Annotated in this window: 43 protein-coding genes and 1 pseudogene; 21 read left to right on the top strand and 23 right to left on the bottom strand. The window is 64.9% G+C overall.

The window, feature by feature from the left end; all coding sequences use genetic code 11:
- The first annotated feature begins 550 nt into the window (after positions 1 to 550).
- Positions 551 to 1,936, top strand: coding sequence for a glycosyltransferase family protein (locus AWB77_RS32795; protein ID WP_061138614.1), 1,386 nt, complete (start codon positions 551 to 553; stop codon positions 1,934 to 1,936).
- Positions 1,937 to 1,951: 15 nt separating this feature from the next.
- Here the strand turns inward: AWB77_RS32795 and AWB77_RS32800 are convergent, their stop codons facing one another.
- Positions 1,952 to 2,458, bottom strand: a complete 507-nt coding sequence (locus tag AWB77_RS32800; protein ID WP_061138615.1) for a CBS domain-containing protein — start codon at positions 2,456 to 2,458, stop codon at positions 1,952 to 1,954.
- 75 nt (positions 2,459 to 2,533) lie between these two features.
- Complete coding sequence (locus tag AWB77_RS32805) at positions 2,534 to 2,845, bottom strand: TFIIB-type zinc ribbon-containing protein (protein ID WP_061138646.1); 312 nt, start codon at positions 2,843 to 2,845, stop codon at positions 2,534 to 2,536.
- Between the two features lie 258 nt (positions 2,846 to 3,103).
- On the opposite strand from AWB77_RS32805, the gene AWB77_RS32810 reads away from it, so the two are divergent.
- The gene (locus tag AWB77_RS32810) at positions 3,104 to 3,799 is read left to right on the top strand and encodes a carbonic anhydrase (protein WP_082852802.1); all 696 of its coding nucleotides are present in this window, start codon (positions 3,104 to 3,106) and stop codon (positions 3,797 to 3,799) included.
- 73 nt (positions 3,800 to 3,872) lie between these two features.
- Here AWB77_RS32810 and AWB77_RS32815 read toward each other — a convergent pair whose 3' ends face one another.
- On the bottom strand, positions 3,873 to 4,418 hold the full coding sequence (locus AWB77_RS32815; RefSeq protein WP_061138616.1) for a DUF4142 domain-containing protein: 546 nt from the start codon (positions 4,416 to 4,418) through the stop codon (positions 3,873 to 3,875).
- A 119-nt stretch (positions 4,419 to 4,537) separates the two neighbouring features.
- Here AWB77_RS32815 and AWB77_RS32820 point away from each other — a divergent pair, with 119 nt between their 5' ends.
- Both AWB77_RS32820 and AWB77_RS32825 read left to right on the top strand, forming a co-directional pair.
- On the top strand, positions 4,538 to 4,762 hold the full coding sequence (locus tag AWB77_RS32820; RefSeq protein WP_061138617.1) for an FmdB family zinc ribbon protein: 225 nt from the start codon (positions 4,538 to 4,540) through the stop codon (positions 4,760 to 4,762).
- A gap of 195 nt (positions 4,763 to 4,957) precedes the next feature.
- Entirely contained in the window at positions 4,958 to 5,233 is a 276-nt protein-coding gene (locus AWB77_RS32825) for a DUF1488 family protein (protein ID WP_061138618.1), read from the top strand.
- A gap of 53 nt (positions 5,234 to 5,286) precedes the next feature.
- Here AWB77_RS32825 and AWB77_RS32830 read toward each other — a convergent pair whose 3' ends face one another.
- Positions 5,287 to 5,742 carry a response regulator gene (locus AWB77_RS32830; protein WP_061138619.1) on the bottom strand — a complete coding sequence of 152 codons (456 nt, stop codon included), beginning with the start codon at positions 5,740 to 5,742 and terminating at the stop codon, positions 5,287 to 5,289.
- Between the two features lie 83 nt (positions 5,743 to 5,825).
- Positions 5,826 to 6,299: an ElaB/YgaM/YqjD family protein gene (locus tag AWB77_RS32835; protein WP_061138620.1), complete on the bottom strand. Its 474-nt coding sequence runs from the start codon at positions 6,297 to 6,299 to the stop codon at positions 5,826 to 5,828.
- 363 nt (positions 6,300 to 6,662) lie between these two features.
- Here AWB77_RS32835 and AWB77_RS32840 point away from each other — a divergent pair, with 363 nt between their 5' ends.
- A complete protein-coding gene (locus AWB77_RS32840; RefSeq protein ID WP_061138621.1) occupies positions 6,663 to 7,613 on the top strand; it encodes a DMT family transporter in 951 nt (316 codons plus the stop codon).
- A gap of 5 nt (positions 7,614 to 7,618) precedes the next feature.
- Here the strand turns inward: AWB77_RS32840 and AWB77_RS32845 are convergent, their stop codons facing one another.
- The 3 genes from AWB77_RS32845 to AWB77_RS32855 all read right to left on the bottom strand — a co-directional run bounded on the left by AWB77_RS32845 (position 7,619) and on the right by AWB77_RS32855 (position 8,882).
- Positions 7,619 to 8,152, bottom strand: a complete 534-nt coding sequence (locus AWB77_RS32845) for a cupin (RefSeq protein ID WP_061138622.1) — start codon at positions 8,150 to 8,152, stop codon at positions 7,619 to 7,621.
- A 91-nt stretch (positions 8,153 to 8,243) separates the two neighbouring features.
- Positions 8,244 to 8,501 carry a hypothetical protein gene (locus AWB77_RS32850; protein WP_061138623.1) on the bottom strand — a complete coding sequence of 86 codons (258 nt, stop codon included), beginning with the start codon at positions 8,499 to 8,501 and terminating at the stop codon, positions 8,244 to 8,246.
- Between the two features lie 30 nt (positions 8,502 to 8,531).
- Complete coding sequence (locus AWB77_RS32855) at positions 8,532 to 8,882, bottom strand: hypothetical protein (RefSeq protein ID WP_061138624.1); 351 nt, start codon at positions 8,880 to 8,882, stop codon at positions 8,532 to 8,534.
- 265 nt (positions 8,883 to 9,147) lie between these two features.
- On the opposite strand from AWB77_RS32855, the gene AWB77_RS32860 reads away from it, so the two are divergent.
- The 7 genes from AWB77_RS32860 (at position 9,148) to AWB77_RS32890 (ending at position 20,157) form a co-directional block, all read left to right on the top strand.
- Positions 9,148 to 10,092, top strand: coding sequence for a LysR family transcriptional regulator (locus AWB77_RS32860; RefSeq protein ID WP_061138625.1), 945 nt, complete (start codon positions 9,148 to 9,150; stop codon positions 10,090 to 10,092).
- A gap of 127 nt (positions 10,093 to 10,219) precedes the next feature.
- Positions 10,220 to 12,514 carry a two-partner secretion domain-containing protein gene (locus tag AWB77_RS32865; RefSeq protein WP_244158731.1) on the top strand — a complete coding sequence of 765 codons (2,295 nt, stop codon included), beginning with the start codon at positions 10,220 to 10,222 and terminating at the stop codon, positions 12,512 to 12,514.
- On the top strand, positions 12,487 to 14,253 hold the full coding sequence (locus tag AWB77_RS32870; protein ID WP_244158732.1) for a ShlB/FhaC/HecB family hemolysin secretion/activation protein: 1,767 nt from the start codon (positions 12,487 to 12,489) through the stop codon (positions 14,251 to 14,253). Before AWB77_RS32865 ends, AWB77_RS32870 begins: the two co-directional genes overlap by 28 nt.
- A gap of 11 nt (positions 14,254 to 14,264) precedes the next feature.
- Positions 14,265 to 14,918, top strand: coding sequence for a FecR family protein (locus tag AWB77_RS32875; protein WP_061138627.1), 654 nt, complete (start codon positions 14,265 to 14,267; stop codon positions 14,916 to 14,918).
- Positions 14,919 to 14,928: 10 nt separating this feature from the next.
- Positions 14,929 to 17,151 (top strand): SLC26A/SulP transporter family protein, encoded by a 2,223-nt coding sequence (locus tag AWB77_RS32880; protein WP_061138628.1) that lies wholly within the window; start codon positions 14,929 to 14,931, stop codon positions 17,149 to 17,151.
- A complete protein-coding gene (locus AWB77_RS32885; protein ID WP_061138629.1) occupies positions 17,148 to 19,376 on the top strand; it encodes a CHASE2 domain-containing protein in 2,229 nt (742 codons plus the stop codon). The genes AWB77_RS32880 and AWB77_RS32885 overlap by 4 nt, the downstream gene beginning before the upstream one ends.
- A gap of 7 nt (positions 19,377 to 19,383) precedes the next feature.
- Positions 19,384 to 20,157 carry a 3',5'-cyclic-nucleotide phosphodiesterase gene (locus AWB77_RS32890; protein ID WP_061138630.1) on the top strand — a complete coding sequence of 258 codons (774 nt, stop codon included), beginning with the start codon at positions 19,384 to 19,386 and terminating at the stop codon, positions 20,155 to 20,157.
- Between the two features lie 4 nt (positions 20,158 to 20,161).
- On the opposite strand, the gene tehA is transcribed toward AWB77_RS32890, so the two are convergent.
- From tehA to AWB77_RS32905, 3 genes are all read right to left on the bottom strand, one after another.
- A complete protein-coding gene (gene tehA / locus AWB77_RS32895) occupies positions 20,162 to 21,217 on the bottom strand; it encodes a dicarboxylate transporter/tellurite-resistance protein TehA (protein WP_061138631.1) in 1,056 nt (351 codons plus the stop codon).
- Between the two features lie 99 nt (positions 21,218 to 21,316).
- Complete coding sequence (locus AWB77_RS32900) at positions 21,317 to 21,586, bottom strand: hypothetical protein (protein ID WP_061138649.1); 270 nt, start codon at positions 21,584 to 21,586, stop codon at positions 21,317 to 21,319.
- Between the two features lie 122 nt (positions 21,587 to 21,708).
- Complete coding sequence (locus AWB77_RS32905; RefSeq protein WP_244158733.1) at positions 21,709 to 22,683, bottom strand: alpha/beta fold hydrolase; 975 nt, start codon at positions 22,681 to 22,683, stop codon at positions 21,709 to 21,711.
- 116 nt (positions 22,684 to 22,799) lie between these two features.
- Between AWB77_RS32905 and AWB77_RS32910 the strand changes: the two genes are divergently transcribed.
- The gene (locus AWB77_RS32910; protein WP_061138632.1) at positions 22,800 to 23,126 is read left to right on the top strand and encodes a hypothetical protein; all 327 of its coding nucleotides are present in this window, start codon (positions 22,800 to 22,802) and stop codon (positions 23,124 to 23,126) included.
- A 4-nt stretch (positions 23,127 to 23,130) separates the two neighbouring features.
- On the opposite strand, the gene AWB77_RS32915 is transcribed toward AWB77_RS32910, so the two are convergent.
- Together AWB77_RS32915 and AWB77_RS37260 are read right to left on the bottom strand one after the other, a co-directional pair.
- Positions 23,131 to 24,612 carry an NCS1 family nucleobase:cation symporter-1 gene (locus AWB77_RS32915; protein ID WP_061138633.1) on the bottom strand — a complete coding sequence of 494 codons (1,482 nt, stop codon included), beginning with the start codon at positions 24,610 to 24,612 and terminating at the stop codon, positions 23,131 to 23,133.
- A gap of 52 nt (positions 24,613 to 24,664) precedes the next feature.
- Entirely contained in the window at positions 24,665 to 24,799 is a 135-nt protein-coding gene (locus tag AWB77_RS37260) for a hypothetical protein (RefSeq protein WP_279616202.1), read from the bottom strand.
- Here AWB77_RS37260 and AWB77_RS36235 point away from each other — a divergent pair.
- The 4 genes from AWB77_RS36235 to AWB77_RS32930 all read left to right on the top strand — a co-directional run bounded on the left by AWB77_RS36235 (position 24,798) and on the right by AWB77_RS32930 (position 28,282).
- Entirely contained in the window at positions 24,798 to 24,968 is a 171-nt protein-coding gene (locus tag AWB77_RS36235; protein WP_157694965.1) for a hypothetical protein, read from the top strand. The genes AWB77_RS37260 and AWB77_RS36235 overlap by 2 nt on opposite strands.
- An 86-nt stretch (positions 24,969 to 25,054) precedes the next feature.
- A complete protein-coding gene (locus tag AWB77_RS32920; protein WP_061138634.1) occupies positions 25,055 to 25,966 on the top strand; it encodes a YihY/virulence factor BrkB family protein in 912 nt (303 codons plus the stop codon).
- Positions 25,967 to 26,592: 626 nt separating this feature from the next.
- Complete coding sequence (locus AWB77_RS32925) at positions 26,593 to 27,183, top strand: hypothetical protein (RefSeq protein ID WP_244158734.1); 591 nt, start codon at positions 26,593 to 26,595, stop codon at positions 27,181 to 27,183.
- Between the two features lie 40 nt (positions 27,184 to 27,223).
- Positions 27,224 to 28,282, top strand: coding sequence for a GGDEF domain-containing protein (locus tag AWB77_RS32930; protein WP_061138651.1), 1,059 nt, complete (start codon positions 27,224 to 27,226; stop codon positions 28,280 to 28,282).
- Positions 28,283 to 28,310: 28 nt separating this feature from the next.
- Here AWB77_RS32930 and AWB77_RS32935 read toward each other — a convergent pair whose 3' ends face one another.
- Positions 28,311 to 29,222, bottom strand: coding sequence for a recombination-associated protein RdgC (locus AWB77_RS32935; protein WP_061138636.1), 912 nt, complete (start codon positions 29,220 to 29,222; stop codon positions 28,311 to 28,313).
- A 53-nt stretch (positions 29,223 to 29,275) separates the two neighbouring features.
- Positions 29,276 to 30,214 (bottom strand): DMT family transporter, encoded by a 939-nt coding sequence (locus AWB77_RS32940; RefSeq protein WP_082852804.1) that lies wholly within the window; start codon positions 30,212 to 30,214, stop codon positions 29,276 to 29,278.
- Positions 30,215 to 30,326: 112 nt separating this feature from the next.
- Between AWB77_RS32940 and AWB77_RS32945 the strand changes: the two genes are divergently transcribed.
- Both AWB77_RS32945 and AWB77_RS32950 read left to right on the top strand, forming a co-directional pair.
- Entirely contained in the window at positions 30,327 to 30,797 is a 471-nt protein-coding gene (locus AWB77_RS32945; RefSeq protein WP_061138653.1) for an Lrp/AsnC family transcriptional regulator, read from the top strand.
- An 86-nt stretch (positions 30,798 to 30,883) separates the two neighbouring features.
- Positions 30,884 to 31,204 carry a hypothetical protein gene (locus AWB77_RS32950; protein WP_061138637.1) on the top strand — a complete coding sequence of 107 codons (321 nt, stop codon included), beginning with the start codon at positions 30,884 to 30,886 and terminating at the stop codon, positions 31,202 to 31,204.
- A 96-nt stretch (positions 31,205 to 31,300) separates the two neighbouring features.
- On the opposite strand, the gene AWB77_RS36550 is transcribed toward AWB77_RS32950, so the two are convergent.
- Entirely contained in the window at positions 31,301 to 31,456 is a 156-nt protein-coding gene (locus AWB77_RS36550; protein WP_167354197.1) for a hypothetical protein, read from the bottom strand.
- Positions 31,457 to 31,641: 185 nt separating this feature from the next.
- On the opposite strand from AWB77_RS36550, the gene AWB77_RS32955 reads away from it, so the two are divergent.
- Both AWB77_RS32955 and AWB77_RS32960 read left to right on the top strand, forming a co-directional pair.
- Positions 31,642 to 33,048, top strand: coding sequence for a selenium-binding family protein (locus AWB77_RS32955; RefSeq protein WP_061138638.1), 1,407 nt, complete (start codon positions 31,642 to 31,644; stop codon positions 33,046 to 33,048).
- A gap of 20 nt (positions 33,049 to 33,068) precedes the next feature.
- The gene (locus AWB77_RS32960) at positions 33,069 to 33,692 is read left to right on the top strand and encodes a hypothetical protein (protein WP_061138639.1); all 624 of its coding nucleotides are present in this window, start codon (positions 33,069 to 33,071) and stop codon (positions 33,690 to 33,692) included.
- Positions 33,693 to 33,786: 94 nt separating this feature from the next.
- Here the strand turns inward: AWB77_RS32960 and AWB77_RS32965 are convergent, their stop codons facing one another.
- From AWB77_RS32965 to AWB77_RS35475, 7 genes and pseudogenes are all read right to left on the bottom strand, one after another.
- Positions 33,787 to 35,268, bottom strand: a complete 1,482-nt coding sequence (locus AWB77_RS32965; RefSeq protein WP_061138640.1) for an efflux transporter outer membrane subunit — start codon at positions 35,266 to 35,268, stop codon at positions 33,787 to 33,789.
- Positions 35,268 to 36,476 carry an efflux RND transporter periplasmic adaptor subunit gene (locus tag AWB77_RS32970; RefSeq protein WP_061138641.1) on the bottom strand — a complete coding sequence of 403 codons (1,209 nt, stop codon included), beginning with the start codon at positions 36,474 to 36,476 and terminating at the stop codon, positions 35,268 to 35,270. Before AWB77_RS32970 ends, AWB77_RS32965 begins: the two co-directional genes overlap by 1 nt.
- Positions 36,477 to 36,503: 27 nt before the next feature.
- Positions 36,504 to 39,692, bottom strand: coding sequence for an efflux RND transporter permease subunit (locus AWB77_RS32975; protein WP_061138642.1), 3,189 nt, complete (start codon positions 39,690 to 39,692; stop codon positions 36,504 to 36,506).
- 244 nt (positions 39,693 to 39,936) lie between these two features.
- Positions 39,937 to 41,277 (bottom strand): phenylacetate--CoA ligase PaaK, encoded by a 1,341-nt coding sequence (gene paaK, locus AWB77_RS32980; RefSeq protein WP_061138643.1) that lies wholly within the window; start codon positions 41,275 to 41,277, stop codon positions 39,937 to 39,939.
- 33 nt (positions 41,278 to 41,310) lie between these two features.
- Positions 41,311 to 42,825, bottom strand: coding sequence for a 3-hydroxyacyl-CoA dehydrogenase PaaH (gene paaH / locus AWB77_RS32985; protein WP_061138644.1), 1,515 nt, complete (start codon positions 42,823 to 42,825; stop codon positions 41,311 to 41,313).
- A 12-nt stretch (positions 42,826 to 42,837) separates the two neighbouring features.
- Positions 42,838 to 44,040 carry a 3-oxoadipyl-CoA thiolase gene (pcaF, locus tag AWB77_RS32990; RefSeq protein ID WP_061138645.1) on the bottom strand — a complete coding sequence of 401 codons (1,203 nt, stop codon included), beginning with the start codon at positions 44,038 to 44,040 and terminating at the stop codon, positions 42,838 to 42,840.
- 154 nt (positions 44,041 to 44,194) lie between these two features.
- Positions 44,195 to 44,310 (bottom strand): annotated as a pseudogene (locus AWB77_RS35475) (phenylacetic acid degradation protein); the annotation flags it as partial.

Genomic DNA, 44,310 nt, shown 5'->3' on the forward strand with positions numbered 1-44,310 from the left:
GCGGCTGCGCCGCCCCAACCCCACAACCTGAACAGAAACATCCGTTCCAAACCCGACATCTCTACTTAGCGGCAACCCCGACATTTGAACTTTGCAGCAACATTTGGTGTAGCGGCTATATCCTAATGTCGGGTTTGGGCTCGTTAGAAATGTCCGGTTTCGCTCCGTGAAGCGCACGCTCAGTGCCAGCGTCTTCAAGGAGTTCCGTCATGAACGGTCTCTAATGAGCCAAACACCCGACATTTGTATCTTGCCGTGACATTTGGCGTAAGTCCCAAGTTCAGCCTGTGTTTTCGCTCGACAAGAAACTACCGCGTAGATTCAGTTAGCGACGCTAACGCATTCAGTCCGACCAAGGTTTCCAGCCAGGTCGTCCTGACGCATTTCCTATAATCAGGCGAGACACGACGGTGTCTTTCACTTTCAAGCCGCGTTCGCCTGCCAAAACATTATTCAAAAATTTTCAATCTTGGTAAGAAAATTTCTCATTTGCGAATCAATGGCCAGACACTGCGCATAATGCCGCTCACCGACGAACCGACGCTTATCCATGATCGAAGACTACGCGCACCTTTATTCGAAGCTCTATGCCGGTGAAGTCGCAGCGTGCTTCCGTTTTCTCGACGAACGCGCCGCGGCCGACGGCGGTACGGCGGATTACTGGCATTGGCGCGCGGTCGCGCATTTGCGCGCCGGAGAGTTTCTGCGCACGGTCGACCTTTGCTGCCAGATCACCCGTCGCTCGAACACGTTCGGATTCCAGATGCATGCGTTGTGTGATGCGTGTGCGCATCTCGGACTGAAAGAAGTCGCGCTCGCCATGATCGAGTACGTCGGTACAAAGCCTGATGTTCACCCGCTCATGCCGTTTCTGTGGCGCGTGTACGGCTGGCATTACCTCGGCGCCGACGAGGATGTTCTGAACCTTAGCCCGGAAGGCGTCGACGAACATTCGGCGTACGTGCTCGGACATCATCAGGGACGCAGTGCGATGCGTCTGAACGGCATCGCGCGCGGCGTCGAATTGTTTCACCGCTACTGGTCTTCGCGGGAAGCGCGTCGCGTGCTGTTTCCCCATGTCGATACCGAACACTACTGGTGCGGAGACCGCGCGCTGCCGGCGCAAATGACGTTGACGTCGATCGCATCGGGGCACGGCGATCAGGTCAACTGGGTGCGTTACGCGGGCGCACTCCAAGCCTTGGGCGTGCATATCGAATACAACGACGGATCGGACCGCACGTATCGCTTCGCGATGCCCGCGGCCGAGCAGGCGCGCGACGCCGAAGCGCTTCGCGCAGCGGGCTTCGTCGTCGCGGCGGATGGCGCGTCGTGGACCGAGCCATTCGCCCTCTTCACCTCTCTCTTCCCCGTGCTCGGCCATGCATCATCGGCACGCTACATCGAACCGATCGAGCCTTCCTCCGTCGATGCGATCGTCGGCGACATACGCCGGCGCGCGGGCGGACGGCGCTGTGTCGGCATCTTCTGGTCGTCGTGCGACTCGGCGAACAATTTCGCCAATCGCAGTCTCACGCTGCCGGATCTGCACCCGCTCTTCGACAGTACACCCGACATCCACTGGGTCATCATGCAGCGCGGCTTCGAGCGCAAGCGCTGGCTCGACGATCCGCGCGCGCACGAATCCGAACGCTTCACCACGCTCCCGCCCGACGTAACGCTCGCTCACAGCGTGAATATCGTCGACGCGCTCGATGCGTTCGTTGGCAACGACGGCGCCCTCTCGCACATCGCGGGCGCGCTCGGCAAGGCGTGCCATCTTTTCCTCAACGAGGTCGCGGAGTGGCGTTATGAGCGCGATCCGCACCGCACGCCGTGGTATCCGTCGATGCGTCTCGTGCGCGCCCGCCGCCTCGGCGACTGGGACGACGTCGTGCGCACGCTGCAGCGCCTGCTCACGAGCGAAGCAACCTGAACGTGGCGCGCCTCGTTACGCAAACCGTGCCGCGAGCGTCTGCGGGATCGGACTGCGCCGCGTGAGCGCGCACGTCGGTAGCTCGGGCTGCGGTCCGCGCACGTACGTTTCAAGCTGATCGATGGCGAACTGCTGTTCCTCGATAAGATGCCGCACCATGTCGCCGATCGAAATCATGCCGACGAGTCTGTCGCCTTCGATCACCGGCAGATGACGGATGCGCTGCTGCGTCATCAGCGTCATGCACTCGTCGGTGTTCGTCATGAGCGTCACGGCCATCACGGGCGCGGTCATGATGTCGCGTACCGCCGTCGAGCGCGAAGCCTTGTCCTGCAGAATCACCTTGCGCGCGTAGTCCCGCTCGGTGACGATCCCGCATACCGCATCGCGCGTCATCACGACGAGCGCCCCGACTTGCGCCCGCGACATCAGCGCGACCGCTTCATACACGCTCGCATTCACATCGATCATATGAACCGTCGTGTCGATCTTCGCCTTCAAGACTTGCTTCACCGTTGCCATTTGCCGTTCTCCATAGCTGTTTCGCATTGAAACCGTATCGCTCGCCCAACTCAAACGCTGAAGCACCCGACGCGCTCAATCGAAGTCGAACAAATCGCCGAGAAACGATTTCTTGCGACGCCCGTGTTCGCGTTTGCCGCGCGAGTCGCCGTATTGATAACCGTCATGCCGATGTGCACGGCGCTCGCGCTCGTGTCCGCGCTCGTGCCGGTCGTCGTGCTCGCCTGCCTGCGCCTCGGCGAGCGATGCCTGCGCCGCGCGACGGATGATCTGATCGAGTTCGCCGCGATCGAGCCACACGCCACGGCACTGCGGGCAATAGTCGATCTCGATGCCTTCGCGTACGGTCATCAGCAGTTCGGTGGCGGGACATACCGGGCATTTCATGTCGATTCCTTTCCGTTTGCTTTCAATGTAAAGCAATCTAGCGGAAGGCGTGAAATCGAAAAATGCGAGATTTTGAGCGCTTTAGTTCGATAAAACCGAACCGAACGATGACGTCGCACCGCACTGGTGCAAGCCGACGAACATCAGCGAGAGAAGCAAAGCCGCATGCCGCTTGCGATCTATCTCAAAACCCCGCAAGCTCTCGCCTTGACGCGGCGCGCGTGAACGCGTGCCGTAACCGAACGAAAAGGCAACATCATGTCCGACAAATCGATGAGCGAACGCAACGGCGCCGATCCGCACGATCTCCTGTATCTACTGCAAGGCGCCGATGACTTCAGCCGCAACGTCTTCCCCGACAGCGAAGCCCTCTTCCAGAGCCTCGCGCGTCAGCAGGCGCCCCACACCCTTTTCATCACCTGCGCGGATTCGCGCGTGTCGCCGGAGATGATTACGCAAACGCGTCCGGGCGAGCTTTTCGTGTGCCGCAACATCGGCAATATCGTGCCGGCGTATGGCGAGATGCTGGGCGGCGTGTCGGCGGTGGTCGAATTCGCGGTGCTCGCGCTCAACGTGCGGCAGATCGTGATCTGCGGCCATTCGGATTGCGGCGCGATGAAAGGTCTCTCGTCCGGCGCAGCCATCGCGGATGAAATGCCGACGGTTCACGCATGGCTGCGCAACGCCGAAGCCGCGCGCAGCGTCGTCATGGCGAGAAAGCTTGAAGAAGAGCGCATCGTGCAGGCGATGGTCGAAGAGAACATCCGCCTGCAACTGACGCACCTGCGCACGCACCCGGCGGTCGCGGGACGGCTCGCGCTCGGCAAGTTGCAAGTGCAGGGCTGGGTGTACGACATCGGGCGCGGCAAGGTCTCGATCTACGACGAAGCCGACAGCAAGTTCGAGTCGCTCGAAGAAGCGCGCCTGCGCATGTTGCGCAAGGACGCGCGCTAGACGCCGCGCTCCACGCGACGCCGCGCGCCCGAAACGCCCATCAAAACGCGCATGAACGCGCGGCTGCATCGCGTTATTGCACGCCCTTCTTCGCGGCGAGATCCTGCGCCATCTTCAAGTGCTCCTGGATGGTCGGCAGCGCCTTCTGCGCGGCCTGCTTGAGCTTCGCGTTCTGTCCTTCCTGCGCTTCCTTCTGGAACGCCTGAACGGCCTCCTGGTGTCCCTGCACGCCGACCTTCTGGATATACGCGGTATCGAAGTCCTTGCCGTGCAGCGGCTTGAGCGAATCGAGCACCGACGTGTCCGAGTTGTCCTTCGGCACGGTGACGCCGTGCGGCGCGGCCATCTTAAGCTGCATCGTGAGCTTGGTGTGATCGACCATCATGTGGTGCGCGAAGGACTTCACGTCCTTGTCCTGCGATTGCTTCGTGGCGAGCTTGGCGGCATCGATTTCCGTCGATCCCGACGACGACGCGGCCTGTACGAAAGCCTTGTCGACGGGGGCGAGATCGTTCGCCATCGTCGTGCTGGCGGCTTCGGTCTGGGCGAGCGCGCCGAGCGGCAGCGTGGCGATGAGTGCGGCGGCGAGCGTAGTGCGTAGCGTTGCTTTGCGGTTCATGAATGTGGCCTCCTGAGTAAGTGGTCAGGTTCGTTTCAGCAATGGTGGTGCCACCACGCATCGATGCATCGCTTGTTACACTGGCCCAACCACCCCGAACTCTTCCGAACGGAAATCTCATGCCTGTCTACGATTACGCGTGCGCAGACTGCGGCGCATTCGAAGCCGTCCGCCGCATCGCCGAGCGCGACGATCCCGCACCCTGTCCGCAGTGCGGCGCGACGGCCGCGCGTGTGACGATCGGCGCGCCGAGCGTCGGCGGCGCACGTGCGTCCGGCGACAGCGGCGAAGATGCCGGAAGCTATGGCATGACGCATCGCGGCGGCTGTCTCTGCTGCCGCTAGTGCGGGCACGGCCATTGCAAACTCAGCGCCGTGGCATCCCGCGCCCGGCTCCGGCGAGCCGGGCGTATCATGCAATACGACAGTACGCGGCGCGCAAGGCTGCGTGCGGTCGGAAGGCATCGCCATCGCGGGCCGGCGTTTCGCTTCCCGCGATGATCCCGCTTAACGTGTTCCGAACAACAGGAGGTGATAAGGATGACGATAGAGTTCAGCGGGCGGCGTCACGTGGTGGCGGCAGCGCGTGTCGCGTTCGAGGCCAAGGTGGACGGCCGCGAGGTGTGGTGCAGCATTTCCCTCGATGCGCTCAACGATCACTTCGGCAATAGCGGGACGTCGTCGCACGATCTCCTCTCCGCGTTCGAAGGCGGACGCTTGCAAATCGAAGACGCGGCCCGGCGCGCCTTGGAGCGCAACGGCGGCCAGTCGGTCGAACTGGAAACCAACGATTTCAAGGCATCCAAGGCGGTCTGAGCCTCGGTTCCATGCCTTTCCGGGTACGGGCGGCGGCATGATGCGCCGCCCGGTCAATGCGCGTAGAAGCACTTCAGCACGTCGAACATCCACCAGACCGGGCAAGGCGTTCTGCAGAAGCCATCGTAGCCGGCGGCATGCAGCGCGTCGCGCGGATCGCGGTCCGCATCGGCGGCGAGCGCGATCAGCAACTCCACGTCCCCTTCGGCTTTGTCGGCCATCAGCACTTCGCGCAGCATGCGCGCGAGCGCGTGATCGTGCGGCTCGCCGATGAGCGTATCGACGAACAGCACCTGCGGACGCCACCGGCGCGTGAGCTGCGCGGCGCTCGGCGCATCGCCGATCTGCACGGCTTCGAAACCGCGCATCGCCAGCAGGAGCGCGAAAGAATCGCCGACATTGGACTCCGAATGCACGATCAGCACGCGCCGCGGACCGGCGAGCGCCATCGTCAGCGGGTTCCAGATTTCGCACCGGTCGGTGCAGATGTCGTACGAGCGATCTTCCATATCGGCCCGGCATGGCGACGAGCGCATGCCGATAAATCCGCTTCAGCAAGGTTGAGGCCCGCTCATCGCGGGCCGCGGCGTTTTCAGCGGGCAGCGAGCAGGCCGACGATCAGCCCGCCGACGGCCGCCAATCCAATCGACTTCCACGGATTCGCGTGCACGTAGTCGTCGGTGCCCTCCTTCGCCTGCCGGTACTGCTTCGCGATGACGTCCTGCGCGCCCGCCAGCGCCTCGCGCGCGCGGCGAGGCATCGGCCGCGACGGATGGTATCGGCTGCCCTGCCCCTGCGCGTGCGTCGCGGCGGGCTGCGCGAGCACCGTCGGACTATCGCCGCCTTCGAGCACGGAACCGTGCACGTGATACGGCGCGTGCTTCGCGGGCTTGTGCGCCTCGCCCGGCGCGAGCGGCGTCACGCTTGCGGCTTGCGCCTGCGCCATGCCGGGCGCGAGCGCGGCCTCCATCGCGCTCGCCACCGTGCGGCGCGCGAGCGGCGGATTGTCCCGAGCACCGTCCGGCATCGACTGAACCGTCGACGTGCTGCCGTTTGCATTGTCCATGGCTGTTCTCCGGTTGACTGCGTCCATCGCGCTGCAAAGCCTTCGTCCGACTCCCCCTGACCATGACGCAAGAGTCGCACCGAATCCGCGCGCCGGCAACCAGGGCATCGGCCGCGGAAAAGGCGGCATCGTACTTGTCAATTTTTCTCACAAGACGGTGAGAATTGCTCGTTTGCCGATGCACGGGCGCGCGCCGTACGATGCCTGACACAGAGCGAAGCCGGGCGAGCGTCCCGAAAGAAGCGGCGATGCACGAGCCGCGCCGACAACGCCGCATCTTTCGTTTCACGCCGCGCCGAAACATTGGCATGGCACACGCCGATACGATGGCTTCGCCTCTTCACTCCTATCGCGAAGCCCGCCATGAAGCCCGTCAATCTCGCTCAACTGTTCGTCCTCGCCGCGCTATGGGGCGGCTCGTTCCTGTTCATCCGCGTCGGCGTGACCGATCTCGGCGTCGCGCCGCTGATGGCGTTGCGCGTGGGTATCGGCGCGCTTTTTCTACTCTTGATGCTCGCGCTGCGCGGCCGGGCGAAGCAGGCTTTCTCGACGATGCGCGAGCGCGCCTGGCCATTGCTCGTCGTCGGCGTGCTCAATTCGGCGGCGCCGTTCTGCCTGTTCGCGTATGCGGAATTGACGCTGTCGGCGGGTGTCACGTCCGTCATCAACGCGACGACGCCGCTCTTCGGCGCGATCGTCGCCTACGCCTGGCTCGGCGACCGCCTCACGCGCATGCGCGTCGCGGGACTCGCGATCGGCTTCGCGGGCGTGCTCGCGCTGGTCTGGGATCAGATGTTCGTGCACGACGCGAGCATCGCGCCGATCTCGCCGATGTCGACCACGCTCGCCGCATTGGCCGCGCTCGCGGCATCGGCGAGCTATGGCGTCGCTGCAAGCTACACGAAGAAGCATCTGATGGGCGTCGATTCGCTGACGGTCGCCGCCGGCACGATGAGCGCCGCGACGCTCGTGCTGCTGCCCTTCGCGCTCGCTTTCTGGCCGGCGGGCGCGGTTTCGCTGCACGCGTGGAGCGCGGTGCTCGGCCTGGGCGTCGCGTGCACGGGCATCGCCTACATGATGTTCTTCCATCTGATCTCGGTAGCCGGACCGGCGCGCGCCATCACCGTCACGTTTCTTATTCCGATCTTCGGGATTCTCTGGGGCGCGCTGTTTCTCGCCGAACGGGTATCGGCGGGGATGGCGGCGGCCTGCGCGATCGTGCTCGTCGGCACGGCACTGGCGACGGGCGTCGTCAAGCGCGTGCCGTTGATCGGCGCACGCCGGACGCAATGCGCCAAGGAAAGTAAGGCGTAAGCCGGCTAGTGCCAGTGAAGCGTAAGCGGCCCGTCCTCACCGGCGACGGGATCGCTTCGCGGAAACGGCAGCGCTTCCATCGCGACACGTTCCGCTTCGCTGATGGCCTCGCGGCGGATGTCCCATTGCTGTCCGGGCGGATATGCGCCGACGACCTGAAAGCGCCGTCCCGCCGTCAGCCGGCAGTGACCGGTGCCGGCGGGCAGGACGAGCGCATCGCCGGCGCTGATTGAAATCACGCGGCCGTGCGGACCGCCCAGGATGAGCTCCGCATCGCCCGAGGCGACGCCGAGCACCTCGTGCGCGGTCGAATGAAAGTGGTGATAGTCGAAGACGCCGTCGCGCCATTGCGGCGGCCAGCCGTTCTGAGCGAACAGGGCTTCGAAGCGCGCGGCGCAGTCGGCGGATTTGGGATCGATCGCGCCGCGCCACACGAGCACCGGCAGACGCGTGTTGTTCGGCACCCAGCCATTGGGCGGCAGCATGAAATGCTCGCAGCGGGCGTGCTGCGACTGAAGGCTTACGATTTGCTCAGCCATCTTGCGCTTCTCCGAAAGAGTCGGAGAAAGCACAGCAACGCACATTCCCGTCCGACGATATGCGCCACGCGAATTCGCGCACGCGTTAGCGTCAGCGTCCGTGCCAATGCCCTCCGCCGCCGCCCGAAAAGCCGATACCGAGCGACACCGACGGCGCCGGGTAATATCCCGGCCCATAGGCATAGCCATACGCCGGCGCGTATCCGTAGACAGGCGCGGGTGCGGGCGCGTAGCCATAAGGCGGTGCGTAGACGCATCCGCCGAGACCGGCGGCGAGCGCCAGCGCAACCGGCACGATGAGCGAGCGCGCCGCGCGCGCCCGGGTTCGAGTTCGAGATTGATCGTTCATGATATTGCCCCGTTCCCTCTTGCGCCCGGCTTACCAGTGGCGATAGCCGTAGTAGCCGCCGTGACGCGCGTACCAGTCGCGGCGTCCCCAATAGCGATACCCATCCCAGTAGCGGTCGCCGTGCCATCCGACGACGATGGCGGGCGCCGGCGCCACCATGACCGGGGCAGGCTGATACGTCTGATACGGCTGATAGACGACCGGCGGCGGAGGCGGCGGCGCCATATAGACCGGCGCGGGCTGGACATACACCGGCGCGGCATACACGGGCGCCACCGGAACGCCGAGATTGATGCCGACGCTCACGCGCGCCATCGCGGCTTCGCAAACGAGTGCCGCCGACAGCGCGATTCCAATCCCGACCAAGCCTTTGACGTTCATTTCTTCCTCTGCTGAGAAGACCCACCCGAAGACCGCGACGGACCGCGATGCGTTCCTGAACTCACATGCAGTCATGAATCCATGTTAGCCGGGGCGCCGGAGCACTGAGTTACAAGCCCTGTAACAGATGTGAATCCTGAAACGAATGTGCGTAAACGACGGCCGATGCCGGGTGCGGCGTCGTCAAGCGGCATCGCGCGGGCAGGTTGCGCGCCGTCGCGCGCCCGTGGGATAGTTCCGGCTTCGTCAAACGAATGGCGGGACGATGGACCTGTTGCGAAGCATGAGAATCTTTGCGCGCGTGGCGGAAGCGGCGAGCTTTACCGTCGCGGCGCAGCAAATGGACATCACCACGGCGCAGGCGTCGCGCGCCGTCACCGAGCTGGAAACGCATCTGCGCACGCGTTTGCTGAACCGGACGACGCGCCGCGTCGCGCTCACCGACGCCGGCAACCGCTATCTCACGCGCTGCAAGGAAGTGCTCGAACTCGTCGATCTCTCCGAGGCCGAAGCGAGCAACGCGCAGGTGTCGCCGGCGGGCGTGCTGCGCATGCACGCGCCGATCACCTTCGGTCAGCACTATGTCGTGCCCGCGCTCACGCGTTATCTGGAAGAGCATCCGCAGGTCCGCGTCGAACTGACGCTTTCGCAGCATGTCCCCGACATGCTCGACGAAGGCTTCGACGTCTTCCTGCAAGTCGCGACATCCGCCCTGCCCGACTCCGCGCTCGTCTCCACGAAAATCTGCTCGATGCCGAGCGTGCTGTGCGCATCGCCGGATTATCTGAAGCGCGCGGGCGTGCCGCGGCGCATCGATGACCTGTCGGATCATGCGTGCCTGCAACTCGTGACGACCTTCTTTCCCGTCGACCGATGGATTTTCGAGGGCCCGCGTGGACAGGTCGAAGTGGAACTGAAGCCGGGCCGCCTGCGCGTGAATTCCGCCGACGCGCTCGCCGTCGCGCTGTCGAACGGGCTCGGCATCGCGCCCTTGCCGATGCTCGCCGCGCTGCCGTGGCTGCAAAGCGGCGCGCTCGTGCGCGTGCTGCCGGACTGTGAACTCCAGACCATGACCATCTACGCGATGTACGCGTCCCGCCAGTACCTCGACGCAAAAATTCGCACGTGGGTCGCGTTCCTGCGCGAATTCGTCGAAGGTACGCTCGCGAGCGAGCCCGCCTGTTCATCGGATAAAACATCGCATCCCTAAGACAAATAGACGCCGCGCACGTTCTCTAAACGCGTAGTTGCAAGCATGGTTCGGAACACTAAACTGCTTGATGGTGCGCCTGCATCGCGATGCGTCGATGCACCGCAACAGAGAGGAGCCGGCCGACATGAACGAGTCCCTGCGCGCACGCAGCGCATTCTCCGCGCTGCGCTTGTGTGCCGCCATGCTTTGCGCTACGGCGTACGTGTGCCCGCACGCGGAGCCGAGCGGCGCGCGCGTCGTCGGCGGTTCCGGCACGGTGACGAGCACGGGCGCGAACACGACCATTCAGCAGACGAGCAGCCGCCTCGCCATCGACTGGCGTTCGTTCAGCACGCGCCCCGGCGAATCCGTCACGTTCAATCAGCCGGGCGCCAACGCGATCGCGCTCAACCGCGTCGTCGGGCCGCGTCCGACAGCGTTCTTCGGCAAGCTCGACGCGAATGGCCAAGTGTTCATCGTCAATCCGAACGGCGTGATTTTCGGGCCGGGCGCGCAGGTGAACGTCGGCGGATTGCTCGCGTCGACGCTCAATCTGTCGACGAGCGATTTCATGAGCGGCCACTACACCTTCGCCGGCGACGGGCGCTGGCATCGCCATCATCATCACGATGAAGGCGCGGCCGTCGTCAATCTCGGCACGATCACGAGCGCGCCCGGCGGCTATGTCGCGCTGATCGGCGCGCGCGCGATCAACGCCGGCACCATCGATTCGCCCGGCGGATTCGCCGCGCTCGCGGCGGGCGAACGCGTCGCGGTGACGCTCGGCGACCACAGCATGATCGGCCTGTCGGTGGAACGCGGCGCGCTCGACGCGCTGGCCGCCAATCACGGACTTATTCAGGCCGACGGCGGGCAGGCCTGGCTCGCCGCGAGCGCCGAGGACGCGCTCTTCGCCAACGTCGTGAACAACACCGGCATCATCCGCGCGCGCAGCGCCGTGAACCAGAACGGCGTGATCCGGCTCGTCGCGGAAACGGGCGTCGTGCAGGTCGGCGGCACGCTCGACGCGTCCGCGCCCAACGGCGGCCATGGCGGCGCGATCGAGACGGCGGGCACGCAGGTCCGCGTCGCGCCCGATGCGCAGGTCACGACGGCGGCGGCACCGGGGCAAACCGAGACGTGGCGCATCGCGAGCGATTTCGCGGCGCTCGTCGGCAGCGGCGACGCCATCGGGCAGCGCTTCGGCACGATCGGCAGCGCGACGCTTTCACGCGTGCTCGAATCGACCAATGTGTCGATCGACGCCGCGTCGCCGCCAGGCTTCGCGCCGTCCGGCTTCGTGCTGATCGACGGCCCGGTCGCGTGGAACGGCGTCAACACGCTTTCGCTCGCCGCGCAAAGCGGCATCCGGCTCGATGCGCCGATCCGCGCGCCGCACGGCACGCTGGCGATGACGACCGCCGGCACCGCCACGCAAAAGGCGCCGATCGAAGCGGCCAATCTTGCGCTGCAAGGCGGCGCGGGCGTCTACACGCTGATGAACGCGGGCAATCGCATCGGCACGCTCGCGGCGAACGCCGGCTCGATCGCGCTCGACGATGGCGCGCCGCTCGTCATCGGCAATGTTGCGGGATTGTCGGGTGTATCGGCGAGCGGCGCCGTCACGCTGACCGCCCCTTCGCTCACGCTCGCCGCGCCGGTTAAAAGCCGCGCGAACGGCACGGCGATCACGCTCGCCGCCGCGAGCTTCGTCAATCGCGCGGGCGCGCAGGCGCTCGCCACGCCAAACGGGCGCTGGCTCGTCTATTCCGACGCACCCGAATCCGATGCTTTCGGCGGCCTGCAAAGCGGCAACCTCGCGCTGTGGGGCGATGCCTTCACCGGCGGCGCCGACGCGCGCGCGGCATCCGCGACGGGCAACCGGTTCGCGTTCAACGCGCTCCAGCAGGTCACGCTGACGGCGGTCAACATCGACGTGCCGTTCAACACGCCGCACGTGCTCGGCCCGAACGACGTATCCATCGCGCTGCGCTACGACGGCGCGCACTACGGCAACGCGTTCGCCGACAGCCCCACGACGCACGAGCCGTTCATCTTCACGGTGACGAGCACGGGCGCGACCCCGGGCGCGGCGATCGGCACCTACGCGATCACGATCACGGCGGCGGGCGGCCCCACGGGTTACAGGATCACGACGCAGGGCGGCACGCTGCGCATTGCGGGCACGCCCGCACCGCCGCCGCCGCCCGTTGAACCGATACTGCCCGACGCGCCGCAGACCGTCGTCACGACGGCGGCGACGGTTCCCGGCATTCTCGATTCCGTGCGCACCGACGCCGCCAACCCCGCGCCGCTCGGCAACGCGACGCCCGGATTGCAGCCGGAGTCCGCGCCGCTCGTGCAGCAGCGCACCGATTCGTCGAGCGACGGCAGCCGTCTGCCGGACGACGCATGGCCCGGTCACGTATGCCGCATGTGAGGCCCCGGCGCGTGCGACGCTTCGGGCCCCGCGAACGATACCGCGCCGCGGCTTCGCGCCGGCTCGCCGTCCTGTTCGCGACGCTCGTCGCCGCGACCGCGCGCGATATGCGCGACGCGCACGCGCAGACGCTGCCGAACGCGGGCAGCACGCTGCGCGAACAGCAGCAGCAAGCGCCTGCGCCGGTGCCGCCGTCCGATCTGCGCCTGAACGTGACGCCCGCGCCCGCAGCGTCGCCGGTTCCGGGCGCGACGGGCGGCATCCGCTTCGAGGTGAAGGGCTTCGCGTTCAGCGGCAACACGTTGTTTTCCACGGCGGAACTGCTCGATATCGTGCGGCCGCTGATCGGTCCGGCGCGTTCGCTCGACGATCTCGAAGGCGCCGCCGATCGCGTGAGCGCGTTTTATCGCCGGCACGGCTATCTCGTCGCGCGCGCTTACGTGCCGCCGCAGCAGATCGACGGCGGCATCGTGCGGATCGCGGTGAGCGAGGGGCGCTACGGGCGCATCGGCATCGACAACCAGTCGCGCACGCGCGATGCCGTCATCGCACGATTCTTCGGCGCGCTCAAGACCGGCGACGTGATCGACGAGCGCGCCCTCACCCGCGCGACGCTGCTCGCGCAGGACGCGGCCGGCACGACGGGCGCAAACGCGACCATCTCGCCGGGCCGCTTTCCCGGCACCTCCGACATGACGCTCGCGGTGCCGAAGGCGCGGCCCGTGTCCGGCAGCGTGCAGGCCGACAACTACGGCCAGACGACGACCGGCACCGCGCGTCTCATCGGCGCGCTGCAATGGAACAATCCGCTCGGCATCGGCGATCAGTTGGGCGCGCGGCTTCTCGGCTCGGTCACCGGGCAGTTTTACGGCAACATCGGCTATACGGTGCCGCTCGGCGGCAGCGGACTCGCGTGGGGCGCCGGCTACACGCGCTCGACGTATTCGGTCGGCGGCCAGTTCGACGAACTCGATGCCTACGGCAGCGCCAACGTCGTCTCGACGTTCATCAGCTACCCGATCCTGCGCTCGCCCGCCGCGAATGTGTACACGACGCTCGGCTACGACCACAAGCTGCTGTCGGATCATCTCGGCGCGTTCGATTCCGTGAGCGACAAGACGAGCGACGTCGGCCGTCTCGGGCTGTCGGGCAATCTCACGCTCGAAAAAAGCATCACGACCTTCGACACGAGCGTCCAGCAAGGCAACCTGCGCTACAAGTCGCCGCTGCCGGAACAGGTCGCATCGCACATCGCGGGTTCGTTCACGAAGCTCGTGTTCGCCGCGACGCACACGCAGGTGATCGGCGCACAGTCCAGCGGCACGCAGCTCTACTTCGCGATCAACGGCCAGGCGAGTTCGCGCAATCTCGACTCGTCCGAGCAGATTTCGCTCGGCGGCCCGTACGCGGTGCGCGCCTACGCGACCGGCGACGCGCCCGTCGACGAAGCGTATATCGCGACCTTCGAAGTGCGGCAGGCGATCAGACAATCGCTCGTGCCGGTGCTCGTCACGCTGGCCGCTTTCGTCGATACCGCCGACGGCAAGATCGCCGCGCATCCGGTCGCCGGCGGCAGCGATCACGTGCGGCTCTCGGGACTCGGCGCGGGCGCGACCTTCGCCGCGCCGCACGACTTTCTGCTGTCGATGTCGTACGCGCACACCGTGGGTTACGTGCCGTCGACGCTCGGCACCGGCCACGCGAACCGCTTCTGGGTCGCGCTCACGAAGTCTTTCTGAGGCCGATCACGATGCGCGCCCATTCACGTTTGCTCCTGCTTCTTCCCGCGCTGATCGTGCTGATCGCGCGCGCGGCGTGCGCCGAACCCGTCGCGACCATCACGGCGCTCGTCGGCAACGTGGCGATCCAGTCGGCGGGCGGCGCGCAGCGCGTGGCGGCGATCGGTGGCGGCATCGACAACGGCGACACGGTGCAGACCGGCGTCGGCTCCGAGATCGTGATGATCTTCACCGACAGGCAGCGCGTGTATCTGAAGCCCGGCTCGGTGTTTCGCGTCGACGATTTCCATTACGCCGCGAATGCGCCGCAGGACGACCGCAGTTTCCTGTCGCTCGTCAAAGGCGGATTGCGCGCGCTCGACGGGCTCGTCGCGAAGGAAGGCAAGCCGGAGAACTATCGCGTGAAAACGCCGACATCGACCATCGGCATACGCGGCACCGAGTACTCCGTCACCGATTGCGCCAATCTCGAACCGGGCGCGAACGCCGATTGCAAGGGCGATCAGATCGTCGTCTACGACGGCCAGATCGTCGTCGTCAACGAAGTCGACCGGCAGATCGTGCGCGCGGGCGAAGGCGCGATCGTCGTGAGTGCGCGCCTGCCGTTCGGCGTGCTGCCGGCATCGCGCGTGAGCCCGGTCGTGCCGTCGGCGGCGTGCCGCTAGGAGCGCCGCGATGAGCGAAAACGCGAGCCGCCCCACGCAAGCGATGCGCCCCGCGCAATGGCACGCGGCGCTCGCGTCTTTCGGCGTGGACGTGCTCGCGGGCGGACTCACCGCCCTGCTCGCGCTCGCCTACGCGGCGGGCTACGGCGCGATGATCTTCTCCGCCGGCCTCACGCCGTGGATCGCCGCCGGCATGCCGACCGCGCTCCTGAGCTGCGTGATCGTCGCGCTCGTAATCGCGCTGACGAGCTCCGTGCCCTTCATGATCGCCGGGCCGGATTCGAACGCGACGGCGCTGATCGCGGGGCTTGCCGCATCGGTGGCGCTGTCGGTGCATGCGGCGGGCGGCGACGACGGCGCCGTGCTCGCCACGGTGCTCGTGCTGATCGCGGCGTCGTCGCTGACGACGGGCGCGCTGCTCTTCGCGCTCGCGCACTGGAAGCGCGGCAACGCGATCCAGTACATTCCGTTTCCGGTGATCGGCGGGTTTCTCGCGGGCACGGGCCTGCTGTTGCTCGAAGGCGCGCTGCGCGTGCTCACCGATGCGCCCGTGAGCGCCGCGACGCCCGCGATCTTCATGGCGCTGCCGTGGCTCGCGAGCGTGCCCGCGCTCGTCGTGGGCATCGGCTTGATCGTGCTCACGCGTATCACGCCGCTGTCGCGATACGCGATCGTGCTGCCTTCGATGATCGCGCTCGGCATCGCCATCTTCTACGGCGGCCTGCATGGGTCGGGCAAGAGTCTCGACGACGCGCGCCGCATGGGCCTGCTCTTTCACTACGAGCCGGTGAGCGGCATGCGTCTGCCCTTCGCGCTGCTGCACGAAGCCTGGCTGCCGACGCTGCTCGCACAGGCGCCCGCGATCCTCGCGGTGGCGGCCGTATCGGCGATGACGGTGCTACTGAACGCGACGAGCATCGGCGTGACGGTATCGCGCGATGTCGACTTCAATCGCGAGATGCGCGCGGCCGGCATCGCGAACCTGCTGACCGGTCTCGCGGGCGGGCTCGTCGGCACGCAGTCGATGACGCGCACGATGACCAACTGGCGTCTGGGCGTGCGCAGCCGGCGCGCGGGCGTGCTGGCCGCGCTCTTTTGCCTCGTGGTGATCGCGGGCTTTCCGAGTCTGATGGCGCTGCTGCCGAAGCCGGTGCTCGTCGGGCTGCAGATTTTCATCGGCGCGGCGATGCTGATCGAGTGGCTCGTCAACGCATTCAGGCGTCTGCCGTGGCACGACTATCTGCTGATTCCCGCGATCATGGTCATCATCGCGGTGTACGGGATCGTCGCGGGCGTGCTGCTCGGCGTCATCGCCGCGTGTCTGCTGTTCGTCGTGCGCTATGGCCGCGTGAACTGCTTTCGCCTCGAGTTCGACGGGCGCGCGCGGCGGTCGAACGTCGAGCGCACCGTCGACGAAAACCGCACGCTCGATACCCAGGCGCGCACGCTCTACGGCGTCTCGCTGCAGGGCTTCCTCTTCTTCGGCACCGCGTATTCGATCCTCACGCATATCCGCGCGCGCATCGAAGGATCGTCCGCCGATGGCGTGCGCTTCGTGCTCGTCGATTTCGCGCGCGTGCATGGCGTCGACGTGTCGAGCACCGCGAGCTTCGTGCGGCTGCGCCAGGCGTGCGCGCGCGCCAACGCGCAACTCGTGCTGACGGGACTGTCGCCCGCGCTGAAGGCGTGGTTCGCCAGGGGCATCATCGACGTGAAAGGCCCGAGCGGTCCGCACGAATTCGCCGATCTCGATAGCGGTCTCGAATGGATCGAAACGCAGATGCTGCGTGCAAACCTCGCGTCGCGCGCAGGACGCGGCGGCTTCACATCGAGCCTGCCCGATACGCTCGACGCGCTGCGCCCGCATCTCGACACGCTCTCACTCGCGCCCGGCGAGTACGTGTTCCGCCAGGCCGATCCGGGCGATGCGATCTACTTCGTCGAGACCGGCCGCGTGACGGTCGCGCTTTCCGTCGGCGAAGGACGCGCCTTGCGGCTGCGCAGCTTCGGCGCGGGCACGATCGTCGGCGAAATGGCCGTGTACACGGGCGCGCGGCGCAGCGCGGATGTCGTCGCCGACGAGCCGACGGTCGTGCTGCGCCTCGCGCTCTCGACGCTCAGGCGTCTGGAAGACGACGATCCCGCGCTCGCCGCGCGCATGCACAAGTTCGTCGCGCGCGTGCTCGCGGCGCGGCTCGTCATCGCGAACGAACAGATACGGGCAGCGCAATGAGATCGCGCGAATCGCTCGCGTTCGTGCTGCGGCGCTCCGGCGCGCGCTGGGTGCTCGGGCTCGCGATCGTCGTCGTGCTCGCGGGGCACGCGCTGTCGCGTGTCGACATGCGCTTTGTCGACACGCTCGACGCGATGATCTACGACGCCAAAGTGCGCCTCTTCATGCCGCGCACGACCGATTCGCGCATCGCGATTCTCGACATCGACGAAAAAAGCCTCGCGGAACTCGGCCGCTGGCCGTGGGACCGCGCGCGCATGGCGATGCTCGTCGATACGCTGTTTTCGCGCGAGCACATTGCGGTGCTCGGCTTCGACATGGTGTTCGCGGAACCCGACGCGAGCTCGGGTCTCGCCGTGCTCGACGAACTCGCGCGCGGCACGCTCGAAGGCGACACCGCGTACCGGCGCGCGCTCGATGCGCTCGCGCCGCGCCTCGACTACGACCGCCGCTTCGCCGATGCCCTCGCGGGTCATCCCGTCGTGCTCGGGTTCTACTTCTCAAATCGGGACACGTCGAGCGGCGCGATTCCATCGCCATCGATGAGCGCGCGCGCGTTCGGCGCGCATCCTTTCATGCTGTTCGACTGGACGAGCTACGGCGGCAATCTGGGCGCGCTGCAGGACGCGGCAAAGCGTGCGGGCTACTTCAATCCGGTGATCGATTTCGACGGCGCGGTGCGCCGCGTGCCCTTGATCGCCGCGTTTCGCTCCGGCGTGTACGGCGCGCTCTCGCTCGAAGTGATTCGCGCATTGTTCGGCGACGCGGCGCTCGCGCCCGTGTTCGACGATCCCGCCGATCCCGCCGCGCCGCTCGCCGGCCTCGCGCTCACGACGCCGCGCGGCACGCGCATCATTCCCGTCGATGCGAACGGCGCGGCGCTCGTGCCTTACCGCGGCGGCACCGGCAGTTTCCCGTATTACTCCATCGCCGACGTGCTCGCGCAGCGCGTTCCGGCGGGCGCGCTCGCGGGCAAGATCGCGCTCGTCGGCACGACCGCGCCGGGCCTCATGGATCAGCGCACGACGCCCGTCGGCGAGGTCTATCCGGGCGTCGAGGTGAACGCGAATCTGATCGGCGGCATGCTCGATGGCACGATCCGCTTCGAGCCGCCGTTCGCACGGGCATTGCAGGCGTCGATGCTCGCAATCCTCGGCCTCGCGATGATCTTTCTGTGGCCGTGGCGCATGCCCGCGCGCGCGACGCTGCTGACCGTGGCGCTCGCCGCGCTCGTGGTCGCGGCGGATCTCGCGGCGTTCGCGCGGCGCGGCTGGTCGATCCCGATCGCGTCGCTCCTGCTCGCGGTGCTCGCGCTCTACGTGCTCAACATGTCGTACGGCTATTTCGTCGAGGCGCGCGCGAAACGCCATTTCGCCGCGCTGTTCGGGCAATACGTGCCGCCCGAACTCGTCGAGGAAATGAGCCGGCATCCGGAGGACTACAGCATGGCGGGCCGGCGCGCGGAACTCACGGTGCTCTTTTGCGATGTGCTCGGCTTCACGGCCATCGCGGAAACACTGGAGCCGGAAGCGCTCGCGCGTCTGATGAACGAGTATCTCGGCACGATGACCGAAGTGATCCGCGCGCATCGCGGCACGCTCGACAAGTACATCGGCGATGCGATCATGGGTTTCTGGGGCGCGCCCGTCGACGATCCGGAGCACGCGCGCCATGCGGTCGCGGCGGCGCTCGGCATGCGCGCGGCGCTCGTCGAACTGAACCGCACGCTCACGGCGCGCGGCTGGCCGACGCTGTGGATCGGCATCGGCATCAATACGGGGCCGATGACCGTCGGCGACATGGGTTCGCACGTGCGCCGCGCCTACACCGTGATGGGCGATGCCGTGAACGTCGCGGCGCGTCTGGAAGGGCTCACGCGGCGCTTCGATATCGACATCATCGTCGGCGAGGCGACGCGCGAGCAGGTGCCGGATATCGTGTTCCGCGAGATCGATCGCGTGCGCGTGAAGGGACGCGTCGCGCCGATCGCCGTGTACGAGCCGCAGCCCGCGCACGAACACGGCGACGCGCTCGCGCGCTGGCACGCCGCGCTCGCGCACTACCGGGCGCGCGAATGGGACGAAGCGCAGTCGCTGCTCGCGACGCTCGCCGCGCAGTATCCTGAGCGTCAGGTGTATGGGCTATATCGCAAGCGCATCGAGGCATTGCGCGGCGTCGCGTTGCCCGAGGACTGGGATTGCGTCAGCGAATTCGACACGAAATGAAGCCATCATGAACGTTCGGGTATTGGGCTGCAGCGGCGCGATCGGCGGCGGCGAAGATGTGGGCGGCACGACCGCGCTGCTCGTCGATGACGACATCATGATCGATGCGGGCACGGGCGTCGCCATGCTCACCGACGACGAACTCGCGCGCATCGATCACGTCTTCATCACGCATTCGCATCTGGATCACATCGCGTATCTGCCGCTGATGATCGATGCGGTCGGCGACGCGCGCGCCGCGCCGCTCGTCGTCCACGCGAGCCGCGCGACGCTCGGCATCCTTCAGGCGCATATCTTCAACAACCTGATCTGGCCGGACTTCACGCGCATTCCTTCCGTGGATGCGCCGGGCTTGCGTTTCGAAGCGTTGGAAGTGGGCGAGCATGTCGTGCTCGATGGCCGCACCGTGACGGCTTTGCCCGCGCGCCATACGGTGCCGTCGATGGGGTTCGCCGTATCGAGCGGCGAGGCGTGTCTTGCGTTCAGCGGCGATACGACGAGCCATCCCGCCTTCTGGACCGCCGTGTGCGCGTTGCCGGGGCTGCGGCATGTGATCGTCGAGACCGCATTTCCCGATGCCCAGATCGCGCTCGCGCATGCCGCGCATCACTATTGCCCGAAGCTCATCGCCGACGATCTGCGCGGCGTGCAATTGAACGCGGAGTTGCTGATCTCGCATCTGAAACCGCCGCACGGCGCGCAAATCCTGGAGGAATTGCGCGCCGCGTTGCCGGATGTTTCGCTGCGTGCGCTGCGTTCCGGCGAAGTATTCACGTTGTAGTGGCTCAACGCGCGCCTGCTGCCGTGCGCCGTGCGCGGATCGTTTCGCTGCTCGATCCTTTGATCGGCGTGACGTTGGACGGCGTCGCCGAAGCGGCTGCCGGCAGCAACTCGCCGCGCACAATCGCCCGCACCGTTGCCGCGATCATCAGCCCGATCACCACGTTCGCGACGATGAACGCCGCCGGTGCGATCCACGCCATCGGGCCGATTGCGCCGCGCTCGAGCATGCGGATCGCCATCGTCGGCAGAGCGGCCGCGCCGAAGCTGAAGGCCCAGTACGACGGCGTGAACGCGCGCTGACGAATCCACGGGACGAGACGCGTGAGCATCAGCGCCTGATAGAGACCGTAGCCGAGCAGCATGTAGGCGAACATGTCGGGCACGCCATGCGTGATCGCGAGATACGACACGCCACCGACGACCGGCGGCGCAAGCTGGATGCCGAGCGTCGGGCGCAAGGCTTCGGGCAGCGGTTCATGCACGGCGGCGCGATGCAGCACGACCGATTCGATCGCAAGCCACGAGAACACGCCTGCGCCGAACAGCAACATCGCGATCTGCGTGAAGCCGAGGCCGGCCGCGGCGGTGGCGCCGACGAAGCTCGGTGCGACGGTCGGCAGATAGACGGCGGGCGTGGTCAGTTCGGGCTTGCGTCCGCCTTGCCAGAAGCGTCCGTGGAGGTATGCGCCGAGTGCGAGCGAACTCGCGACGCCGAGCGCGAAAAGCGCAACTGCAAGCGGACGCGAATACGTCTGCACGGCTTGCGCGGCGAGCATCGTCGATACCGGCACGAGCGCCGCAAACGAAGACTGCACCGGATGACTCATTTCGGCGATGGCCGCATCGCGCTGCAAGAGCCACTTGCGCCCGTACGCGACCGCAACCGCAAGCCACACGACGAGCGCGCCCGCCGTCAGGAGCATCGGCACGGCATCGGGAATGGTCCACACGCGAGCCGCCGCGCGCCATGCACCTGCGAGCGCGAGCGCACCGACGGCGATGCCGAAGAACGCGACCGGCATCGGTGTGCGATTGGTCGTGCCATTGTTGCTGTTCATTGCCCTTCTCCATGAGTTGCGTCGTTGGAGAAAGGTTAGTGCCGATGCCCTTGTGCGCGAATGTCGCGGCGTCTCATTGCGCTGCTCGCGCGTCTCAAATCACTCGCCGCCGCGCAATTTCACGGCGATGTCGTGCCAGTCGCGCACCGCGCGCTTCATTTCCCGGCATAGTTTCGGGTCGAGCGCGTCGAGGCGCGTCCATAGCGTGTCGAGCGCTTTCTCGCGCGCTTCGTGCACGGCGACCGCCGCGAGCCTGCTCGCGCCCGACAGACGCGCTTCGGCATCGACGCATTCCATGTACAGATGCGCGAGATGCGAATCGGCCAGTTCGACGGGACGCAGATGAACGGCGGTGAAACGTGACTTCATGATGGGTTCCCCGGCTCTCTTCTTATCGACGCGCATGCTTTCGGCATCGCGATTGCGCGTCAGTATGGAGGCCGGTCGAATACGCTGACAAGCGATAACGCGAGCGTTGCGTGCGTCAACGTTCACTTCGCGACGAAGGCATCGATATGGCGCGCGAGTTCGAGCGGATACTGGAACATCAGCGCGTGCCCCGCATCCGCGACCACGTCGAGCGTCGCGCGCGGAATCATCTGTTCGAGGCGGCGCGCGTTGGTGTCGGCGAGAACTTCGTCGTTCGCGCCCGCGACGATCAGCGTGCGCACCGGCGAGCGGCGCAATGCGTCGGCGGCGGCGGTATCGGCGAACCATGCGGTCATCGCGCGGTTCTGCTGGTCCGCGACCGCATCGGGCACGGGACGGCCCTTGTAGCCAGGCGGCGCGAACATGTCGCCGATGAAGCACTTCGACGCATCCGCGACGGCATTCGCGGGAAAGAGCGCGCTCATGATCTTCGGAAACGCGTCCGCGCCCGAGCCGGACAGCACGTTCGTCATTTCAGGCGTGAGCGGCACCGCTTCCGGTCCGGGCGGCGCGGTCGCGATCAGCGTGAGCGACGCGACCTTCTCCGGCGCATCGAGCGCGAGCCGTTGCGCGATCATGCCGCCCATCGACCAGCCGACGACGTCCACGCGCGCGAGCTTCAGGCCCGCGATGACATCGGCGGCATCGGCGGCCATGTCGCTCATGCCGTAGTCGATGCCGTAATGCCCCGCTGCCGGCGTTGACCGTCCGACACCGCGATTGTCGAACACGATGACTTCATGCTGCCGCGCGAGCGCGCCGAGAAAATACGCGTTCCACTCGCCGAGCGTCGCGCGATAACCGGTGATGAGTAGAAGCGGCGTGCCGTGCCCGAAGCGCGCATAGCCGATCGGGCCATTTCTGCCCTGCAGCGTTTTCACTTGCACGCCGGGCACGCGGTCGGGCCGCGCGGTTTGCAGACCGCATAGCTGACTCTTGCCGAAGGAGATATCGAAGGCGAATGCGGGCGATGCGATCGACCACGCGGCGACAGCCACGCACGACGACGCGAAACGGGCAAGAGGCACGATCAGCACGATTATCGAGACTCCTGTCGGGCAAAGAAAAAGCGCGACGCGCCAACGGCAGCGAGGAATAATAGGCGGCGAATCGCGCGCCTTCAACAAGAGCTTAATAAAGGGAGTTCAAGCAGATGAATCGACTTTTGCGCTCATGCCTCGTTCCCGCTGCCGTTGCCGCATCGATGCTTGCCGCGTGCAGCACGCCCGTCGAGTTTTCGGCGAGCGCGAATCCGCCTTCATGGAACAACGACGGCGACGCCGATTTCAGCGGCATGGACAATTCGATGTCCGCGTGCAAGACCGCCGCGAAGCAAGCCGGCGCGGGCCGCTGCACGCAGGTGCGCGCTTACGAGGCGTGCATGAAGGACAAGGGCTACATCACCGTGCTCGGCCCGGAAAATCCACCGAACTGCGGCCAGCCCGAATGGGAGCAGGACGTGCGGAAGTGGCTCAAATGAAGCGTTATGTGCGCTTCGCCATGCGCATGAACAGCACGTAGAGCAGCGCGCCCGCCACGGCGCCGATCAGCCAGCCGAGATTGTTGGGCGGCAGGAGCTTGAAGAATTGCGTCGACAGTTCCCAGCCGACCGAGATCACGCCCGATACGATCAGCGCCGCGAGCCCGACCTTGTTCCAGCCGCCGTCGTAATAGAAGCGTCCGCCGGGCTGCATCGAATAGAGTTCGGCGGTTCGCACCTGCTGCCGCTTCACGAGGTAGTAGTCGGACATCATGACGCCGTACATCGGCGCGAGCACGGCGCCGAACACGCTCACGAAGATCGTGATCGCCTTCGGGCTGTCGACGAAGATCCACGGACACACGAGCACCGCGAGTATCGACGCGATCAGGCCGCCCTTCTTGAAGTCCACGTGCTTCGGAAAGAGATTGGCGATGTCGTACGCCGGCGACACGAAGTTCGCGACGATATTGATGCCCATCGTCGCGATGACGAACGTGATGCTGCCGATCGCCACCCACACCTTGTTCTCGATGCGCGAGACGATATCGACCGGGTCCATGATCATCGTGCCGAACACTTTCTCGCTGCCCGCCGTGACGATCACCGTGATGATCGCGAACGCCACGAAATTGAACGGCAGCCCGAGGAAATTGCCGACCTTCATCTGCCGCTCGCTTTTCGCGAAGCGCGAGAAGTCGCCGAAGTTCAGCAGCAGCGCGGCGAAGTAGCTCACGACGAGCAGGATCGCGTTGACCATCGCGTGCAGTTGTTCGTCGCCGGTGAGCACCTTGCCCGAGAGCGTGAGGTTCAGGCTGCCGAGACCCGCGCGATAGAGAATCCATCCCATCAGCACGAACATCACGACATATACGGCCGGCCCGCAAAAGTCGATGAACTTGCGGATGATCTCCATGCCGCGCTGGAAGATGATGAGTTGCAGCAGCCACATGAAGAGAAAGCTCACCCAGCCGAGCATGTCGAGCCGGAGAAAGCTCGTGTCGCGCCACGCGGCGACCGACGGCACGAAGAGCAGCAGCAAGGTGGCCACCGCTTTCGACGCGAAATAGGTCTGCACGCCATACCACACGATGCCGACGACGCCGCGAATCAGCGCGGCGAGATTCGCGCCCATCACGCCCATCGAGACGCGCGCCATCACCGGGAATGGAATGCCGTGCCGCAGGCTTGGCCGACCGACCCAGTTCATCAGCACATACACGACGAGGATACCGATGGTCAGCGCGAGCAGCACTTGCCAGCCCGAGATGCCGAGCAAGAAGAGGCTCGCCGCAAAGGTATAGCCGCCGACGCTGTGCACGTCCGACATCCACATCGCGAAGATGCTGTAGCCGGTCCACGTGCGCTTCGCGCGCGGCACGGGCGCGAGATCGTGGTTATAGAGGCGTTCGTCGGCGTTGACGATTTCCGCGTCGGCGCCGAGCGCGGCGGCGTCGGCGGCGGAGGTTGCGTGGGATGCGGCCATGATGTCCTCCAGGTGCCGTCGACGGCTCGTGTTATGCACCTAGATTAATGCATCAAAAACGGAAGGTGAAACGGTGCGCGCGCTGCGCCGCCGCAAGCGAATAAACCGTAAGCAGCGCGTTAAAGTCCGCCCGTGCGTTTGCCGTTATGCGGAGCATGAGAAAAAAACGCCTTAACTCCAGCGACATGAACAACGCCTTCGCCGCCGCAGCCGAGGCGCTCGCGCTCTTCTGCCGTCTGCGTAATGTCGATGCGGCCGAGTTGCCCGCATGCGAGATCGATACCTTTCTCGATCTCGCCTTCGAGGAAGCTGCGCAGATCGCGGCCGCCCGCAGCGAGGCGCGCCGACCGGGATAATCCATCGCGTCTCCGTCATGGGTGCGGAACTTGCTCGTCCATCGAGGTCCATAAGGGATGGGCGGCGTTCGCGCGGCGGAGGTCCCATGTCGAAGATTCTCGGCCCAGTGCTGGGCCCGCAGGTGAGAAGCGTCGCGCGCCATCCGTTCGATTTCGCGCTGCGCACGATCAAGGCGTTTCGCGCCAATCAGGGCTTGCTGCTCGCTGGGGCCGTCGCGTATTACGCGCTCCTGTCGATCGTGCCGCTGCTGATTCTCATCGTCATCGTGCTGTCGAAATTCGTCGGCCAGCAGCAGTTGCTCGACACGCTCGCGCATCTGCTCGAATGGCTCGTACCGGGCCAGGCGCGCGCCATCGTGCACGAATTGGCTAACTTTCTCGCGCATCGCGCGGTGCTCGGCTGGGTGCTGCTCGTCACGATGATCTTCTTCAGCTCGCTCGCCTTCACCGTGCTGGAGAACGCGATGTCGGTGATCTTCGTGCATCGCGTCGCGATCAGGCGGCGGCACTTTCTGCTCTCCGCGCTGCTGCCGTACTGCTACATCCTCTTTCTCGGCGTCGGCATGTTGATTGTCACGCTCGTGTCCAACGGCCTGCAGGCGATGGGCAGCAACAGCGTCGATCTGCTCGGCGTCGAGGTGTCGCTCAAAGGCGTGTCGCGGCTGCTGCTTTATCTGCTCGGCGTCGCGGGCGAAATCTTCGTGCTGACATCGATCTATCTCGTGATGCCGGTCGGCCGGCCCTCGCTGCGCCTCGCGCTGCTCGGCAGCGTGACGGCCGCCGTGCTCTGGGAAATCACCCGGCACGTGCTCGTGTGGTATTTCGCGACGCTATCGCAGGTGAGCGTCGTCTACGGATCGCTCACGACATCGATCGTCGTGCTGTTCAGCCTCGAAGCGCTCGCGACGCTCCTGCTCTTCGGCGCGCAGGTCATCTCCGAATTCGAGCGCTTCGGCACCGCGAACGACATTCCCCCGCGCCCTTTCACCACGGAGTGAGCGCCGCCGCTCCCGTATGTGCGCCACCTCACATACGTCCGGGAACTTCATCTGAAGAATGATGCGAAGCTGCCGCATGAAAACAGGGCTGGAACGAATAATGCTGTGTAATAACGGCCGAACTTGTTCCGCCGTCTTGCCGTGCGATCCAGTCGAAGCACCGTGCAGCGGGCCCTCCGGACGCCTTCCACGCGCGAATCGCGGGCGTTTTGCGCAACGATTTGCGTCGTCGTTCAGACGCGTCATCGGTGTTCCGGGTTGTTGGGATGTGTGGTGCGAGTTACATTGTTTGGCAATTTAGCGCCGGCGGCTCACGCCGAACCGGCAACCGGCTGTACGTCCGACGAAGCCGCATCGCGTTTTTTGTTCATATGATGGGACGCGCGAGGTGAATTACAGGTCCGCGCGCGTGTCATGCGTTCCGCGCGGGTCCGCTGTCTGACGATTACGTTCTGGAGAGCGCTGTCATGCCTCAGCACGCAAAGCTACCCGAAGAGAGCATCGCGGAACGCGCAAGCCCTGCGAATGATCCCACGGTCACTCATTTGCCCGAGCCTGCAATCGATTTCGATGACGACGCCGGCCCCTTGCGCGCACCGCTGCGTTTCGGGCGCCTGGCATTGTGGATGGCTTCCGCAAGCGCGCTCGGCATCGGCGTGCTGGGCACCGTCGCTTACGGGATGTGGTTCAACCACGATCAGCGCGTCTACGCCGAAGCGATGGCGAGCGCGCGCCGCACCTTGGGCATCGATCAGCCCGCGATTGCCGCGCAGACGCAATCGGGCGGTGTCGTGGAGACGCCGCTGTCCGCTGTGTCTGGCGCGCCTGCCGGCACCGTCCCTTACCCGTCGATCGAGTCGGCCTCGCTCGCGGATAACGCGCCCGTGGCCGATGCAACCGATGAAACCGTCGTCGCCGACGGCTCCGGCGCCGCCGCTGCCGGAACCGCCGCGCTTGCCACAACTGCGGCGCAACCGCAGACGCAGCTGGCGGTGCAACGTCGCGGCAGTCCATCGGCGACGCAGCGTGCCGCCGTCGATCGCGGCAATCGGGCCGATCGCGCCGATCAGTACGCGCAATCGCGCCGGCATCAGTCCCAGCAGACGCGCGCGAAACCCGATAGCGGTCTCTTCGCCCGCGTGGGCGCGTTCTTTCATCGAGTGAGTTATCGACACAATGTTCCGACCCGTCAGCGAGAGGAGTATTCGCGTCCCTGAGGAGACGCTGGAGAGCCGCGTGCGGCGTGTGCTCCAGCGCGTGCGCGTGCCCGGTCCCGCGCCGCTCGCGGGCGCCGCGTTGCTGTTGCTGCTCGTCGGGCTGCTGTTCCTCGCGCTGCAGGTCCGGGCGATCTTTTCGGCACAGTTGCAGCAGGAGTATGTCGGGCTCGTGCTCGAAGCTGTCGAGCGCGCCGATACCGCCCGCGCCGCTGCGCTTTCGTTGCAAAACACGCCCGCCGCCGATACGCAGCATCAGGCCGCGTATCGCGAAGCGCGCATCGAGCTGGCCGCGCGGCTCGCTGCGCTGCGCGCGCTGGTGTCGTCGAGTCCGATGTCGGCGCCGTCGCTGCCTGCCGCCGTGCTCGCGCCGTCGGCCACGCTCGGCGAGGCGAGTTCCGCGCTCGATTCCGCCTATGCGTGGTGGCGTGCGGAGCGCGAGCGCGCAAGCGCGGACGTGCGCGAGCGCATCCTGAGCGTGTCGCATACGCTGATCGCCTTGTCGGCAATCGTGTTCGGCGTGCTCATTACCGCGCTTGGCATGTATGCAAAACGCAATCGACAGCTTCTGGGCATATCGAACGAGTTCGAGCAGGCTTCGCTGCACGATCCGATGACGGGCCTCCCCAACCGCCGCAAGCTTTTCGCGGCGCTGGAGGAATCGGCGAATGCGCTTGCGAGCGGCGCGCGCGGATCGGCGCGCATCGCGGTGCTGTACATCGATCTAGACGGCTTCAAGCGCGTCAACGATACGCACGGCCACCGCATCGGCGATGAATTTCTGATTGCCGTGTCGCGGCGTTTTCGTCAGGCGGTGCGCGGCGGCGATCTGGTCGCGCGCATCGGCGGCGACGAATTCGCGCTGCTCGTGCGCGAGTTTTCGAGCGATGGCGAACTCGCCGTGATCGCGCAGAGAATCATCGCGTGCGTCGGCGAAACCGATGCGCAGATGGGCTTGTCGATCGTGCGCGCGAGCATCGGCATCGCGAGTTTTCCGGATCGCGTCGACGATTACTGGCGGCTCGTCGCCGCCGCCGACGACACGATGTACACCGTCAAGCGCAACGGCAAGAACGGTTACGCGTTCGCGCCGTCGGCCTGAACCGCTCCTGCTTCCGCTTGCCGCGTCTTCACGCTGCCGCGCGCAGGTCTTCTTCGCCGCCGAGTGCGCTGGTCAACGCCCACAGCATGCGCGCCAGTTCGCCCGTCATCAGGATGAAATCGGACTCGAAGCGCTCGTCGTCGTTCGATGCGGTGGGATCGGCGGCTTCCTTGATGACATCGAGCGCGCTCACGCGCTTCAACGTCAGCGACGGCGTCAGCACGTACGACACGCGGTCGTCCCACGTCATGGCGAGTCGCATGCATTGCTTGCCCGCTTCGATATGGCGGCGCATGTCTTCCGTTTCGAGCGCGTGGCCGACGTAGCGCACGGTCGCGTTGCCCTCGCCCGTCGAGCGCAGTTCGGTATCGCGATCGAGCGTGAAGCCCGCGGGTGCGTCGCCCGAGAGAAGCCATTCTGTCATCGCGGACACGGGCGAGCGCGCGGTGCGCACGCTGGCGAGCGGCAGATCGGTGACGGACTTCACCAGCAAGCCGACGATGTCATCGCACAGCGTCGCCGACGACGAATCGATGGCGAGCCAGCCATGCACCGGATCGATCCACACGCGCGTATCGCGGCGAATGCTGAATGCGCGCGGCAGGAGTTCGTCGGTGATCTGCTCCTTGAGCTCTTTCATCTGTTTGCGGCCGGGTTTGAAGCCCTGCTGCTCTTCGAGCTCGGCGGCGCGTTCCTTCACGAATTGCGTGACGACCGACGCGGGCAGCAGCTTCTTCTCCGCGCGATAGACAATGAGCATCTGACGGTTCGCGGCGTAGACGAGTTCATCGCCGCCGCGCGGCGAGACCCAGCCGCGCCGTTCGTTTTCGATGCTCGACGCCGCGCTGAACGCGAGCGGCGCAAGCCATTGCTGCATCTGTTGCGGCGTGACGGACCAGTGTGCGGGAAGACGGTGAAGCTGGAGATTCTTGAACCACATGGCGCGAGATTTCGATGTAGTCGGGAAGGGGCGCCATTCTATACGAGCGCGCGTCAAACGTTCGGGCGCTCTTTTCGCGGCACGATGCGCCATTGCAGATTCACCCCTGCCGCCGCGAGCAGGATCAGCGCGGCGCCAGCTACTTGCAGCCATGCGAGCCGCTGATCGAAGGCGAGCCAGTCGACGACGATCGCCACGACCGGATAGATGAACGACAGCGCGCCGGTCGTCGCGGTCGGCAGCTTCTGGATCGCGCCGTACAGGAGCACGTACATCAGCCCCGTATTGACGACGCCGAGCACGACGAGGTCGGACCAGCCGCCGATCGACGCGGGCGTCTCGGCGAAGCGCGCGAATGGCGCGAGCATGACGATGCCGAACAGCACATGCAGCATCGCGATGAGATGCGGCGGCGTGCCCTTCAGATGCTTCGTGACGATCGACGATAACGCGTACAGCAAGGCCGCGCCGAGCGCATACGCGATGCCTTCGAAGTACCGACCCGGCATCGCGAGCACGGCGGGCTCGACGCGCACCACCATCACCAGTCCCACGAACGCGACGACGAGCCACGCGATCGTCGATGCCGACACGCGCTCGCGCAGCACGAGCGCGCCCAACGCGACGAGCATGAACGGCTGCGTGTTGTAGACGGTCGTCGCCATCGAGATCGAGGCGCGCGAGTATGCGGCGAACAGCAGCAGCCAGTTGCCGACGATTGCCACGCTGCCGAGCGCGATCAGGCCGATCATGCGCCACGAGAAATAGCGCGCCTTCAGAAAGCCGAGCGCCGCGCACACGGCGACGAGCGTCGCACCTCCGAATACGCAGCGAAAGAACACCACGTTCCAGGTCGGCTGCCCCGACGACACGACGAGCCAGCCGATCGTGCCCGACATCAGCATCGCGAGCGACATTTCGATCGCGCCGCGCCGCAGTTCACGCGCCTGCGATGCACCGGCATGACGCGCATCGATTCTTTCCATATCCATTTCATGTCCGCCATGCAGGTTTCGATGATGCAAAGTTTATCGATGCGCGTCATGCAAAACCATGCTTAAAATGAGGCTCGCGCTTCGTGCGACCTTTGAATCGAAGGCCATCATGGGAAAGAACCTTGGGAGCCCTGCGTTGCCGGGCATCGATGCGATCGACCGCGAACTCATCGCCGTGCTCGCGAGCGACGGGCGCATCGCGGTGAGCGAGCTCGCGAAGCGCATCGGCTTGTCGGCGCCGAGCACGGCCGAGCGCATGCGCCGGCTCGAAACGCAGGGCGTGATACGCGGCTTCACCGTCGATATCGATCCGCGCGCGCTCGGCTACACGCTGCAGGCCATCGTGCGCGTGCAGCCGTTGCCGGGGCAGCTGCATCTCGTCGAGGACGCGATCCGGCGCATTCCCGAATTCGTCGAGTGCGACAAGGTGACGGGCGACGACTGCTTCGTGTGCCGGCTCTATCTGCGCTCGATCGCGCATCTCGACGATATCCTCTCGCGCGTCACCGAGCGCGCCGCGACGAGCACGGCCATCGTGAAGACGACGCCTATCGAACGACGGCTGCCGCCGCTCGCCTGACGCCCCGCGCGTTTTACCTGCAGACGAACGGCGTTACACTAAAGGCGCTTGAAACGCACGACAGCTTACGCGCGAGAGGAGCGAACATGAGTGACTTCGACGCCAACCGCACCTTCCGCGGGCTTCCGCTGACCGCCGAACAGGATGCCGAAGTGCGGCATTACATCAAGAAGAAAAAGCAGCGCGGCGAACCGTGGGACACGCCGGAACTGGAGGCGATGCTGCAGGACATGCTCGAGCCGCCCGGCGACGAGGACGGCGCCATCGACGACGACACGGACGAAGAGACGCGCTCGGCCGCGGAGCGCGCGTCGGCGTTCATCGACGAAGGCATGGACCCGATCGAGAACAGCGAGGAATGGCACGCCGCAATGGAAGCCGAAGCGATGAAAGGGCCGCGACGCTGATACGCGGGTTTGCGGCGTTGATTCGCGCCGCACAGGAAAAGCGCCGGTCGATGCCGGCGCACTCTCCGTCCACTTCATTCAAAGTCCACTGCACGTTCAATGCCTGTGCCGCCAGTCGCGCGGCGGATGCGTGTCCAGCCAGCGCGCTTTGGGCGTGTGGATATGGGGATGCCGGTGATGCATCACGATGACCACCGCGACACATAACACCAGAACGAGTCCCGCCATCAGGCTGATCATCGGCTCGGCCATCGCTGCCTCCTGTTTCCGTCAAGGAACGATGCCTGTATTTTAGGCGCTGTTTTGCGCGATCGATCATGCGGCGCGTGCATATGCTTTGCACGAACGCATCCAAGGCGCCGGAAGCGCGACGTGTCCCCATGTCCTATAGTGCTTGAGCAGTCCGTTTGCACGCGCGACATCAACCGGAGACGCAGATGGCGACATGGAAACCCGATCCGAGCTTCTACCCTTCCCCGCGCCTCGCGGCGAAAGCGCCGCGTGAAACGCTGGCCTATGTCGCGACCTTCGATCCCGAGCGCAAGTCGCCCGACAAGATCGCGGTGGTCGATGTCGATCCGGATTCGCCGGACTATACGAAAATCGTCGGCGAAGTCGCGATGCCCGATACCGGCGACGAACTGCATCACTTCGGCTGGAACGCGTGCTCGTCGTGCCTGTGCCCGAACGCGCCGCATCCGCACATGGAGCGGCGCTATCTCGTCGTGCCGGGGCTGCGTTCGTCGCGCGTGCATATCATCGATACGAAGCCCGATCCGAAGAAGCCGGTCATCGTGAAGACGATCGAGCCGGAAGAACTCGCGGAAAAAACCGGCTATACGCGGCCTCACACCGTGCATTGCGGGCCGGGCGGCATCTACATCACCGCGCTCGGCAACGCCGAAGGCAAAGCGCCCGGCGGCGTGCTGCTGCTCGATCAGCAAAGCTTCGATCCGCTCGGCCGCTGGGAAGTGGATCGCGGCCCGCAACAACTTGCGTATGACGGCTGGTGGCATCTCGGTTACGACACGATGGTCACGAGCGAATGGGGCACGCCCGATACCTTCGAGAACGGCCTCGTGCCCGAACTCCTGCTCGGAGCGAAGTACGGGCGCAAGCTGCATTTCTGGGACTTCACGAAGCGCAAGCATATCCAGGAGATCGATTTCGGCGACGAGTATCAACTCGTTTTCGAGTTGCGTCCCGCGCACGATCCGACCAAGGCGTACGGCTTCGTCAATTGCGTGATCAGTCTGAAGGATCTGTCGTCGTCGATCTGGACCTGGTATCGCGACGGAGATAAATGGGCGGTGAAAAAGATCATCGACATTCCCGCCGAACCCGCCGACGCGAGCGTGCTGCCGCCCTTGCTGCAAGGCTTCGGCGCGGTGCCGCCGCTCGTCTCCGATATCGATCTGTCGATGGACGACCGCTTCCTCTACGTGTCGTGCTGGGGCACGGGCGACATGCTGCAATACGACGTCTCCGATCCCTTCGCGCCCAAGCTGACGGGCAAGGTCCGCATCGGCGGCGTGGTCGCGCGGGCGACGCATCCGGGCGCGAAAAACGGCACAGGCAATGGCGCGCTCAATGGCGGCCCGCAGATGGTCGAAGTGAGCCGCGACGGCCGGCGCGTCTACTTCACGAACTCGCTGTACGGCGCGGTCGATGCGCAGTTCTATCCCGAAGGCATCGACGGCTGGATGGTGAAGCTCGACGCCGGCCCCGATGGCGGTCTTGCCGTCGACGAGAAGTTTTTCATCGACTGGCCGAAGGGGCATCGGCCGCATCAGATCCGTCTTCAAGGCGGCGACTGCTCGTCCGATTCGTATTGCTATCCCTGATTCGACGCGAGCCTCGCCGCATGGATGCCGCATCGCCCGCGCTTCTCGCCACCGCCGCGGGCCTCGGCGCGTTTCACGGGCTCAATCCCGCGATGGGCTGGCTCTTCGCCGTCGCGCTCGGCCTCTATGCGCGAAGCCGGCGGGTCGCGCTCGTGTCCCTCGTGCCGATCGCGCTCGGGCATGCTGCATCGGTCGCGCTCGTGCTCGCAGGCGCGCTCACGCTCGGCGCGGCGATCGGCCATGACATGCTGGCGCGCGCGTGCGGGACGCTGCTGATCGGCTGGGGCGTGTGGAGCGCGTGGCGCGGGCACCGGGGCCGGCCGACCGTCGGCATGCGCACCGGACTCGCGGGGCTTGCGCTGTGGTCATTCGTGATGTCGAGCGCGCACGGCGCGGGGCTGATGCTCGTGCCGGCGCTCCTGCCGCTCTGCTCGGACGCGGTTGCACATACGGCGATCGAAGCGAGCGCGCTCGCGTTGAGCGTCCACACCGGCGCGATGCTCGTCGTGATCGCGGTGATATCGATGTTCGCGATGTCGGTTCAGGAACGCGGCGGGCTCGGCTTCTTGCGAAGCGGCTGGATCAACGTCGATTGGCTCTGGAGCGCAGCGTTGATCGCATGCGGCGTGTTTCTGTTCGTCTGACGCCGACGCCGACGCCTCCAGCCCCGACTCCTTCGCGCACATCGCATTTTGCATACATCATGCGCGATGGCATTTCGCATGCATCGTGCGCAATTCATTCGCGCCGCGAGACTTCCTCCGCGCTCGGCAGCTCGGCCGAGGTCCAGCCGCCGCCGAGCGCTTTAACGAGCGCGACGCTCGCCGCCATGCGCCGCCGTTCGATACGCACCGCCGCGCGTTGATCCGACAGCACGATCGCCTGCGTCACCACGACGCTCAGATACGTGATCGCGCCGTTCTCGTAGCGATTGCCCACTTTGCCGAGCGCGCGCTGGGCGGCGTCGACTGCCTGTCGCTGCGCTTCGCTTTCGCGGCGCAATACGTCGAGCGCGTTCAGGTTGTCTTCTACCTGCCCGAACGCGACGAGGACCGTCTGCCGGTAATCGGCGACGTTCTCGTCGTAGGCGGCGCGCGCCGCATCGCGAGCCGCCGCGCGACCGCCGAAATCCAGCACGGTGAATGCGAGTTGCGGCCCGAGCGACCAGAAGCGGCTCGGCGCTTCGAGCCACGACGTGAAGCGCGTCGCTTCGAGACCGCCCGTTGCAGCGAGCAGCAGGTTCGGGAAGAACGCCGCCGTCGCCACGCCGACGCGCGCATTTGCCTCCGCGACGCGCCGCTCGGCCGCCGCGATATCCGGCCGCCGTTCGAGCAGCGCGGACGGCACGCTGAGCGGCAAGGCCGCGAGCGCCGCCGATGGCTGTGGCGAATGCGCTTCGTTGAGCGGCGCGACATCGAGCGTGAAGTTCGACGGATTCTCGCCGACGAGTATCGCGATCGCATTGACGAGGCTCGTGCGCGTCGTCTCCAGATCGATGAATTGCGCCTGCGTCGCCCGCAATTGCTCCTCGGCCTGCGCGACATCGGATTCCGCCGCGACGCCGCCCGCGAAACGATCGCGCGTGAGATCGAGCGCTTTCTCATAGGCTTGCAGCGTCGCCTGCAACAGCCGCTCTTCCTCGACGGTGCCGCGCAGATCGAAATAGTCGGTGGCGAGCTCGGCCTGCATCGACAGAATCGCGCTTTGCAGATCCGCGGCGCTCGCCTGCGCTTGCGCACGTCCGCCTTCCACTGCGCGTGAAATGCGGCCCCACAGGTCCGGCTCCCACGAGATTTGCGCGTCGATCAGATAGTCGGGCACGGTGACGCCCGCGCTCGATTTGTACAGCACGTTGGACGACACGCGCGACTGATTGAACGCGGCGTTCGCGGTGACCGTCGGAAAGTATGCCGAACGCGCTTGCGCGGCCGCCGCGCGCGCGCCGCGAAAACGCGCGGCCGCTGCGGCAACGGTCTGGTTCGCGGTCGCGACGCGCGCTTCGAGCGCGTTCAGTTGCGGGTCGCCATAGACTTCCCACCACGGCGCGCGCGGCTTCGCGTCGGCGGGCTGCGCGGGCTTCCAGTCTTGCGATGCCGATGCACTCGCCTTATACGATGCAGGCACCGGCACATCGGGGCGAACGTAATCCGGACCCATCGCACAGCCGCCCAATGCGACGATAGCGAGCCATGCAACGAGTCGTGCCGATGCCCGCATCATCACGACTCGCTTCCTTCCGCTTTCGCTGCGCCGCCGCTCGCGGCTTCGCCCGCACGCGCGCGGCCTATGCGCACCGACGCGCCATCGATGATCGAATCGGGCGGGTTCACGATCACGCGTTCATCGCCATTCAATCCCGAGACGATGGACACGCGCGTGCCGTAATCCGTGCCGAGCGTGATCGGCAGGAGCTTCACGCGATTGTTTGCATCGACGCTCGCGGCATGCACGCCATCGGGACGAAACAGCAGTGCGTTGCCCGGCAGCGTGTACGAAGGATTCGCGCTCGTGAGACGAAAGCGCACTTGCGCATACGCGCCCGCGAGCAACTCGCCGGTCGGGTTCTTCACGTCGACTTCGACGCGCATCGTGCGCGCGACGGGATCGACCGCGCCCGACGTGCGCACCGTGACGCCCTCGAACTTTCGATTGCGTTCCTCGTTGAGCAGCAGTTCGGCGGGCAAGCCGACCGTGACCATGCGCGCATAGGCCTGCGGCACATCGACGAACACGCGCAGTGTCGACGCATCCTGAATGTGAAACAGCTCGCGTCCGGAAGCGCCGCTGCCTGCATCGATCAACTGGCCGACATCGGTATTGCGCGCGGTGACGACGCCATCGAAAGGCGCATAGATCTTCTGAAACGACACGAGCTGTTCGAGCCGCGATACGTTCGCCTGCGCCGCATTGAACGCCGCTTCTTTCGCGAGCATGTCGCCGTTCTTCTCATCGGTCTCCTGACGCGAGACCGAATTGTTCTTCAGCATCTGCGCCCAGCGTTCCGATGTCGTCCGTGCAAGCAAATAGTTTGCGCGCGCCGTTTGCGCATCGGCGCGCGCCTGGCGAAGCTGATCGTTGATCTCGGGCGCATCGATCTCCGCGAGCAACTGGCCCTTCTTCACCTTCGTGCCGATATCGACGGTCCAGCGCTTCAGATAGCCATTGGTGCGCGCGAAGATCGGCGCGTCGGTGTATGCGCGGATATCGCCCGCGAGCACGAGGTCTTGCGACGCCTTCATGCGCGTCGGCTTGATGACCTCGACGGTCTGCATGCCATGCTCGCTCGCGTCGCGTTCGAGTTCGGCATGCGCCGCGTGCCGCGACCATATCCCTTGCGCGATGAGCGCGACGATGATCACGAGCGCGATCACGAGCCATAAGCGCCCTCGCCGCCTGTTGCCCGATCGTTGCGACAACTGCTCTTCCATTCTTGCTCCGCCTGCTGTTCGATTGTTTTATTGCGCCGCTTCTTTCGCCGCCGGTTTCGGGCCCTTGCCGCGCGCTTCCATCCACCGATAGACGATCGAGAACACCACCGGCACGAAGAACAGCGTCGCGACGGTGCCGACCATGAGGCCGCCGATTACCGCGCGACCGAGCGGTGCGTTCTGCTCGCCGCCTTCGCCGAGACCGATCGCCATCGGCACCATGCCGATCATCATCGCGAGCGCCGTCATCAGCACCGGCCTGAATCGCGTGTAGCCCGCTTCGAGCGCGGAGCGCAACGCATCGCCATGTTCGGCGAGCGCCGTGCGCGCGAAGCTCACGACGAGAATGCTGTTCGCCGTCGCGATGCCGATACACATGATCGCGCCGGTCAGCGCGGGAATCGACAGCGTCGTATGCGTGAGGAACAACATCCACACGATGCCCGCAAGGGCGCCCGGCAATGCGGTGATGATGATGAACGGGTCGAGCCACGACTGGAAGTTCACGACGATCAGCAAGTACACGAGCACGACCGCCAGAATGAGACCGAACGCGAGACCGGAGAACGAACCGTTCATCGTTTCGACCTGACCGCGCATGTCGATCGTCGAGCCTTTGGGCAACTCGCCGCGCGCTTCGTCGATGATGCGCTGCACGTCGTCCGATACCGCGCCGAGATCGCGCCGCTCGGTGCTCGCATAAAGATTGATGGTGGTCTGCGCGTTGTAGTGATACACGACGGCATCGCGCGCGCTGCGCGACAGCGATGCGAGCGCGCCGAGAATGTTGGTCTTCCCGCTCGACGATGTCACCGGAATGTTCGCCACCGATTGCAGCGAGTTCATGTCGTATTGCGGCGCGGTCGTGATGACGTTATAGCTCACGCCATTCACCGGATTGAGCCAGAACGTGGGCGTCGTCTGCTGGCTGCCGGAAAGTGTGATGAGCAGATTGTTCGCGACGTCGCGCTGTGTGAAGCCCGCCTGCAAGGCCTTCGTGCGATCGACTTCCACGTTGATCGACGGCAGATCGGAAGGCTGCTGGATGCGTGCATCGACGAGACCCGGCACGCGGCGAATCTTCTCCAGCATGCGATTGGCAAGCGCGCGATTGCCGCGCACGTCGCGCCCGGTAATGGCGATATCGATCGGCGCGGGCACGCCGAAGTTGAGGATCTGGCTCACGATATCCGCGGGCAAAAACGAAAACGTCACGCCGGGAAACTCCTGCGGCAGACGTCTTCTCAACTCGTGAATGTAGTCTTCGGTCGGCGCGTGATCTTCGTTGAGGCTGATGAGCACGTCGGCATCCGCGGAACTCACGGTGCCCGTGTTGTTGTACGAGAGATTGATGCCCGATACCGGCAGTCCCATGTTGTCGATGATCGAGCGGATCTCGCCGCGTGGAATCAATTGCCTGATGCGCGCATCGACGCGATCCGTAAGCGCCGCTGTTTCTTCGATACGTGTCCCGGTTTTCGCGCGCATATGCAGCGCGATCACGCCCGAATCGATGGAAGGAAAGAAGTCGCGCCCGAGAAACGGTGCGAGTCCGAGAGACAGCACGCAGCATAGAAGAAAGAGCGATGCGAAGCGTCCCGGATGCGCGAGTTGCGCTTCGAGAAAGCGTCGATAGCGATGACGCACGGATTCGAAATGACGCTCGAATCCAAGATGAATGCGCACGAACGGATTGCGCGAGCCCTTCATCGATTCGACATCGCCGCCCATATGCTCGTGATGGCGCAACAGATACTTCGCGAGCGTCGGGATCAGCGTGCGCGAGAAGAAGTACGACGCGAGCATCGCGAACACGACGGCCTCGGCCATCGGCACGAAGAGATAATGCGCGACGCCCGTGAGCAGGAACATCGGCAAGAAAACGATGCAGATGGAGAGCGTCGAGACGAGCGTCGGCACCGCGATCTGCTGCGCGCCATCGAGGATGGCCTGCTCCAGTTCCTTGCCCTGTTCGAGATTCTGGCTGATGTTTTCGATTGCAACGGTCGCGTCGTCGACGAGAATACCCACTGCCAACGCGAGGCCGCCCAGCGTCATGATATTGATGGTCTGGCCGATCGCGGAAAGCGCGACGATCGATGTCAGCATCGATAGCGGTATCGAGATTGCGATGATGAGCGTCGCGCGCCAGCTTCCGAGGAACAACAGGACCATCAACGCCGTGAGACCCGCTGCGATCACCGCTTCGCGCAGCACGCCCGACACCGATGCGCGCACGAACAACGATTGATCCGCGACCGGCTCGATCTTCAGCGACTCGGGCACCATGCCGCGCAATGTCGGCAAGAGGTTCTTCACGCGCGCGACGATATCGAGCGTCGATGCATTGCCGCTCTTGTTGATCGTGAGTAGCGATGCGCGCGTGCCGTTCACGCGCACGATGTTGGTCTGCGGCTGAAAGCCATCGCGCACATGCGCGACATCCTTGATATAGATCGTGCCGCCGGGACCGGTGCGAATCGGTATGTCGTTCAGCCCTTCTATCGACGATGGACTCGCATTCAGGCCGACCGAATATTCCGTCGAACCGATTTTCGTCGTGCCCGTCGGCAGAATGAGGTTCTGCGCGCTGATCGCATTGACGACATCGGTAGGCGCGAGGTTCTTCGCCTGCAACTTGCGCGAGTCGATATCGACCATGATCTGACGCTGCTTGCCGCCATAAGGCAAAGGCACGGAAGCGCCCTGCACCGTCGCGAGCTGCGTCTTCAGGAAGCTATTGCCGAAGTCGTAGAGCTGTTGCTCGGTGAGTTCCATCGACGATAACGCGAGCCGAAGGATCGGCACCGTCGATGCATTGAAGCGCAATATATTTGGCGGCGTGATGCCCGGCGGCAGCGAGCGCAATTGCGTTTGCGAAAGCGCGGTGATCTCGGCGATAGCTTCATCGACATTCGCACCCGGCTGAAAGTAGATGCGAATCACCGCAATGCCCGGCAGCGATTCGGACTCGATATGCTCGATGTCGTTCACCGCTACCGATAAGCCGCGCTCGTAGTTGAGCGTGATGCGGCGCTCCATCTGATCGGGCGGCAAGCCTGTATAAGACCAGATGACGCTGACGACAGGAATATCGATGTTGGGGAAGATATCGGTCGGCGTGCGCAGAATGACGAGCGGACCGATGATCAGCAAAAGCAGCGACAGGACGATGAACGTGTACGGTCGCTTGAGCGCGAGTCTGACGATCCACATCTAAATTCCGCCTGCCCCGATTGATGTTCGTTATTCGAATGCTTTTGCGACTGCCGCGCGAATGCAAACGCTACGATGACACAATTGAAGCTTACAAAACAATTTGCGCAAACGGTTGCGAGGGTTTATGCGGAATGTTTTCTGCAGAAGAATGCGTGGCCGCACCCGAAGTAGAACACGCGCTCCAATTGGTGGGAATCGAATTGCGCCACGCGGAACGCGAGGCGCTTGACGCAATGAAGCGTTATACGGTGGCCGGGCGCATGTCGACCACGCGCTTTGCCTTGCCGGTCGCGGTCGTCGGTAATTCGCCGGAGTCGAGCACGCGCACTTGCGTCGAAACACCGACCATCGTCTTCACGCGATGTTGAAGCTCACGTGAAAGCCCCGAGCGCTCGCTTTCGCTCAACGTCGCGCACACTTCGGCGCGCGCTTCGACCGAAACGGCCAGCGAATCCATGTGGCCATCGCGCGAGATGCATAACTGATATTGGCCGCTCAATCGCGGAATCGCGAGAATCAGTTCTTCGATCTGGCTCGGAAATACATTCACACCGCGAATGATCAGCATGTCGTCCGAGCGGCCGGTGATCTTGGCGAGACGGCGCATCGAGCGCGCGCTCGGCGGCAGCAGCGACGTGAGATCGCGCGTGCGATAGCGGATCATCGGCATGGCTTCTTTCGTGAGCGACGTGAAGACGAGTTCACCCGTGCTGCCTTCGGGAAGCACTTCGCCCGTCAAGGGATCGATGATCTCGGGATAGAAATGATCTTCCCAGATCGTCGGGCCGTCTTTCGTTTCGATGCATTCGCACGCAACGCCCGGGCCCATGATTTCAGACAGCCCGTAGATATCGATTGCCTGGATGCCGGCGCGCTTTTCGATCTCGGCCCGCAGGCCCTGGCTCCACGGTTCGGCGCCAAAGATCCCTAACTCAAGCGATGTTTCTGCGGGGTCCATGCCCTGACGCGCCATCTCGTCGAGAAGATTCAGCATGTACGACGGCGTCACTAGAATGATCTTCGGCTCGAAGTCGCGGATCAGTTGAACCTGCTTTTCGGTCTGTCCGCCCGACATCGGCACGACCATGCAGCCAAGACGTTCCGCGCCATAGTGAATGCCGAGACCGCCGGTGAAGAGGCCATAGCCGAATGCGTTGTGCAGCGTATCGCCCTTGCGGCCGCCCGCCGCACGGATCGAGCGCGCGGTGACGTTGGCCCATGTATCGATGTCGTTCGCCGTGTAACCGACGACCGTTGGCTTGCCCGTCGTGCCGCTCGATGCGTGCACGCGCACGACCTGATCGCGCGGCACGGCGAAGAGCCCGAACGGATAGTTGTCACGCAGATCGGTCTTCGATGTCGTCGGAAAACGCGCGAGATCGGATAGCTCGCGCAAGTCGTCGGGATGCACGCCTGCCGCATCGAATGCGCGGCGATAGTGCGCGACGTTTTCGTAAGCGTGGCGCAACGTCCACTTCAGGCGTTCTAGCTGCAGCGCCTGAAGTTCGTCCCGGCTCGCGCGCTCGATCGGTTCCAGTTCGCTTCGCTGTGCATTGGATTGGACCACGGTTGTCTCCTGCATGAATGCTCGATGAATGAATGACGCGAATGCGTTTCAGTGAAAACGTTGTCCCGAATAGCGCAGCGCCGATATAAGCGGCGATGCGCGATAGCGGTCTTCGCCGTAATGCGCCGCGAGATGAAGCAGCACGTCGTGAATGCGTTCGATGCCGATGCGCTCGCCCCACGCGAGCGGCCCGAGCGGATAGTTCACGCCCTTCTCCATCGCGAGATCGAGATCGGCGCTCGTGCAGACGCCCTGATTGATGGCGTCCGCGGCTTCGTTGACGAGCATCGCGACCGTGCGCATCACGGCCATGCCGGCGACATCGTTCAAGGGAACCACGGCATACCCCGCATCCGTCAACGTGCCTGCAACGACCGCGTATGCCGCCACGCTGCATTGCCGCGCGCGCGTGAGTGCAATGCTCCGTGCGTTCGCGTAGTCGAGCGCGAGATCGATCAGCACGATGTTATCGATGCCGAGTGCATGCGCGCGTTCGGTCGCCGTGCGGCCATCGGTGAGGAAGAGATATGCATCGTCGATCTTGGCGATGAGACCGTCCATATCATTACGGCTCGTGCCCGCATCGGCGATGCGCGTTTGCAGCGGTTCGTACAGAGCGACGCTTTCACCGAGCACGATCTTCGATGGCTTGCGCGTCTGCGTTTCGATACGCGCGACGGGTTTCGCGGCGCCCGCGCCATAGTCATAGAAGCCGCGGCCCGTCTTGCGGCCGAGAAAGCCTGCACTCACCAACTCCTGCTGTATCAGCGAAGGCGTGAAGCGCGGATCGTAGAAGTACGCATCGAACACCGAGCGCGTCACGGCGAAGTTCACGTCGTGACCGATGAGGTCCATCAACTCGAACGGACCCATGCGAAAGCCACCCGCATCGCGCATGACGGTATCGATGGAAGCGGCATCGGCAGCCTGTTCGCCGAGCACGCGCAAGCCTTCCGCATAAAACGGCCGCGCCACGCGATTGACGATGAAGCCCGGCGTCGACTTCGCATGAACGGGCTTCTTGCCCCATGCCGTCGAAGTCGCGTAGATCGTTTGCGCGACCGCATCGGATGTCGCGAGTCCGCGCACGACTTCGACGAGCGCCATCAACGGTGCTGGATTGAAGAAGTGCATGCCGACCACGCGCGACGGATGCTTCAGAGGCGCGGCGATCGCCGTGATCGAAATCGATGACGTGTTGGTCGCGAGAATGCACTCGGGCGTCACGATGCTCTCGAGCTCGTCGAAGAGCGCGCGTTTGACGTCGAGCCGTTCGGCGACGGCTTCGATGACGAGCGATGCCGTGCGCAAATCGGCAAGGCTCGTGACAATGCGCACGCCATCGATGGCGCGATGTCCATCGGACGCATCGAGCTTCTTCTTCTCGATCAGGCGCTGCACGTTCGTTGCAATGCCGGCGCGCGCCTTGTCGAGCGCTTTCGCGTCGAGATCGTAGAGCAGCACGGTATGCCCCGCGAGCGCCGCGACTTGCGCGATGCCTGCGCCCATCGCGCCTGCACCGATCACACCGACTATCGCCGATGTCTGAATGGCCTGTGTCATGTCGCGATGCCCTTATACGCGCTCGATTGCGATCGCGATGCCCTGGCCTACGCCGATGCACATCGTGCATAACGCATAGCGGCCGTTGCGTCGTTCGAGCTCGTACATCGCGGTCGTGACGAGACGCGCACCGGACGCGCCGAGCGGATGACCCAACGCGATGGCGCCGCCGTTCGCGTTCACTCGCGGATCGTCTTCGGCGAGACCGAGTTGACGCAACACCGCAATGCCTTGCGATGCGAAGGCTTCGTTGAGTTCAATCACATCGAACTGTTCCAGCGCGAGGCCCGTGCGCGCGAGAAGCTTCTTCGTTGCAGGCGCGGGACCGATGCCCATGATGCGTGGCTCGACGCCCGCCGTCGCCATGCCGATGATGCGCGCTCGTGGAGCGAGTCCGTGACGCTTCGCCGCTTCTTCGTTCGCGATGATGAGTGCGCACGCGCCGTCGTTGACGCCGGATGCGTTGCCCGCCGTCACGCTGCCATCGGGACGCACGACGCCCTTCAGCTTCGCGAGCGATTCGAGCGATGTTTCGCGCGGATGCTCGTCGCGGTCGATCGCCATCGTTTCGCCCTTCTTTTGCGGCACATTTACCGCGACGATTTCCTGCACGAGCGTGCCATCGGCTTGCGCACGCGCGGCGCGCTGCTGACTGCGCAGCGCGAAGCGATCCTGTGCATCGCGCGAAATGCCGAAATCGACGGCGACGTTTTCCGCGGTCTCGGGCATCGAATCGACGCCGTACTGCTTCTTCATCAGCGGATTGATGAAACGCCAGCCGATGGTCGTATCGAAGATATCGGCCGAGCGCGAGAAAGCGCTGTTCGCCTTGCTCATCACGAACGGCGCGCGCGTCATGCTTTCTACGCCGCCTGCCAGATATAAAGAACCATCGCCCGCCTTGATCGCGCGCGCGGCGCTGCCTACCGCGTCCATGCCCGAGCCGCAGAGACGATTGAGCGTCGAGCCGGGCACGTCGACAGGCAAGCCCGCCAGCAGGCTCGACATGCGCGCGATGTTGCGGTTATCTTCGCCAGCTTGATTCGCGCAGCCATAGATCACGTCGTCGATCTGCGTCCAGTCCACCAATGCATTGCGCTTCATGAGCGCGGCGATGGGCACGGCGCCGAGATCGTCGGCGCGAAGGTCCTTGAATACACCGCCATAGCGGCCGATGGGCGTACGAATCGCGTCGCAGATAAAGGCTTCAGTCATGACAAGTCCCGATGTTGAAAATAGTCGATCGCAACGAGGCCGCACGACGGTTGCATCGCTGGCGGCTTCGGCTTGGAATACTTATGAAATCTGGAATGCTTCGGCTTCAGGCGCATCGTTGCGATGCGCGTCTTTCGCAGTTTCGAGAATGGGTTTAGCGCTCGTCGAAACTCACCACCACCCGTTCGCTTACCGGATGACACTGGCACGTGAGCACGAACCCGTCATCGATCTCGTGCTGTTCGAGCGTGTAGTTCTTGTCCATCTTCA

The sequence above is a fragment of the Caballeronia fortuita genome, assembly GCF_001544835.2.
GTDB lineage: Bacteria > Pseudomonadota > Gammaproteobacteria > Burkholderiales > Burkholderiaceae > Caballeronia > Caballeronia fortuita.

Excerpts from the sequence above, each read along its gene's own strand:
- AWB77_RS32795 (WP_061138614.1), top strand. The coding sequence starts at position 551 with ATGATCGAAGACTACGCGCACCTTTATTCGAAGCTCTATGCCGGTGAA.
- AWB77_RS32800 (WP_061138615.1), bottom strand. The coding sequence starts at position 2,458 with ATGGCAACGGTGAAGCAAGTCTTGAAGGCGAAGATCGACACGACGGTT.
- AWB77_RS32805 (WP_061138646.1), bottom strand. The coding sequence starts at position 2,845 with ATGAAATGCCCGGTATGTCCCGCCACCGAACTGCTGATGACCGTACGC.
- AWB77_RS32810 (WP_082852802.1), top strand. The coding sequence starts at position 3,104 with ATGTCCGACAAATCGATGAGCGAACGCAACGGCGCCGATCCGCACGAT.
- AWB77_RS32815 (WP_061138616.1), bottom strand. The coding sequence starts at position 4,418 with ATGAACCGCAAAGCAACGCTACGCACTACGCTCGCCGCCGCACTCATC.
- AWB77_RS32820 (WP_061138617.1), top strand. The coding sequence starts at position 4,538 with ATGCCTGTCTACGATTACGCGTGCGCAGACTGCGGCGCATTCGAAGCC.
- AWB77_RS32825 (WP_061138618.1), top strand. The coding sequence starts at position 4,958 with ATGACGATAGAGTTCAGCGGGCGGCGTCACGTGGTGGCGGCAGCGCGT.
- AWB77_RS32830 (WP_061138619.1), bottom strand. The coding sequence starts at position 5,742 with ATGGAAGATCGCTCGTACGACATCTGCACCGACCGGTGCGAAATCTGG.
- AWB77_RS32835 (WP_061138620.1), bottom strand. The coding sequence starts at position 6,299 with ATGGACAATGCAAACGGCAGCACGTCGACGGTTCAGTCGATGCCGGAC.
- AWB77_RS32840 (WP_061138621.1), top strand. The coding sequence starts at position 6,663 with ATGAAGCCCGTCAATCTCGCTCAACTGTTCGTCCTCGCCGCGCTATGG.
- AWB77_RS32845 (WP_061138622.1), bottom strand. The coding sequence starts at position 8,152 with ATGGCTGAGCAAATCGTAAGCCTTCAGTCGCAGCACGCCCGCTGCGAG.
- AWB77_RS32850 (WP_061138623.1), bottom strand. The coding sequence starts at position 8,501 with ATGAACGATCAATCTCGAACTCGAACCCGGGCGCGCGCGGCGCGCTCG.
- AWB77_RS32855 (WP_061138624.1), bottom strand. The coding sequence starts at position 8,882 with ATGAACGTCAAAGGCTTGGTCGGGATTGGAATCGCGCTGTCGGCGGCA.
- AWB77_RS32860 (WP_061138625.1), top strand. The coding sequence starts at position 9,148 with ATGGACCTGTTGCGAAGCATGAGAATCTTTGCGCGCGTGGCGGAAGCG.
- AWB77_RS32865 (WP_244158731.1), top strand. The coding sequence starts at position 10,220 with ATGAACGAGTCCCTGCGCGCACGCAGCGCATTCTCCGCGCTGCGCTTG.
- AWB77_RS32870 (WP_244158732.1), top strand. The coding sequence starts at position 12,487 with ATGGCCCGGTCACGTATGCCGCATGTGAGGCCCCGGCGCGTGCGACGC.
- AWB77_RS32875 (WP_061138627.1), top strand. The coding sequence starts at position 14,265 with ATGCGCGCCCATTCACGTTTGCTCCTGCTTCTTCCCGCGCTGATCGTG.
- AWB77_RS32880 (WP_061138628.1), top strand. The coding sequence starts at position 14,929 with ATGAGCGAAAACGCGAGCCGCCCCACGCAAGCGATGCGCCCCGCGCAA.
- AWB77_RS32885 (WP_061138629.1), top strand. The coding sequence starts at position 17,148 with ATGAGATCGCGCGAATCGCTCGCGTTCGTGCTGCGGCGCTCCGGCGCG.
- AWB77_RS32890 (WP_061138630.1), top strand. The coding sequence starts at position 19,384 with ATGAACGTTCGGGTATTGGGCTGCAGCGGCGCGATCGGCGGCGGCGAA.
- tehA (WP_061138631.1), bottom strand. The coding sequence starts at position 21,217 with ATGAACAGCAACAATGGCACGACCAATCGCACACCGATGCCGGTCGCG.
- AWB77_RS32900 (WP_061138649.1), bottom strand. The coding sequence starts at position 21,586 with ATGAAGTCACGTTTCACCGCCGTTCATCTGCGTCCCGTCGAACTGGCC.
- AWB77_RS32910 (WP_061138632.1), top strand. The coding sequence starts at position 22,800 with ATGAATCGACTTTTGCGCTCATGCCTCGTTCCCGCTGCCGTTGCCGCA.
- AWB77_RS32915 (WP_061138633.1), bottom strand. The coding sequence starts at position 24,612 with ATGGCCGCATCCCACGCAACCTCCGCCGCCGACGCCGCCGCGCTCGGC.
- AWB77_RS36235 (WP_157694965.1), top strand. The coding sequence starts at position 24,798 with ATGAACAACGCCTTCGCCGCCGCAGCCGAGGCGCTCGCGCTCTTCTGC.
- AWB77_RS37260 (WP_279616202.1), bottom strand. The coding sequence starts at position 24,799 with ATGTCGCTGGAGTTAAGGCGTTTTTTTCTCATGCTCCGCATAACGGCA.
- AWB77_RS32920 (WP_061138634.1), top strand. The coding sequence starts at position 25,055 with ATGTCGAAGATTCTCGGCCCAGTGCTGGGCCCGCAGGTGAGAAGCGTC.
- AWB77_RS32925 (WP_244158734.1), top strand. The coding sequence starts at position 26,593 with ATGGCTTCCGCAAGCGCGCTCGGCATCGGCGTGCTGGGCACCGTCGCT.
- AWB77_RS32935 (WP_061138636.1), bottom strand. The coding sequence starts at position 29,222 with ATGTGGTTCAAGAATCTCCAGCTTCACCGTCTTCCCGCACACTGGTCC.
- AWB77_RS32940 (WP_082852804.1), bottom strand. The coding sequence starts at position 30,214 with ATGGATATGGAAAGAATCGATGCGCGTCATGCCGGTGCATCGCAGGCG.
- AWB77_RS32945 (WP_061138653.1), top strand. The coding sequence starts at position 30,327 with ATGGGAAAGAACCTTGGGAGCCCTGCGTTGCCGGGCATCGATGCGATC.
- AWB77_RS32950 (WP_061138637.1), top strand. The coding sequence starts at position 30,884 with ATGAGTGACTTCGACGCCAACCGCACCTTCCGCGGGCTTCCGCTGACC.
- AWB77_RS36550 (WP_167354197.1), bottom strand. The coding sequence starts at position 31,456 with ATGGCCGAGCCGATGATCAGCCTGATGGCGGGACTCGTTCTGGTGTTA.
- AWB77_RS32955 (WP_061138638.1), top strand. The coding sequence starts at position 31,642 with ATGGCGACATGGAAACCCGATCCGAGCTTCTACCCTTCCCCGCGCCTC.
- AWB77_RS32960 (WP_061138639.1), top strand. The coding sequence starts at position 33,069 with ATGGATGCCGCATCGCCCGCGCTTCTCGCCACCGCCGCGGGCCTCGGC.
- AWB77_RS32965 (WP_061138640.1), bottom strand. The coding sequence starts at position 35,268 with ATGATGCGGGCATCGGCACGACTCGTTGCATGGCTCGCTATCGTCGCA.
- AWB77_RS32970 (WP_061138641.1), bottom strand. The coding sequence starts at position 36,476 with ATGGAAGAGCAGTTGTCGCAACGATCGGGCAACAGGCGGCGAGGGCGC.
- AWB77_RS32975 (WP_061138642.1), bottom strand. The coding sequence starts at position 39,692 with ATGTGGATCGTCAGACTCGCGCTCAAGCGACCGTACACGTTCATCGTC.
- paaK (WP_061138643.1), bottom strand. The coding sequence starts at position 41,277 with ATGCAGGAGACAACCGTGGTCCAATCCAATGCACAGCGAAGCGAACTG.
- paaH (WP_061138644.1), bottom strand. The coding sequence starts at position 42,825 with ATGACACAGGCCATTCAGACATCGGCGATAGTCGGTGTGATCGGTGCA.
- pcaF (WP_061138645.1), bottom strand. The coding sequence starts at position 44,040 with ATGACTGAAGCCTTTATCTGCGACGCGATTCGTACGCCCATCGGCCGC.